Source organism: Elusimicrobiaceae bacterium, from assembly GCA_028700325.1.
In the GTDB taxonomy this organism is placed as follows: Bacteria; Elusimicrobiota; Elusimicrobia; order Elusimicrobiales; family Elusimicrobiaceae; genus JAQVSV01.
On sequence record JAQVSV010000004.1, the window covers coordinates 1 to 54748 of the forward strand.

At 57.3% G+C, this 54748-nt stretch carries 51 protein-coding genes; 18 read left to right on the forward strand and 33 right to left on the reverse strand.

All coding sequences use genetic code 11. The annotated features are described in order from the left end of the window. The 8 genes from PHW69_01005 to PHW69_01040 all read left to right on the forward strand — a co-directional run. Positions 1-819: iron ABC transporter permease (locus PHW69_01005; protein ID MDD4003764.1), on the forward strand; the 819-nt coding region annotated here is incomplete at its 5' end. Next, the gene (locus PHW69_01010) at positions 819-1610 is read left to right on the forward strand and encodes an ABC transporter ATP-binding protein (protein MDD4003765.1); all 792 of its coding nucleotides are present in this window, start codon (positions 819-821) and stop codon (positions 1608-1610) included. The genes PHW69_01005 and PHW69_01010, both read left to right, overlap by 1 nt. 127 nt (positions 1611-1737) lie before the next feature. After that, positions 1738-2337, forward strand: coding sequence for a TetR/AcrR family transcriptional regulator (locus PHW69_01015; protein ID MDD4003766.1), 600 nt, complete (start codon positions 1738-1740; stop codon positions 2335-2337). 2 nt (positions 2338-2339) lie between these two features. Next, a complete protein-coding gene (locus PHW69_01020; protein ID MDD4003767.1) occupies positions 2340-3641 on the forward strand; it encodes a TolC family protein in 1302 nt (433 codons plus the stop codon). A gap of 2 nt (positions 3642-3643) precedes the next feature. Then, positions 3644-4537 carry an efflux RND transporter periplasmic adaptor subunit gene (locus PHW69_01025; protein ID MDD4003768.1) on the forward strand — a complete coding sequence of 298 codons (894 nt, stop codon included), beginning with the start codon at positions 3644-3646 and terminating at the stop codon, positions 4535-4537. Positions 4538-4602: 65 nt separating this feature from the next. After that, the gene (locus tag PHW69_01030; GenBank protein MDD4003769.1) at positions 4603-7773 is read left to right on the forward strand and encodes an efflux RND transporter permease subunit; all 3171 of its coding nucleotides are present in this window, start codon (positions 4603-4605) and stop codon (positions 7771-7773) included. 150 nt (positions 7774-7923) lie between these two features. Beyond that, positions 7924-9705 carry an ABC transporter ATP-binding protein gene (locus PHW69_01035; GenBank protein ID MDD4003770.1) on the forward strand — a complete coding sequence of 594 codons (1782 nt, stop codon included), beginning with the start codon at positions 7924-7926 and terminating at the stop codon, positions 9703-9705. Beyond that, entirely contained in the window at positions 9705-11453 is a 1749-nt protein-coding gene (locus PHW69_01040) for an ABC transporter ATP-binding protein (GenBank protein MDD4003771.1), read from the forward strand. The genes PHW69_01035 and PHW69_01040 overlap by 1 nt, the downstream gene beginning before the upstream one ends. A gap of 151 nt (positions 11454-11604) precedes the next feature. Here PHW69_01040 and PHW69_01045 read toward each other — a convergent pair whose 3' ends face one another. Genes PHW69_01045 through PHW69_01075 form a run of 7 tightly spaced genes read right to left on the reverse strand, consistent with a single transcriptional unit; the run spans position 11605 to position 18331 of the window. Beyond that, the gene (locus tag PHW69_01045) at positions 11605-12321 is read right to left on the reverse strand and encodes a P-loop NTPase (protein MDD4003772.1); all 717 of its coding nucleotides are present in this window, start codon (positions 12319-12321) and stop codon (positions 11605-11607) included. After that, positions 12318-12728: a hydrogenase/urease maturation nickel metallochaperone HypA gene (locus PHW69_01050; GenBank protein MDD4003773.1), complete on the reverse strand. Its 411-nt coding sequence runs from the start codon at positions 12726-12728 to the stop codon at positions 12318-12320. Before PHW69_01050 ends, PHW69_01045 begins: the two co-directional genes overlap by 4 nt. A gap of 23 nt (positions 12729-12751) precedes the next feature. After that, positions 12752-14113: a trypsin-like peptidase domain-containing protein gene (locus PHW69_01055; GenBank protein ID MDD4003774.1), complete on the reverse strand. Its 1362-nt coding sequence runs from the start codon at positions 14111-14113 to the stop codon at positions 12752-12754. 34 nt (positions 14114-14147) lie between these two features. Beyond that, entirely contained in the window at positions 14148-15278 is a 1131-nt protein-coding gene (locus PHW69_01060) for a zinc dependent phospholipase C family protein (GenBank protein ID MDD4003775.1), read from the reverse strand. 2 nt (positions 15279-15280) lie between these two features. After that, a complete protein-coding gene (gene murB, locus PHW69_01065; protein ID MDD4003776.1) occupies positions 15281-16261 on the reverse strand; it encodes a UDP-N-acetylmuramate dehydrogenase in 981 nt (326 codons plus the stop codon). A 50-nt stretch (positions 16262-16311) separates the two neighbouring features. After that, positions 16312-17526 carry an ornithine--oxo-acid transaminase gene (rocD, locus tag PHW69_01070; protein ID MDD4003777.1) on the reverse strand — a complete coding sequence of 405 codons (1215 nt, stop codon included), beginning with the start codon at positions 17524-17526 and terminating at the stop codon, positions 16312-16314. Positions 17527-17554: 28 nt separating this feature from the next. Beyond that, positions 17555-18331 carry a hypothetical protein gene (locus PHW69_01075; protein ID MDD4003778.1) on the reverse strand — a complete coding sequence of 259 codons (777 nt, stop codon included), beginning with the start codon at positions 18329-18331 and terminating at the stop codon, positions 17555-17557. A gap of 51 nt (positions 18332-18382) precedes the next feature. On the opposite strand from PHW69_01075, the gene PHW69_01080 reads away from it, so the two are divergent. From PHW69_01080 to PHW69_01090, 3 genes are read left to right on the forward strand one after another with little or no spacing between them, the layout of a single operon-like run. Continuing rightward, a complete protein-coding gene (locus PHW69_01080) occupies positions 18383-18820 on the forward strand; it encodes a late competence development ComFB family protein (GenBank protein MDD4003779.1) in 438 nt (145 codons plus the stop codon). Positions 18821-18833: 13 nt separating this feature from the next. Then, positions 18834-19217: a response regulator gene (locus PHW69_01085; protein ID MDD4003780.1), complete on the forward strand. Its 384-nt coding sequence runs from the start codon at positions 18834-18836 to the stop codon at positions 19215-19217. 6 nt (positions 19218-19223) lie between these two features. Continuing rightward, entirely contained in the window at positions 19224-19841 is a 618-nt protein-coding gene (locus tag PHW69_01090; GenBank protein MDD4003781.1) for a chemotaxis protein CheC, read from the forward strand. Between the two features lie 190 nt (positions 19842-20031). Here the strand turns inward: PHW69_01090 and PHW69_01095 are convergent, their stop codons facing one another. Further along, the gene (locus PHW69_01095) at positions 20032-21738 is read right to left on the reverse strand and encodes a GspE/PulE family protein (protein ID MDD4003782.1); all 1707 of its coding nucleotides are present in this window, start codon (positions 21736-21738) and stop codon (positions 20032-20034) included. Between the two features lie 3 nt (positions 21739-21741). Continuing rightward, the gene (locus PHW69_01100) at positions 21742-24114 is read right to left on the reverse strand and encodes a PAS domain S-box protein (GenBank protein MDD4003783.1); all 2373 of its coding nucleotides are present in this window, start codon (positions 24112-24114) and stop codon (positions 21742-21744) included. An 87-nt stretch (positions 24115-24201) separates the two neighbouring features. Here PHW69_01100 and PHW69_01105 point away from each other — a divergent pair, with 87 nt between their 5' ends. From PHW69_01105 to PHW69_01115, 3 genes are read left to right on the forward strand one after another with little or no spacing between them, the layout of a single operon-like run. Continuing rightward, positions 24202-24924: a TlpA disulfide reductase family protein gene (locus PHW69_01105; GenBank protein ID MDD4003784.1), complete on the forward strand. Its 723-nt coding sequence runs from the start codon at positions 24202-24204 to the stop codon at positions 24922-24924. A 12-nt stretch (positions 24925-24936) separates the two neighbouring features. Continuing rightward, a complete protein-coding gene (locus tag PHW69_01110; GenBank protein MDD4003785.1) occupies positions 24937-25452 on the forward strand; it encodes a TIGR03546 family protein in 516 nt (171 codons plus the stop codon). Then, a complete protein-coding gene (locus PHW69_01115; protein ID MDD4003786.1) occupies positions 25452-27254 on the forward strand; it encodes a TIGR03545 family protein in 1803 nt (600 codons plus the stop codon). The genes PHW69_01110 and PHW69_01115 overlap by 1 nt, the downstream gene beginning before the upstream one ends. Before the next feature lie 238 nt (positions 27255-27492). Here the strand turns inward: PHW69_01115 and PHW69_01120 are convergent, their stop codons facing one another. From PHW69_01120 to PHW69_01140, 5 genes are read right to left on the reverse strand one after another with little or no spacing between them, the layout of a single operon-like run. Beyond that, positions 27493-28836 (reverse strand): hypothetical protein, encoded by a 1344-nt coding sequence (locus PHW69_01120; protein ID MDD4003787.1) that lies wholly within the window; start codon positions 28834-28836, stop codon positions 27493-27495. After that, positions 28836-29762 carry an aldo/keto reductase gene (locus tag PHW69_01125; protein MDD4003788.1) on the reverse strand — a complete coding sequence of 309 codons (927 nt, stop codon included), beginning with the start codon at positions 29760-29762 and terminating at the stop codon, positions 28836-28838. The genes PHW69_01120 and PHW69_01125 overlap by 1 nt, the downstream gene beginning before the upstream one ends. After that, positions 29762-30274 (reverse strand): hypothetical protein, encoded by a 513-nt coding sequence (locus PHW69_01130; protein ID MDD4003789.1) that lies wholly within the window; start codon positions 30272-30274, stop codon positions 29762-29764. Before PHW69_01130 ends, PHW69_01125 begins: the two co-directional genes overlap by 1 nt. A gap of 19 nt (positions 30275-30293) precedes the next feature. Next, positions 30294-30665 carry a CoA-binding protein gene (locus PHW69_01135; GenBank protein ID MDD4003790.1) on the reverse strand — a complete coding sequence of 124 codons (372 nt, stop codon included), beginning with the start codon at positions 30663-30665 and terminating at the stop codon, positions 30294-30296. Further along, positions 30658-30945 carry a YbaB/EbfC family nucleoid-associated protein gene (locus PHW69_01140; protein MDD4003791.1) on the reverse strand — a complete coding sequence of 96 codons (288 nt, stop codon included), beginning with the start codon at positions 30943-30945 and terminating at the stop codon, positions 30658-30660. The genes PHW69_01135 and PHW69_01140 overlap by 8 nt, the downstream gene beginning before the upstream one ends. Positions 30946-31059: 114 nt before the next feature. Between PHW69_01140 and radC the strand changes: the two genes are divergently transcribed. The 3 genes from radC to PHW69_01155 are packed head-to-tail and all read left to right on the forward strand — an operon-like array spanning position 31060 to position 34263. Continuing rightward, the gene (gene radC / locus PHW69_01145; GenBank protein MDD4003792.1) at positions 31060-31761 is read left to right on the forward strand and encodes a DNA repair protein RadC; all 702 of its coding nucleotides are present in this window, start codon (positions 31060-31062) and stop codon (positions 31759-31761) included. A 12-nt stretch (positions 31762-31773) separates the two neighbouring features. Then, the gene (locus PHW69_01150) at positions 31774-33066 is read left to right on the forward strand and encodes an L-serine ammonia-lyase, iron-sulfur-dependent, subunit alpha (protein MDD4003793.1); all 1293 of its coding nucleotides are present in this window, start codon (positions 31774-31776) and stop codon (positions 33064-33066) included. A 21-nt stretch (positions 33067-33087) separates the two neighbouring features. Then, positions 33088-34263: an HD domain-containing protein gene (locus PHW69_01155; GenBank protein ID MDD4003794.1), complete on the forward strand. Its 1176-nt coding sequence runs from the start codon at positions 33088-33090 to the stop codon at positions 34261-34263. A 349-nt stretch (positions 34264-34612) separates the two neighbouring features. Here PHW69_01155 and PHW69_01160 read toward each other — a convergent pair whose 3' ends face one another. Beyond that, complete coding sequence (locus PHW69_01160; protein MDD4003795.1) at positions 34613-35932, reverse strand: tetratricopeptide repeat protein; 1320 nt, start codon at positions 35930-35932, stop codon at positions 34613-34615. A 140-nt stretch (positions 35933-36072) separates the two neighbouring features. Here PHW69_01160 and PHW69_01165 point away from each other — a divergent pair, with 140 nt between their 5' ends. Next, on the forward strand, positions 36073-38607 hold the full coding sequence (locus PHW69_01165) for a DUF3536 domain-containing protein (GenBank protein MDD4003796.1): 2535 nt from the start codon (positions 36073-36075) through the stop codon (positions 38605-38607). Between the two features lie 34 nt (positions 38608-38641). On the opposite strand, the gene PHW69_01170 is transcribed toward PHW69_01165, so the two are convergent. The 18 genes from PHW69_01170 to PHW69_01255 form a co-directional block, all read right to left on the reverse strand. Then, positions 38642-40609 (reverse strand): glycosyltransferase family 87 protein, encoded by a 1968-nt coding sequence (locus PHW69_01170; protein ID MDD4003797.1) that lies wholly within the window; start codon positions 40607-40609, stop codon positions 38642-38644. 187 nt (positions 40610-40796) lie between these two features. Next, the gene (locus PHW69_01175) at positions 40797-42434 is read right to left on the reverse strand and encodes a DUF1957 domain-containing protein (GenBank protein ID MDD4003798.1); all 1638 of its coding nucleotides are present in this window, start codon (positions 42432-42434) and stop codon (positions 40797-40799) included. Further along, on the reverse strand, positions 42427-43299 hold the full coding sequence (locus PHW69_01180; protein MDD4003799.1) for a DUF4912 domain-containing protein: 873 nt from the start codon (positions 43297-43299) through the stop codon (positions 42427-42429). The genes PHW69_01175 and PHW69_01180 overlap by 8 nt, the downstream gene beginning before the upstream one ends. Before the next feature lie 144 nt (positions 43300-43443). Beyond that, positions 43444-43818, reverse strand: coding sequence for a response regulator (locus PHW69_01185; GenBank protein MDD4003800.1), 375 nt, complete (start codon positions 43816-43818; stop codon positions 43444-43446). A gap of 15 nt (positions 43819-43833) precedes the next feature. Further along, positions 43834-44490, reverse strand: coding sequence for a response regulator transcription factor (locus PHW69_01190; GenBank protein ID MDD4003801.1), 657 nt, complete (start codon positions 44488-44490; stop codon positions 43834-43836). Between the two features lie 144 nt (positions 44491-44634). Then, positions 44635-45003: a response regulator gene (locus PHW69_01195; GenBank protein MDD4003802.1), complete on the reverse strand. Its 369-nt coding sequence runs from the start codon at positions 45001-45003 to the stop codon at positions 44635-44637. After that, complete coding sequence (locus PHW69_01200; GenBank protein ID MDD4003803.1) at positions 44988-45617, reverse strand: hypothetical protein; 630 nt, start codon at positions 45615-45617, stop codon at positions 44988-44990. Before PHW69_01200 ends, PHW69_01195 begins: the two co-directional genes overlap by 16 nt. Before the next feature lies 1 nt (position 45618). Beyond that, positions 45619-46143 (reverse strand): chemotaxis protein CheD, encoded by a 525-nt coding sequence (locus tag PHW69_01205; GenBank protein ID MDD4003804.1) that lies wholly within the window; start codon positions 46141-46143, stop codon positions 45619-45621. A gap of 1 nt (position 46144) precedes the next feature. Continuing rightward, positions 46145-48796, reverse strand: coding sequence for an Hpt domain-containing protein (locus PHW69_01210; GenBank protein ID MDD4003805.1), 2652 nt, complete (start codon positions 48794-48796; stop codon positions 46145-46147). Next, positions 48793-49797, reverse strand: a complete 1005-nt coding sequence (gene cheB, locus PHW69_01215) for a chemotaxis-specific protein-glutamate methyltransferase CheB (protein ID MDD4003806.1) — start codon at positions 49795-49797, stop codon at positions 48793-48795. Before cheB ends, PHW69_01210 begins: the two co-directional genes overlap by 4 nt. A 5-nt stretch (positions 49798-49802) precedes the next feature. Continuing rightward, positions 49803-50645: a protein-glutamate O-methyltransferase CheR gene (locus PHW69_01220; GenBank protein MDD4003807.1), complete on the reverse strand. Its 843-nt coding sequence runs from the start codon at positions 50643-50645 to the stop codon at positions 49803-49805. Position 50646: 1 nt separating this feature from the next. Beyond that, positions 50647-51108, reverse strand: coding sequence for a chemotaxis protein CheW (locus tag PHW69_01225; GenBank protein MDD4003808.1), 462 nt, complete (start codon positions 51106-51108; stop codon positions 50647-50649). Next, positions 51105-51590 carry a chemotaxis protein CheW gene (locus tag PHW69_01230; protein MDD4003809.1) on the reverse strand — a complete coding sequence of 162 codons (486 nt, stop codon included), beginning with the start codon at positions 51588-51590 and terminating at the stop codon, positions 51105-51107. Before PHW69_01230 ends, PHW69_01225 begins: the two co-directional genes overlap by 4 nt. Next, the gene (locus PHW69_01235) at positions 51587-51997 is read right to left on the reverse strand and encodes a PilZ domain-containing protein (protein ID MDD4003810.1); all 411 of its coding nucleotides are present in this window, start codon (positions 51995-51997) and stop codon (positions 51587-51589) included. Before PHW69_01235 ends, PHW69_01230 begins: the two co-directional genes overlap by 4 nt. Beyond that, complete coding sequence (locus PHW69_01240; GenBank protein ID MDD4003811.1) at positions 51990-53543, reverse strand: methyl-accepting chemotaxis protein; 1554 nt, start codon at positions 53541-53543, stop codon at positions 51990-51992. The genes PHW69_01235 and PHW69_01240 overlap by 8 nt, the downstream gene beginning before the upstream one ends. Before the next feature lie 27 nt (positions 53544-53570). Continuing rightward, entirely contained in the window at positions 53571-54008 is a 438-nt protein-coding gene (locus PHW69_01245) for a response regulator (protein MDD4003812.1), read from the reverse strand. A 4-nt stretch (positions 54009-54012) separates the two neighbouring features. Further along, entirely contained in the window at positions 54013-54327 is a 315-nt protein-coding gene (locus PHW69_01250) for an Hpt domain-containing protein (protein ID MDD4003813.1), read from the reverse strand. A 109-nt stretch (positions 54328-54436) separates the two neighbouring features. Beyond that, a partial coding sequence (locus PHW69_01255; protein ID MDD4003814.1) for a hypothetical protein occupies positions 54437-54748 on the reverse strand: 312 nt, incomplete at its 5' end.

Below are 54748 nucleotides of genomic sequence, written 5' to 3' on the forward strand. Positions count from 1 at the left end.
GTTTTGATGGCGTTATTGGCGGGGGGGGCTTTGGCGGGATCCGGTGCGGTTATGCAGGGCGCGTTGCGGAACCCGCTGGCGGATCCTTACATATTAGGCACTTCGGCGGGCGCGGCGGTGGGTTTTATGCTGGCGGCGCTGGCGGGACTGACGAACGGTTCGCCGCTGTTTTATCTGGTTACCGGGCTGGGCGCGTTTTTTGCCACTGCGGCCAGTTATTTCCTGGCGCGGGTGAAAGGCCGCGCGCCGGGCGTTAATCTTCTGCTGGCCGGGGTGATTGTAAACAGTTTTCTGGGCGCGGTGATACTGCTGCTCTTTACCGTTTTGCGCAACGAAGGTTTTTCGGTTCTGATATTCATGATGGGCAGCGTGACCGAAGGCAACGGGCCGTTGTGGGTGTATGCGGGTCTGCTGTTTGTTCTGGGCGCGGTTGCCGGGTATCTGCCCGCGCGCGCGATAGACACGCTCGCCCTGGGCGAGGACAAGGCTTTTGCGCTGGGCGTTAATCCTGAAAAACTGAAACTGCTGATGTTCGGGTCGGCCGCGCTTATGACCGCGGCGGCGGTCGCCGTAAGCGGAGTGATCGGGTTTGCGGGGCTGATTGTTCCGCATGCGATGCGGATTTTCATGGGGCCGGGGCATAAAAAACTGTTTCCGGCATCGGTTTTGTGCGGAGCGGCGTTTCTGGCGGCGATGGACGCAATCGCCCGCAGCGTCGCCGCGCCGGCTGAAATACCTGTTGGTATTCTGACTGCGCTTTGCGGCGCGCCTTTTTTCCTTTATGTGATGCGGAAACAGTGCGGGGAGTACCGGTTCTGATGGGAATACTGCGCGCCAGGAATCTGTGTTTTGCCTACAGCGCGGTTCCGGTGCTGAAAAATGTCAGTTTCCGGCTTGAAAAAGGCGCGTTTCTGGCGGTTACCGGTCCGAACGGGTCGGGCAAAAGCACGCTGCTTAAACTGTTGGCGGGCCTGCTCGCGCCGCAAAGCGGAGAAGCGCTGTTGAAAGGAACACCGGTTGCCGCATACAGTCCGCGCGCCCGGGCCAGTATCGCCGCGCTGGTACCGGCTTCCATGCAGATGCCTTTTGATTTTACCGTGTATGAAACGGTTTTCATGGGTCGCGCCCCTAAAATGGGATGGTGGGGCGGCGCGCGTGAAAGCGACAGCCGGGCTGTTGAATCCGCTATTTTGCAACTGGGGCTTGCCAGCCTGCGGAACCGGGCGGTCAATTCACTTTCCAGCGGCGAACAGCAGAAAGTTTTTATTGCGCAGGCGCTGGCTCAGGAGCCGGAAATTCTGTTTCTTGACGAACCCACTTCGCACCTGGACATCACCTGCCAGACGGGCGTTTTTGAGCTGCTGGAAAGTCTTTCGGAAAGCGGGGTCGCCATTGTGGCGGTAACCCATGATATCGCGCTGGCCGCCAGATACTGCAATGAAATTCTGCTGCTTAAGGACGGGTCTGTTTACGCGCAGGGCAGTCCCGCGGCGGTTATAACCGAAACCGCTTTAACTGATGTTTACGGAATTCGCGCCGAACTGCGCCATGCCAAAGCCGGTATTTCCATTGATATTATAGGTACTTCCGATGGTGTTTTCGCGGATTAATCCGTATCTTTTGATAGCCAGCTCTTCTTTGACGACCGTAAAGCCTGCCTAAAAAGCATTATTGACGAACCTGGAAATTTCTGTTATACTTACCGGTAGGTAATATAAGGTTAATGGCAGGAAAAAAATGTCTTCAGCGGAAGAAAATTTAAAACCACGCGAGATACGCGAGAAACTGCTCCATGCGGCTTTTGAGCTGATAGCGGAGAAAGGCATTGACGCAGTATCCGTGCGGGAAATTGTGGAACGGGTGAATGTTTCCAAACCCGTGCTGTACTACTATTTTAAGGATAAGGAAGACCTTTGCGCCCAGCTGTTTGCCGAAGTGAAAATTCATGTTGATGAACTGTACGCCGAGCGCAAGGCATCGGGCCTCAGCCTGCGGGAAATCATAGAAGGCAAGTTCCGCCATGAAATTGAGGATATGCGCAGAACTCCTCAAATCTCCAAGCTGATTATACGCACCATAGGCAATGATAACAGGGACCGGCTTGGCCAGCTGCTCTGCGATATCCAAAACACCGGGCGGAACATGATGCTCAAGATTCTGGGCGAGGCGGAAGCCAACGGCGAGATCCGCAAAGGCAGTGCGCAGACGATCGAGTTTATGGTGCACGCCGTATCGTTGAACCTGCTTTTCATGTCTTCGCACGGGAAAATGAGCGATATCCCCGGCGATTTTCCCGAACGCATGACCCAGCTGATTTTGAATGGAGTGCAGCCTTGATTATGAAACCCATACACGCATTGTCGGTTTTGCTGTTATTTGTTCCCGCCATTACAGCGAAGGATTTGCCTGTGCAGGATATTAGTATTGAACAGGCCGTTGTTCTGGCGCTTGAAAACAACACCTCGGTTGTTGACGCGCAGTACACGAGCGATATTTACGAGGCGCAGATCAGGGAATACAAATCCTATGCCTATCCGTCGGTAACGCTGAGCGCCGGGTATACCCGCAATCTGAAAAAATCAGCTTTTTTCATGGCGGGCCAGAAGATTTACACTTCGAACGACAATGCCTATTCCGGCAACATTCAGCTGGACCAGATCGTCTGGGGCGGCGGCAAGGTCAGGGCGGCGATAAAGATGTCGGAAATCCTGTCGGAACAGGGGCAGACCAATACCGAGATTTTAAGGCGCCAGGTGGCGCGGAGCGTGCGGCAGATCTGCTACAACATCATGGCGGCGTCCGCCACGGTGGAAATAGAAAGCGAGGCTTACACGCTGGCCAATCTGCATCTTGATGAAATGCGCGAGAAATTCGACAAAGGGCTTGTAGGCGATATAGAAGTCACCCGGCAGGAAGTGGAGGTTTCCAACAAGGTTCCTGCTGTCATTGAGGCCGAAAACCTCGTGGAAACAGGGCTGTTGAGCCTTAACACCCTGCTCGGGCGCGACCCGCAGAACCCTATCAATATAACCGACACCATAACGAAAACCCTTGCGCCGGAACCGGAACTGGACGAACTTTACGCGCTTGCGCTGCAGAACCGGACCGAGCTGAAAGCGTCGAAGCTGGCGATCGAAATGGCGAAAGCCCAGATGAAACTGAAAAAAGGCGGTTTTTATCCGGACATCTATGCTTTCATGCTGAGCGGCTACAGTGCCAGCACAGACAAGCTTACGCCTGACAGCAACGAGTATAACTTCTCCACCTCAGCGGGATTAAACCTCAGTTATCCGCTGTTTCAGAGCGGCAGGACGGTGGCGCAGGTCAAACAGGCGGATCTGGCCTATCAGCAGAGCATTGAAGATGACGCGAATCTGGTGCGGCAGGTAAAATCCGAAGTGAAGCAGGCGTGGCTGGATTACCGGCAGGCGTTGCGGCGGGTCAATTCGCAGCTCAAATCCACCGAGCAGGCGAGAAAGGTTGTGCATTCTGACAATCTGCGCTATCTGCAGGGGCTGGCAAGCCAGCTGGAGCTTAATGACGCCACTTTGGCGCTTAACAAGGCGCAGCTATACTATGTAACAGCGATGCGCGACGCGTTTGTCGCGCTGGCCCAGATCAAATGGGCGACCGGAGAATAACTATGAAAGCAATTAAAACTAATATACTGGCACTGCTTGCGGGAGTTTCGGTTCTGGCCTGCGCCGGGTGCGGGAACGGAAACGGAAGCTCTCTAAATGATCTGGAAACCAGCGTGTTCACCGTAAAAACCGGCGTGGCTGAACGCAGAACGCTTGAAAACAGCATTATTCTGCCCGGTAACGCCAAAGCCTGGCAGGAAGCGGTGATATTTCCGCGCGCGGCTGGCAAACTGCGCCAGAATCTGCTTTCGGAAGGCGATTCCGTGAAGAAAGACCAGACGATTGCCCTGATCGAGCGCGATGAAGTGGGCGTGGTGCACAAGCCCATGGTGGTGCCGGCCACCATAGACGGGGTGATCGGCATGATCTATCAGGACGTGGGCACCAACGTCAGCATGCAGACTCCGATAGCGAGCGTGGTGAACCAGACTAAAATACGTATGAGCGTCAATATCCCGGAGCGCTATCTCGGCATGGTTTTCAAAGGCCAGCCCGCAAGCATTGAAACGGCGGCTTATCCCGGCAGGGTTTTCAGGGGCAGGATATACAAACTGAGCCCCGTAGTGGACGAGGCGAGCCTGAGCACCGTAGCCGAAATCCTTATAGACAACGGGGCCGGACTGCTTAAAACCGGCATGTTCGGGCATGTCTCCCTGATTTTGAAACGGCATGATGATGCCGTGGCTGTGCCGCTTGACGCGTTGGTGACGGAGGAAGGGCAGAAATATGTGTTTCTTGCCGACAAGGATAACCGCGCGGTGAAAATCGCCGTTACCGCCGGCATAGAAACCAGGGATTACATCGAAATTGTCAAAGGCATCAGGCCCGGCGACAGGATCATAGTGTTCGGGCTGTATGGTTTGCAGAACGGCAGCCGCATAAAAATAGTTTCCTGAGCGGTGTCTGTCTGCTGAGGCGGCTCCATTTCAGTTTATAACGAGTACCGCGGGATCAAATTACTATGAAATTAACCCATTTGTGCATTAAACGTCCGGTGATGACGGTCATGATGATTCTGACCATTGTGGTGCTGGGCATATTTTCTTTTGTCAGGCTAGGCATTGATCTTTATCCGAACGTGGAATTTCCGTTTGTGCTGGTCAATACGGTGCTGGCCGGTTCCGGCCCGGAAGAAATAGAAACCTCGGTGACGAAGATTATCGAGGAGGGCGCCAACACCATTGAAGGCATTGACGAGATGAACTCGTACAGCGCGGAAGGCGTTTCGACCGTGATGATCAAGTTCGACATGGAAAAAAACGTTGACGTGGCCGCTCAGGACGTGCGCGATAAGGTGGCCGGTGTCCAGCGCGATCTGCCCGACGGGTTTGAGCCGCCGGTGATCAGCAAGCTGGAAATGGGCGCGATACCTGTTCTTAATATCGCCGTGTACGGCGACCGGGGGCTGGTTGATCTCACCGAAATCACGCGCAAGAAAATCAAGGAGCAGCTGGAGAATGTGGGCGGAGTGGGTTCCGTGGATATGATCGGCGGGCGCCAGCGCGAAATCCATATAGTGGTGGATCCCGTGCGGCTTTCGGCGCTCAACATCTCGATCAAGGATTTGAAAGAGGCGGTGCAGCAGCAGAATATCGAAATCCCCGGCGGGCGAGTCGAGCAGGAAAGCCGCGATTACACGCTGCGTACGCTGGGCCGCATCAAATCGGTGCGGCAGTTTAATGACATTGTGATCAAAACGGTCAACAGTTCCCCGATCCGCATTTCCGATGTGGCGCGCGTGGAGGACACCGGCGAGTATATGACCGACGCGGCCTATTTCAACGGCCAGCCGTGCGTGAATGTGGAAGTGGTCAAGCAGTCCGGTTCCAACACGGTGGAAGTGGTGAGGCGGGTCAAGGACAAACTGGCCATCATCACGCCGTATCTGCCGGGCGGAGTGCGTTACAGCATCGTGGCGGACCAGAGCGTATACATAAAAGCGTCGGTTTCCGCCGTTGAGGAGCATCTTGTGCTGGGCAGCATTTTTGCGGCGCTGGCCGTGCTTCTGTTTCTGGGCGACTGGCGTTCCACGATCATTTCATCGCTGGCGATACCGACTTCCATTATCGGCACGTTCACCATCCTCGATCTGCTGGGCTTTACCCTTAACAATATCACGCTGCTCGCGCTGACCATCGCCGTGGGCATAGTCATTGACGACGCCATAGTCATGCTTGAAAACATCTACCGGCATATGGACGAATACGGCAAAACGCCGCTTAAAGCCGCGCTGGAAGGCGCCGATGAAATTTCGTTCGCGGTTATCACCATGTCGGCTTCGCTGCTTGTTATTTTCATTCCGCTGGCGTTCATGAGCGGAATCGTGGGCCGGTTCTTCAAAAGCTACGGGCTGACCATCGCCGGCGCGATTGTAATAAGCACTTTCGTGGCGCTTACGCTTACGCCAATGCTGTCGTCGCTGTTCCTGAAAGTGAAACACGGCGCGAAAGGCCGGCTGGAAAAATTCACCGACCATGTAAACGACAGCCTTGCCCGGCCTTATATCGCCGCGCTCGAGTGGGCGCTGGCGAACAGGTGGAAAATGATCCTGCTTTTTATCGGGATATCGCTGTCGGCCCTGCCGATGCTGAAGGGGATCGGCAAGGATTTCGCTCCGCAGGAGGACACTTCCCAGTTCATAGTCAACATCAACGCGCCGGAAGGCACCAGCATCAGAAAGATGCAGAAAATAATGCGGCAGCTGGAAGGCGAGATCAAAACCATGCCGCATATTCTCAATCTGCTGACCACGATAGGCATTTCAAACGGGTTTCAGTCCGCGTCTTCCAACCAGGCCAGCATTACGGTCGAGCTGGTGGATGTGACAAAGCGAAAAGAGGGGATGGCGCAAATCATGTCCGCCGTGCGTAAACTTTTCGGAAAATACAAGGAACTGCGGATGTCGGTCAACGTGGCCGGCGGATTCGGCGGCAATGAAAAACAGATGGAATTCATGATTTCCGGGCCTGATCTGAATAAATTGCGCGAATATGCCGACGCGGTGGCTGCCAGGCTGCGCAAGACGCCGGGTTTTGTGGATGTGGATCTGAGCGTTTCATTCGCCAAACCTGAATATACGGTGGAAATTGACCGTGAGAAGGCGCACGGCCTGAAAGTGAAAATATCCGATATCGCCAACGCGCTGCGCACGATGGTCGGCGGCGAGGAGGATATCACCAAATATAAGGAAGGCGAGGAGCTTTACGAGGTGCGTATCCGCGCGGAGGCGGAGATGCGCAACTCCATTGAAACGATTTCGGCAATGGCGATTCCCACGGAGGACAAAAAACTTGTCCGGCTTGACAGTGTGGCCACCATCAAGCCGGCGTTCGGTCCCACGCAGATCGAGCATACCGCCCGGCTGCGCCGTGTCACCGTGGAATCGAACCTCGAGGGCGTGCCGCTTAACAGGGCTTACGATATTTGCCGGGCGGAGTTTGCGCTGCAGAACGCGCCCAAGGAATATGTCGCCATGCCGCGCGGAAAGGGCAAGGAACTGCAGAAGATGCTCGCCAGTTTCGTGACGGCGTTTGCCATGGCGTTCATCTTTATTTACCTGATTCTGGCGGCCCAGTTCGAGAGTTTTATTTATCCCGTGTCCATCATGTCGGTGCTGCCGCTTACGATACCATTTGCGATTATCACCCTGTTTATTTCCCGCGAGCCGCTGAGCATGTTCAGCATATTGGGCATTTTCATGCTGGTCGGGATCGTGAAGAAAAATTCGATCCTGCAGATTGATTATACCAACACCCTGCGGGCCAAGGGCTATAAACGCTACGACGCCATGCTGTCCGCCAACAAGACCCGCCTGCGGCCCATTCTCATGACCACGCTGACCATTATCGCGGGCATGCTGCCTACCGCGCTGAGCAAGGGCGCGGGCGCGGAAGTGCGCGGCAGCATGGCATGGGTCATTATAGGCGGGCAGGCGCTGTCTTTGTTTGTGACACTGCTTATGGCGCCGGTCATGTATTCGGTAATGGATGATTTCCAGCAGTGGCTTGAGAATAAATTCAACATCAAACTGCGCCGCGACCAGCTGGATTTCGAGTGCGTGGAGCGCGAGTGCGAGCGGGAAGCCCAGAAAATAAAGGATGAGCTGCTTAAGAAATCCCAGCATGTGATGTGATCTGAAATCGTCAGTCCGGGCCGGCAGTTTCTGCGGCGCGGCGGCGGTTTCCCTCCGAAAGACCGGGCGGCTTAGGCCGTCCGGTCTTTTTCCGGAAACATTGCCGCGTGCTTGTTGCGGTGCATCCAAAACGGGTAAACTGAATATATTATGGGACGTTTCGATTTGGTGCCGGACGATTCAAGCGAGCAAATCCATTACCGCAAAACCGGAAAGCGGCTTATGCGGCTTATCTGGTCGCGGCGGCGGGATTTTTTTATAACGGCGGGGTTTCTGCTGGTTACCGCCGCGGCGCAGCTGGCCGGCCCGCTGATCATACGGGCGGCGGTTGATAATTGTATCGTGCATGCCGATTATCCCGGCCTCCTGCGCGCGGTGTTTTGGTTTTGCGCCGTGAGCGCGGCGTATCTGGTATTCAGCTATATCATGACCGTCCGGCTTGAAGCGATGGCTCAGGCCATCATGCTGGAGCTGAAGAGGCGGATGCACAAAAAAATCCTGTCGCTTAAAATCGCCTATTTCGATGCGAATCCGCCGGGCAAGCTGGGCGCGCGCATCCAGTCCGACACGGAGCACCTGCGGCTGTTGTTTACGCAGACCGCGCTTTTGGTGTTTACCGACCTGATCATGACGGCTGTTACTTTGGCGGTAATGTTTTATTACAGCCCGAGGCTTTGCGCGGTGGTGGCCTGCACGCTGCCGGTGATAGTGGGCGTGTCGGCATACTACACGCACAAGGGCGGGCCTTTTATGATACGGGCGCGCAAAACCAATGCGGCCCTGTCCGGCTATATCGCCGAGGTGCTGGGCGGCGCGGCTACCCTGCAGGCGTATTTGCGGACGGGTGCGGCGGCCGCGCGGCATGAGCAGCTGGGCCGGGCCAAGTTTGAACAGGTGTACGCGGGTGACCGGCTGATGAATTTCGGCTGGGGGTTTCTGATGTTTATGCATCCCATGACAATCGCGCTCATTCTGGGGTTCGGAGGGGTGTGGGCACTGCGCGGGCTGGTGTCTTTGGGTGTGCTCACCATGTTCATCATGTATGTCGAGCAGCTGTTCCATCCGCTGCAGATGCTGGGCATGCATATGGCGACAGTGCAGAAATCGTTCGCCGCGGCCCAGCGTATTTTCGAGCTGCTCGACACAAAAGCCGAGGAAACCGACCCGCCCGCGCCGTTTGTTCTGAGTGAATTCCGGGAAGCGGTGGAATTCAAAAACGTATTTTTCCGCTACACCGATGACGGGCCGGAGGTGCTCCGGGATCTCAGCCTTTCCGTGCGGCGGGGCGGCCGCTACGCCATAGTGGGCGAAACCGGCGGCGGAAAAAGCACGCTGGTGAATCTGCTGCTGAAATTCTACGCGCCGCGCAAGGGTTCGATTACAATAGACGGGACCGACCTTTCCCGCCTCGATCGCGCCAATGTGCGCCGGATTATAGGCCTGGTGTCGCAGAACATCTATCTGTTCCCCGGCACGGTAATGGAAAACCTGAAGCTGATGGATTCGTCCGTCCCCGACAGCCGCGTCCGCGCCGCCCTCCGCGACGCGGGCCTGGAGGAGTTTTTCGCCCGGCACGGCCTGGACAAGGAAATCGCCGAGGGCGGAAGCAATCTTTCTCAGGGCGAGCGGCAGGTGCTTTCGATAGCGCGGGCGATGGTGTCCGGCCCGGACATTATAGTGCTGGACGAGGCGACATCCTCAATTGATCCCTATACCGAGCGGCTTATCCAGACCGCCATGGAGCGGCTTTTTAAAAACAGGACAGCCATAATAATAGCGCACCGGCTCGCCACGATACGTCATGCGGATACGATCGCCGTGCTTTCCGGCGGACGGATTCTGGAGCGCGGCACGCACTCCGAGCTGCTCGCAGCGGACGGGCTGTACGGAAAGTATTACCGGCTGCAGTTTGAACGGGGAGGCAAGGACTGATGTTTTTCGTTCTTAAATGGCTTGTCCCGTACTGGACGCGGCATCCCGCCAGGATCGCCGTGATTGTGGCGCTTGGCGTGCTCGGGTCGGCGCTGGGCACGGCGGTGCCGCTGTTCATCAAGGAAGTTATAGACGGATTGCAGCGGAATCTGTCCGCTCAGGTTATTATTAAATATGTGCTAATGCTGGCGGGCCTGGCGGTGGTGAACGGGGTTATAAATTTAAGCGCGATGATCCAGCGCGCGTGGATGAATTCGCGGATAGAATACGAGGTGCGCAATGCCGTTTTTGAGCATATTATGCGGCTCGACGCCGGGTTTTTCCGCCGGTTTTCCGCGGGCGATCTGCTCACCCGGCTGACCGACGATACCGAAACCAAACTGACCTGGTTCGCGTGCTCGGGCGTTTTCCGGGCGCTGCAGTCGGTGGTGCGGCTGGTTTTCGTGCTGGCGCTCATGCTGTGGCTTAACCCGAAACTGGCCTTGTGGGCGCTGGCGCCCGTACCGGTGTTTTTCATTGTGGTGAGAACCGGGCATGTGATAAGGCGAAAATCCGACAGTCTGCAAAAAGCCATGTCCGGCGCGTATGCCGCGCTGGATTCCTGTTTCAACGGCGTCAGGATCGTAAAAGCGAATCTGAAGGAAAGCGCGCAGGAGAAAATATTTGCCGGCATGGCTAAAACCCAGTGCGAAAAACAGCTTGATCTGACCCGCTCCAACGCGCTGATGGGCGCGCTTTTTTCGAGCGTCGGCTATTTGTGCATGATATCGGTTCTGCTGGGCGGCGGCCGGATGGTTATTGACGGGCGCACGGGGCTGGGCGAACTGATGGCGTTTTATTTTTTCGCGCAGATGCTTGTAATGCCGCTGATAGATTTGAGCAATTTTGCCGTGTCGGGCAGATCGGCCGAAGCGTCCATAATGAGGCTGCAGGAACTGCTGTCCGCGCGTTCCGCTCTGACAGCGGCGCACCGTCCGCGCCAGCTGCCCGCCAGGATAGCCGAACTGGAATTTAAGAATGTATCGTGTTACGCACCCGCGTCCGGGCATAAGTTGCTGGACAAAATTTCGTTCCGCGCCGAGGCGGGCCAGCGGATAGCCGTGGTGGGCCGGATCGGCTGCGGCAAAAGCACGCTTTTAAATCTTGTGCCGAGGCTGATGGAATATGACGAGGGCGAGATCACGGTCAACGGAATTTCCGTGCGCGAATTTTCCGTTGAAGGGCTGCGTTCCGTTACCGGCTACGCGCCCCAGAACGCGGTGCTGTTTTCGGAAAGCGTGCGTGATAACATAGAGATGGGCAGGCCGCTTGAGCCGGCCCGGCTGGCCCGCGCTTTGCATATAGCGCAGCTGGAGGGCGAACTGCCCCGCCTGTCAGGCGGGCTGGCGGCTGTGGCCGGCACAAAAGGTTCTATTCTGTCGGGCGGCCAGCGCCAGCGCGTTTCCGTGGCCCGCGCCGTGGCGGCAGGGCCGCGCATTCTGGTCTTGGACGACTGCGCTTCCGCGATGGACGCGGGCACGGAAGCCAGCTTCTGGGCCGCGCTGTCGGCGGCGATTCCGGGCGCGATCTGCCTGATGGCCACGCATCGCACCCGGACCATCGCGGCGGCTCATCATATTCTGGTGCTTGACAGCGGGCGGATCGTGGAGCAGGGCCGCCACGACGCGCTTATGGCGGCCGGGGGACTTTACCGGAAAATTTACGAACATCAGAAACTGGCCGAGGAATTCGAGCAGCAGCTGGGCTGACGGTTTTTTTTCTGAATTCTGATCTCGACACCTTTTTCGCCGGCAAAGCCGAACCGCCGCAGGCGAAATGGCGGAGAAGGCGGGCGCGCTGGCGGGCGCTGAAATACTTAAGTGGCCGGGTCGTGCGGTTAGTCCGCGCCGGCCGGGCCGGTTAGTTAGCCAGTTGCCGGGCGACTTGCCGCAAGGCCTCGTAGAAAACGGTTTTGCGCAGGGCGGCGGGGTTGCCGACCGAGGCGTCCCACGCGCTGTCGTGCGGGATTTTCGCCAGCGAGACAAATTCCGCCGGCAGCGGTTCCGAATTTTTATCAGTGAAATTTTCGATAATGCCTGCCGGTTTCAGCCCCATCGCGCCAAACAGCGCCGCCGCCCTCGCAAGCGACTGGCGCGCCAGCGCCGACGGCGTGGTGACGGGCAGCAGTTTCGCCCGACGGAAATATTTCACCGAGTCGAGCGCGGCGTCGGAAATGCCCGGCGGCATGTCTATAACCAGAAAATCCAGTTCACCCCAGCTGGTTACGGCGAGCAGTTCCAGTATCGCGGAGCTGGCGTCGGCGCCGCGCAGCGGCGCGGCCCGTTCAGCCGTGAAAAAACTGAGGCTCATGAACGCTATTCCTTCGACCAGCGGAGGTTTAAGGCCTTTTATCTCTTCCGGGAAAGCGTTTCGCGCGTTCAGGATTATATGGTCGGATGCGCCGGTAAGATCAAGGTCCAGCAGTCCGGTTCTGTAACCCAGTTCGCGAAATGCCATGGCCAGCGCGCACGCCGCCGAGCTTTTGCCGATTCCGCCTTTCCAGCCTGTGACCGCGATGATGGTTTTTATGCCGGCCAGTCGCTGTTGCACGACACATGCTCTGGGATCCAGTTTCATTTTTCGCCCCTGAGCTCCCGGATATGAACCCCGCGCCCGGCCGTAATTTCCAGATCCGGCCCGCCGCAGCGAGGACATTTGATGTAAATGCCCGCCGTTTCCGGCACGAAATGTATCGCTTCCGATTCTGACGGCGGCAGTTTCTCCCGGCCTGCGTACTGGATTTTTGAACCGCAGGCGCGGCATTTGAATTCCGCTTTTTCGCGCTCGAAAACCGGCACGCTGGCCGCCATCAGCGCGCCCGCGTCAGCCTTGAGTTCGTTATAGATGTCGCGGCAGCAGGCTTCGTCGGCGTTCTGCAGATCGCCAAGCACTATCACCACTTCGTCCACCTTTTTCAATCCGTTCTCCTGCGCGTACCGCCCGGCGCATTTGAGCAGAGCGTCAACCAGAGCCCATTCGTGCATTGTTTTATCCTGACCCGCAGAAGTTATTTAACCTGCACGCTTATGAACATCGGCACGCCGCCGCGGGTCACGTCGAACACCACGCCGTCGGCAAGGTCGAGTTTGCCGCAGGCGCGCTTGAGCTCGGCGACCGTGCGGGTTTTCGTGTTGTTGATACTGTTTATGATGTCGCCGCGCTGAATGTAGCCGGCGAGCGGCGAGCCGGTTTCAAAACCGGTTACGGTCACTCCGTTTTGCGCGGCGGAAAAAATCAGCCCTTTCCAGCGGTACTCTTCGGGCGTGGAGCCTGCTTCCGGCGCGTAAGCCTGCGCCGCCATGCCCGGCGCCTTGCCGAGCGTCAGCGTCAGCTTCAGCTGCCGGTTGCCGCGCACTATCGTGACCGCCAGCGGCATTCCGGGCTTGCGTTTCGCGATCAGCTCAACTACCTGGGTGGGCGACTGTACCGGCATGTCGTCGCACGCTATTATCAGGTCGCCCCGGCGCAGGCCGCTTTTTTCCGCCGGAGAACCCGCCACGACCGAGTCAACCAGCGCGCCCAATCCGGCGTGCAGGCCCAGCTGCGTAACCAGCACCCGGTTCAGCGGGATAAGCCGCACGCCTGCCCAGCCGGGCGAGGTGTTGCCGCCCTGTTTGAGATCAGGCAGCACTTTAAGCACTTCGGTGGACGGAATGGCGAAGCCTATGCCCGCGAATCCGCCTGACGGCGTGAAAATGGCCGAGTTTATGCCTATCACCTCGCCGTTGATATTTAAAAGCGGGCCGCCCGAGTTGCCCTGATTGATGGCCGCGTCGGTCTGGATAATGTTGTCGTATTTCCGCTCGCCTATCATGATGCTCTGGCGCAGCGCCGAGATAACGCCTACCGTGACGGTCTGTGCCAGCCCGAACGGCGAGCCGATCGCTATGGTCCAGTGTCCCGCCCTGCTTTCGATTTGGGAGGCCAGAGTCAGAAACTGGAGCGGACCGTCCGGCTTGATTTTCAGAAGCGCGACATCAAGGGCGGCGTCCACTCCCGTTACCGCGGCGGTATATTTCCGTTCGCTTCCGTCGGGCAGCGTGCGGATGACTTCAAGCGAGTCGGCGTCCTCCACGACGTGCGCGTTCGTGATGATATAGCCGTCCGAAGAAATTATGAAACCGGAACCCATGCCCAGCTGCACCCGCTGCTGGGTCGCGCCGGCCGGCATTCCGTAGAAGAAGAACTGGGGCACCAGCGCGTTGCGCATGTTGCGGATACTGACGACGGCGGGCTTGCTTTTGTCCGCCACGGCGGAGAAAGTGTCCTGCAGTTCTTCCGCCGCGCCGGCTGCGTGCGCGGGCTGCGGCTGCACGCACGCCGCGAGCGCGGCTGACAGGAATATGCGGGTAATGCAATTGATTTTCATGAATCGCCTCCGGTATACGTTGCGGGAGCTGCCGCTATTTGTTTTTCTGCGGTTTGGCCGGTTGTTTGCGCCGGGGCGCGCGGACGGGACGCGCGGGCGCCGCGCCGTGTTTCGTTTCAGGTTCGGGCGCGTCGTCAGTCTGGGCGGGCGCGGCAGCGGTCTGCGCGCAATCCGCCTGCGCCGCCGGCAGTTCCTGCGCCGTCGCCAGCATGGCTTCTATATCGCGCGAAAGATCGAAATGGCTCATCCGCTGTTTTTCAACCGCGGCGGCCTCTTTTTGCAGAACGGAGCCGGAATCGTCGTCTATTATATCGCCGCCGGTCTGCAGCGCACGGGAAAAATTGTCCAGCGCGGCATTGATGAGCGTGACGGAGCGCTGGCGCAGCTCGGTTACGCCGGCCGTGCATTCTTCGCCTGTTACCGGGTTTTTATACATGACCGGGGAATCGAAAAACGGGCTGTCAAAGTGCTTCACTTTCGGATAACAGAGCCCGCGCACCGATTTGAAAGCGTTGATCGCGGCGGTGTTGATGAAATTTACAATGCTTACGCAATAGCGGTTCTGCGCCAGGTAGACGATTTTTGCGTGCGCGCGCAATGCCGTTTCGGCATGGCTTGCCGTGATGCCGTTGCCGTAAAACCGCGCCGCCAGCTCGTAAAACGGCTTGTTGTCCATTTCTTTGTCGCGCAGGAGCGCGAGCAGCGAACCGTGATTGGGCAGCCGGACGCTGCCGTAAAAGTACAGGTCCAGAAAAGTTTCAAGTGTCCGGTGCCGGGCGGCGGCGTCGCCCGCTATCGCGGGATCGAGGCTGCCGGAATCGCCGGAAAAATAATGGATGAACGGGTGAAAAATACCGTCTATGGCGATATGCGTTACCGCGCCGGCCAGAAACGCCATAGCGGGCGGCGTGAACAGTTCCCCGTAACGCGGCGCAGGCGCGCGGAACGGGCCGGTTATGTCCTCCACATGCAGGTTGCGCGCCGCGGCTTCATATCCGGCCGACCGGGGCATGAAAACCGGATAGAACATGCTGTCGTGCGCTATCGCGCCCAGCAGGTACATGTTGGGATATTCGACTATTATCTCGGAAATCCGGTCTTTTGCCGTCCAGCGGGCCCGGCGCACCTGTTCCGCGATGGTCCAGTGTGTGAATTCCTTTGGCATGATTACGCTCCTTGCTGCGGTCCGCCCGGCAGCACGATCTGTTCCAGTTCAAGCCTGATACCGTGTTTTTCAAGCACTTCCGCGCGTACCCGGCGGATCAGTTCCATGACATCAGTTGCCGTCGCGCCGCCCGTGTTTACAATAAAGCCGGCGTGCTTGTCCGACACCTGCGCGGCGCCGACCCTGAGTCCTTTCAGGCCTGCCTGGTCAATAAGCCGGGACGCGAAATCTCCGTCCGGGCGTTTGAAGACGCTGCCTGCGGACGGCAGCTCAAGCGGCTGTCTGGCTGCGCGGCCCGCCAAAATCCGCGCGCGGACCGCGCTTAGCGCAGCCGCATCTCCGGGTACAAGTTCCCATTCGCAGCCGGTGATGACAAAGCCTTCCAGCCCCGATACCCGGCGATAGCCGCAAATCAGTTCTTTTTTTAAAAAAACGCGTTCGGTTTCGCCGTCGGTGCTGACGGCGGATACTGAATGAAGCGAATCAAAAGTTTCCGCGCCGTGCGCGCCAGCGTTCATAAACGCCGCGCCGCCGGCACTGCCGGGAATGCCGGAAAGTTTTTCCAGCCCGCCCAGCCCCGCGGCGACCGCGCGGCGCGCAAGCCAGTCAAGCGGCGCGCCCGCGCCCGCCCGCAGGCGGGCGCCCGTTACGGAAACAGCGTAAAGCCCGCCGACGCTGCCGGCAGCCGGTTCCGGGTCCGGTTTCCACGGGGCGGCGCGTCCGGACGCGCCGCCAAGAGAACAGACCAGGCCTTCAAGTCCGGCGTCGCTCACCAGCACATTCGTCCCCGCGCCCAGCAGAGTGAGCGGAATACCGCGTTTTGCGGCGAAAGCCAGCATGGCGCGCAATTGCCGCGCGTCGGCCGGCAGCGCCAGCATTTCCGCCGGCCCGCCTATGCGGTAAGACGTGTAATCCGTCAGCGGCGCGTTGGCCAGCGCCGAGCCGTTAAACAGCGATAAAAAATCAGCTTTCCAGTTTGTCATGCGAAAGAAACGGCGGGGCGGAAAATTTCTCCGCCCCGCCGGAGGTGAAACTACAGGGTGGTCAGCACTTCGGAGATTTTCACGATGGCGTCATCAAGCTCTTTGCGGCTGATGATCAGCGGCGGCGCGAACCGGATCACGTTCGCGTGGGTTTCCTTGCACAGGAGTCCGCGCTTCATCAGCGCTTCGCAGAATCTGCGCGCGCCGCCCGCTTCGGGAAACAGTTCCAGCCCGATGAACAGGCCTTTGCCGCGCACTTCCTTGATGTGTCTGGATTTGATTTCCTGCAATCTCTTCAGAAAATACGCGCCCAGCTCGGCCGATTTCTCGACAAGTTTTTCATCCACAAGCGTTTTCAGCGCCGCCCGCGATACCGCGCAGGCCAGCGGATTGCCGCCGAACGTGCTGCCATGATCGCCGGGGTTGAACACGCCCAGCACTTCTTTTGAGCTGGCGACCGCAGAAATCGGCATTACTCCTCCGCCCAGCGCCTTGCCCATCACCACCATGTCGGGCCGCGCGTTTTCGTGCTCCCAGCAGAAGAGTTTGCCGGTTCTGCCGAACCCGGTCTGGATCTCGTCGCAGATGAACAGCACGCGGTTCTTTTTGCAGATTTCCGCCGCTTTTTTCAGGAATCCCGCTTCCGGCATGATAATGCCCGCTTCGCCCTGGATCGGCTCGACTATGAACGCCACGGTGTTTTTGCCGACCGCGTTTTCAAGGGCCTGCGCGTCGCCGTACCCGATGATGACGAAACCGGGCGTGAACGGGCCGAACCCGTCACGGTACTGGGCTTCTGTTGACATGGCGCAAATCGTCACCGTTCTGCCGTGAAAGTTATCCGCGCAGACGATGATTTCAGCCTTGTCGGCCTCCACGCCTTTCACTTTGTAGCCCCATTTGCGGGCGGCCTTGACCGCGGTTTCCACCGCTTCCGCGCCGGAGTTCATGGGCAGGGCTTTTTCATAGCCGGTAAGCTCGCACAGCTCCTTTAGCCAGGGGCCCAGCTGATCGTTTTCAAACGCGCGTGAAGTGAGCGTGACTTTGTCGGCCTGCGTTTTCAGCGCCTCGATTATTTTCGGGTGCCGGTGCCCGTGGTTGAGCGCGGAATACGCGCTTAACATGTCAATGTAGCGGTTGCCCTCGGGGTCTTCGACCCAGATGCCTTCCGCTTTTGTGATTACGATCGGGAGCGGATGGTAGTTGTGCGCTCCGTATTTGTCTGACATTTCCAGAATGGCGTTGCCCTTCACTGCTGTTGTCATAGTTGTTAACGCTCCTTATTTGTATTTCCTAAAATCTTGCGCCCAGCCCGGCCGTGAAGCCGTTGTTGCCGTGCAGCCAGCAATAACCGCCATAGATATAGGTGAGCGGAAAAGGCGTGATGTTCACGCCCGCGCTGAGCCGGGGTTTGGTTACGGTGACCGAATCGCCTGCCGCAACGGGCAGGCCCCAGCTGGATGGCACCTGCGCGGTCAGTTTCGTGCGGTCTATGCCTATGCCGATGAACGGTTTGACGAACGGGAGGTCAAAAGTGGCGGAAACCGACGCCGAGAGGTGATTAAGGTCCAATGAATCGTTTTTGAATTTGTCATAGAATATCCCGGCCATTATATCAGGCAGGAACTTGGCCAGTGTGTGTTTCATCACTCCGTAGCGCAGGCCGCCTCCGATAAGCGTATTGCCGGAATAACCAACCCCGCGCACGCAGGCTTCGAAATCGAACGGCAGGCCGATTGTGGCCTGCACCATGGGCACGGCGAACGTTTTTATCGAGGCGCTTTCCAGAATCGTGTCGCCTTTGCCGGGCGAGAACTGTCCGTTGACGGTAACACCCACGTCAAAGCCCGGAAAGCCGACCGCCGAACCGGTATGGAAATCGGACAGGCCAATCAGGCCTCCGAAATCCGCCGCGAACGGTTCCATCGCGTCTTTGGTCAGATTGTTCCTGAAATCATCGGCTATTGAGGCTTTTGCCGGCGCGGCCAGAACTGCGCTCAAGGCGATGGTCGTCATAATTACCAAGGTTTTTTTCATCAATGCGGTTTCCCCTTTAATCTGAAGTTTCATTACAGTTATATTAACATAAATGCCCATTTCAAAAAAGAGCGGCAGACCGGGATGACCGCACTTGAAAAATGCGCCTGCGAATTTTGCCGGGGTGCTGCATTTATTGCTATAATTAACGCAGTTGCCGCTAACAATGCCGCGATTGGGGCGTTGCCGGAGAGTTTTCCTGGCGGGGGGAAAAGCGGCGTTTTGCGCAGCGAGGGTATTGCCAGTATGAGCGAACGACGGCGCTTTCACAATTATATGGAAAATCTGGTGGAGGAAGAGTTGGAGCAGATTCTTTCCGAAAATCCGGATTTTTGTCGTTGCCGGCGGTGTGTAACCGATGTTATGGTGCTCGCGCTCAACCGTTTGCCGGCTAAATACGCCAGCACTCCGAAAGGTAATATATACGTTAAGCTCAGCACGATGGATCCGCAGCTTGAAACGGACGTGGTGCGCGAGCTTACTATTGCAATTGGAAAAGTTGCAAAAAATCCTCGGCATTAAAAAGGGAAAACACATGGCAAGGATTCTGATAGTAGATGACGCTCTGTTTATCCGCAATATCCTTAAAGAAATCGCGCTCCGCGAGGGTTTTGAAGTCGCGGGAGAGGCGGAAAATGGCCGTGAAGCAGTAGACAAATACCGGCAGCTCAGGCCGGACGTCGTCACTATGGACATAGTGATGCCCGACGTGGGCGGGATTGACGGCGGCATTACGGCTTTGCGTGAAATTCTTAAACTGGATCCCAAGGCCAGGGTTATTATGGTGTCGGCCATCGGGCAGCATACTTTTGTCACCGAGGCGATTAAAGAGGGCGCCAAAGACTTCATTGTCAAACCTTTTCAGCAGAAAAAAGTGGTTGACGCTTTGCGTAAAATTTCCGAAGATTCCGCGGAATAAACAACGATGCCTGACTGCGACGTCAACTACGATTTCATCAACTATAGAAAAATTGATCTTTTGCGCGAGATAGGGACTATCGGGTCCGGCCGCGCCGCCACCGCTTTCGGCAGGATGATCAGGCACCAGATCGGACTGGCGGTGCCTGAAGTCCGGCTGTACCCGCCGGAAAAACTGCGCGATATCCTCCGCCATCACGGCAGCTATTATGTGCTTGAGGCGGATACGAAAGGCGATATAACCGGCCGGCAGTTTCTGCTTGTTCCCAGCGAGGAGGCCGAAAAGCTGGGCAGGATAATTCTTACGCAGTTTGCCGGGATTTCCGAGCATAATCTGGAAATGTTCAGGTCGGCGCTGGTGGAAACCGCCAATATCCTGCTCAGTTCCTACGCCAACGCCGTCAGCATGGTGACGGGTTTTACCGCTATTGTGGGCGTGCCGCGGCTGCATGAGGCGGAAACCGTCGGCTGCTGCGACGTTATCCTCGCCAAGACGGATGCCGCGTTCATTTATGTGCAGAGTGTGCTGATCGCCAAGCAGCTGAGCGCGGAGTTTTATCTGTTTTTCGTGCCGGACCAGGCATCGCTGATAAAAATATTCGACAAACTTGCGCCGGATACCTGAACCTTTTTTCCATAATTTTCCGATACACAACGCCGCCAGCTGCGCCGCGGCGTTTTTTTGCGGGATCGCACGCGAACCGCCGCCGGAGGCGGGCGCGCCGGCTGGACGGATGTCTTGGAGAAAAAGAAAGCCCCCCGGCTGAAACCGGGGGGGCTTTCAGAGTGCGGTCCGCGCAACTGAGAAGCTTCGGTTATTCGGCGGCGGCCAGAGTAAGCACTTCTTCAAGGCTGGTGACACCTTCGCGCACTTTATCCAGCCCCACGTCAAAAAGAAATCTGTTGCCCTGTTTTTTTGCGGCGGCCTGCAGTTCCGGCAACGCCGCGCCGGTCTGGATAAGCGTGCCGATTTCCGGCGTAATATAAATTACTTCATACAGGCCCACCCGGCCTTTGTAACCGAGGCCGTTGCACTGTTCGCAGCCGACGTGGGTATAAAGCGTGTCCGCTTCGCTGAACCCGTATTTGGTGATCAGTTCCGGCGTTGGCGAATAGGACTGTTTGCAGTTGGGGCACAGTCTTCTTATAAGGCGCTGCGCCTCCACGACGCGCAGCGTGGCGGAGAGCAGGAACGGTTCCACGCCCATATCCTTGAGACGGCTGACCGCCGACAGCGCGTCGTTCGTGTGCAGCGTTGACAGCACCAGATGGCCCGTAAGCGCGGCGCGCAGGCAGATTTCCGCCGTTTCGGCGTCGCGGGTTTCACCCAGCATGATGATGTCGGGGTCTTGCCGCAGGAAGCTCCGCAGCGCGGTCGAAAAAGTCAGCCCCACCTGCGGTTTCACCTGCACCTGATTGATGCCGTGGAACTTGTATTCCACGGGATCTTCCACCGTCATGATGTTTTTTTCCGGCGAGTTCAAGAGCATCAGACCGGTATAAAGCGTGGTGGATTTGCCCGAACCGGTCGGGCCCGTCACATATACCAGCCCGTTGGGCGCTTTCAGCCCGCGGATGAAATCGTCCAGCTGCCGTTTCGCGAAGCCCAGCGCCGAGAAATCCAGCGGGATTTTGGCTTTGTTCAGAATACGCATGACCATCTTTTCGCCGTACACCGTCGGGCAGGTTGAAACGCGGACGTCAATTTTATTGTCGTTATAGCGCATCGTGAACGAACCGTCGAGCGGAATCCTTTTCTCGGCTATATCGAGCTTGCTTAAAATCTTGATGCGGGAAATGAGCGGCACGAAAAGGCTTTTCGGCGGCGGCGGCACTTCGCTCAGAATGCCGTCCACGCGGAACCGGATGCGGATTTCCTCCGCGTACGGTTCGACGTGAATATCGCTCGCCCGCTGCTGAAGCGATGTTTCAAGCATCTTGTTTACGAACAGCACGACCTGCGTTTCGCGCGTGGCGGGGATGGGTTTGTTCAGGTCGAGCACATCCTCCTCTTCCTCCTCGTTCACGGCTGATCCGCCGATAAGGCCGCTGGCGAGTTCCTTGACTTCGTCGCGCGCGCCGTACAGCGCGTTCAGGCCTTCCTGAATAACCGACATCGTGCTTATCACAAGCGAAACCCTGAGCCCGGTATACAGGTATATTTCCTGCACGATGAATATTTCCGACGGGTTGAGCACAACGACTTTCAAGGTGTCGTCGGTCCGCTCCAGCGGCACGACCTTGTTGGCGCGGGCGAACCGTTCGGGCAGCAGGCGCGCGAGTTCGTAGGCGTTCTCGACGTATTTCGTCACTTCTTCGCCGGTAAGATAGGGCAGCTTGAAATAATCGCAGTAGCCGCGCGCAATGTCCTCCTCCGTGGCGGCCTGCTGGGCGACAAGCGTTTCTTCTATGGAAGTGTTGCTTTTTACCTGCTCGGCTATGATTTTGGCTACGCTCTTCTCGTCCAGAACATTGCGGCTGATCAGAATGTCGAGTATCAGGGATTTCTCTTCCAGTGGCATAGTTTACGGTGTGCCTGTGGCGCAGGGAAACGTGAGGCGGATCGTGGTGCCCTGGCCCTCAACGCTGGACAGCTGGATGTCGCCGCCGTGATTGTTCACTATTGATTTGGATACGGAAAGGCCCAGGCCTGTTCCCATTACCGCGTCCCGGCTGGAGGGTAACGGCTGCCCGCCCTGTTCGGCGATCGCGCGATCGTAGATCTTTGTGGTGAAAAAAGGCTCAAAAACACGCGGCATGTTTTCTTTCTTTATGCCGGACCCGGTGTCGGATATTTCTATGGCACAGCGCGTGTGGCAGGTATTTTTATCGTCCGACACGGCGTATGACCGCACGGTTATTTTCCCGCTTTTTTCTTTCGGTATGGCGTGGCACGAGTTTGTGAACAGGTTGACCAGAACCTGCATTATCTGGTTGGTGTCCACTTTTATCAGAAGGCCTTTGGTAAATTCGGTTATGAACGTGACATTCTGTTTTTCCATCAGCGGAATGTTGCTCCAGGCGTCTTCCACAAGCCGTTCGGGCGGCATAACGGTGCGGCGCGCGTCAGTGGGGCGCGCGAATTTCAGCAGGTTTTTCACGATAATGTCGGCCCGCAGCGCGGCGTCTTTCACTTTCGTGAGGGTCAGCACGATATCGAAATCGGAATCTTTGGGGCAAAGCTCGGGATACGAAAATTCAAGCAGCAGCCGGTTAAGCAGGCGCACGAAATTCATTTCGGAAGGCAACAGTTCCTGCGGCGGCAGTTTCCGGAATTCGGAGGAGCCCTTTACCATATCCGTGATTTCGGCGGGAATCTTGCTCTGGCCCTGCAGCGGCTCCCAGCGCTCATAAAGCCGGAAATCTTCCAGCGCGCCGTTCAGCGCGGCGATCGGGTCAGCGCCCGGGGCGACAGGCCCGGCAAGCCCGTCGGCCGCAAGCTGGCGGAAAAGCGCTTCGGCTCCGCCATTTTCAAATTCATGCGCCCGGAAACCCGGCTCGACCAGATTGCGCATCAGCAGATAATCCGCTCCGCCTATGATAATGCTCAGCGGATTTTTTATTTCATGCGCTATCCCTGATGAAAAACGGCCCAGCGCCGCCAGTTTCTCGCTCTGTATGAGCTTGTCATGCGCGCTTTTTATTTCGTTGTAGGCGCCGCGCAGTTCGTCCTGCGCCTTGCGCCGCTCCTCAATCTCGATCTGCAGAAACCGGTTTGTTTTTTCAAGATCCTGATGCTGGTCCACCACCTTTTCCTCCAGCATCTCTTTGGCCTTGCGCAGTTCCGTTTCCGCGGCTTTAAGCCGGGTGATGTCGTTACCGACGCACAGCACTTCGTACTCGCCCGCGTTGTTCCTGATCGCGCGCAGCGTCCAGGAAATCCAGGCCTGTTTCCCGCCCTGGCGCGTATTGACATCTTCAACCGAGCTGTAGGTGTCGGGCCTGGCGATAACATTGCGCAGCAGGCTCATAAGCGGCGAGCCCGGCGCGGTGATCAGGCCCGCCATGTTTTTGCCCGATATGGACTGCGCGCTGAACCCGAAAAATTTCTGGGCGAACTCGTTAAAAAAGTAAACCGTTCCGTCGGCTGAGGCGCGCAGGATTATGCTGCTGGCGTTTTCGACCAGTATGCGGTATTTTTCTTCGCTTTCGGCAAGCGCGCGCTGGGCGCGCTTGGTTTCGGTGACGTCCCACATGACCAGCACCGCGCCCGATACTCCGGTCGGCGACATGATCGGCGTCGCGCGCGCTCCCACGGCGGTGATGCCGGTTCCGTTGAATTTGTCCAGAGTTATGTCGAAAGGCGCTTTTACCGGCCCGAAAGTCTGCATGGCTTTGAAAACCGGATTGGGCAGGATGCTCCTGTCGTGTTCGTTGCGGAAAACGCAGACCAGATCAATCCGTTTGCCCACGCAGTCCGTTTTCGGCGCGGACAGCAGCGAACTCGCCGCGTCGTTCATGAACCAGATGGTGCCGGAGGAGTCGCATACTATGACGGCGTCGCCTATGCTTTGCAATGCGGCCGACCGCCAGGCCTCGTTGCGGAAGCTCTGCACCAGCGACATGGCGTTAGCCAGCCCCGCGCGCAGCATCTCGGGGGTGAAGCCGGCTGGCAGAACGGAAAGCGGATTGTCTTTGTCATGCGGTGCGGTCTGCTTGCTGGATATGGCCAGTATTCGCCCGCCATAACCTTCGCAGTATTCTTTCAAGTCCTGAAATTCCGGGATGTTATGATCAACGATAATGATATCGGGCAGGAATTCCTTTGCCGCGAGCAGCGTGTCTTCCCGGCCCGGTTCCATGGTCGAGATTACGGCGCCCAGCTGTCTTACCGTGCTAATGGCAAGATCCGCCGTGGTGCCGGACAGAAGAATGAAAACCTTTTTCCCGAAAATCATAGGATTATCAAAATATATTATATATATTTTGCACTTTGCAAACAGCCCCTCTGGACAGCCTGTCCGCAATATAAGATAATTCTGTATATGAAACAGATCAGACTGGTTGCCGGACTTTGGGTTTGCGCGGTATCCCTTTTTCTGCTGTCCGCGTGCGGATCAGGCGGAGAGGAAACTGAAAAACCCGTGCCTGCCAAAACCGGGGTTGGCGGAGCGGGCCAGTCCGCCGGGCAGGAAACCCCGCCCGCTGCGGCGGCGCCGGTCAGTCTGGCCGGGGCCGGTTCGAAAGTCAAGGCGGAACAGGTTCCGGCTGCTGAAACAGCCGGCAAAAAAACGGCTGACCGTCCTTATATAAAGAGAGATACCTATTTCAGGCTGCCGTCGCATGAAAAAGGAAAAACCGTAGATCTGGCCGATATGCAGGACGAACCCGTGCTGATCGCGTTTATAACCACGCGCTGTCCGTACTGCCGTGTCGCGATGAAGGCGCTTAACACCATGCATGACAAATATAACGGGCAGGGCCTGCATGTGGTGACCGTCGCTTTCGAGCCTTCGCCGGAGCGGATGGCCGGTTTCGTGCAGTCGAACGGAGTAAAGTTTTCCGCCGCGCTGGGTGATGAGGATGTCGGCGCGCGCTACACAATACGCGGCGTGCCCCAGCTTTATCTGCTGGACCGGGATCACAAGGTGGTTACCATGTGGATGGGCTACAGCCCGGAATATGACAAGGATATAGCGGGCCTTGTGGAAGAAGTGCTGGCGGAGAAACCGTCCGCCGGGGCTGTTGAATCCGCCGGGAACAGATAACAGGGGCTGTTGATGACTCCGCTGGGAATATTAAGGAAACTGGTGCAGGGCCTGACGCAGAATTCCTCGCCTTCCGAAGTGGCGCTCGGCGCCGCTTTCGGCGTGGTGATAGGCATGGTGCCCAAAGCCAATCTTACCGCGCAGCTGCTTCTGGTGCTGCTTATGCTGCTGCGCACGAATGCGGCGGTCGGGCTGGCGGTGGCGGCGGCCGTAAGCGCGCTGGGCGCGGTTTATGATCCGCTGGCGAACATTGTCGGTTACGCGCTGCTTGTCAAAGCCACGGCGCTGGCCGGGTTCTGGACCGCGCTGTATAACGCGCCGTTTGTGCCGTGGACGGCTTTTAACAATACAATTGTGCTGGGCAATCTTGTGCTGGGCATAATGGTTTTTGTTCCCGCCTATCTGTCCGCAAGACGGGCGGCGGTTTATTACCATGAAAAACTGGCGGAAAAGGTCAGGCAGTCGCGGCTGGTGCGCTACCTGCGCCGCAGCTGGGCAGTGGACTGGTATTTCAGGACGGGGAACTGATGCGCTGGAAATATTTGTTGCCGAGGCTGGGCATACTGGTTCTGATCTGGGCGGCCTGTCTGTTCGGGACAGACCCGGCGTTGCGCTGGGGTTTGACAAAAGCGGCCCAGTCGGCGGCTGGCGCCAAAGCCGAGATAGCGAAAGTCAGGACGAAATTCTTCCCGCCGTCCCTTTCGGTTCACTCCGTGACGGTGGGTGACAAAAACGAACCGTTTAAAAATATTTTCGAATTCGAGCGGCTGGAACTGTCGTTTCAGGGCCGCCCTCTGCTGGAAAAGAAATTTATCATTACCGAAGCCGGACTGACCGGGCTGAAGTTCGGCACCGTCCGTAAAACTTCCTGTGCGCTGCCAAAAGCAAGGGAAAGCGGTTTCATGTCGCGCAAAATGGCGGAAGTCGCCGGTGCGGGCAAGGAATTTTCGCTCAGGCGGCTTTCCGAGCTTAAAGCCGGCGGAATGGATCTCGCGCAGGTGAAATTTGACGCGCTAAAAACTCCGGCGCTCGCCGCCGCGCTTAAAGCAGGACTGGAGGCCGACACCGCGCTATGGCGGGACAAATTCAAAGCGGCGGATTTCCCCGCCGGTTTGCAGGCGCTGGCTGACCGGGCAAAAAGTTTGAATGATATAAAGGATCCGATAAAGAAAGTGACGGAAGGCGCGGCTATCATAAAGGAAGCCGGCCGCCTCAGGGATGAGGCGGAGCGGATGGGGCGCGCCGCCGAGGAGACAGTTGCGGCGGCGAACGCGTCAGTCCGGCAGCTTGACGCGGCCAGAAAAGCCGATATCGAAACGGTAATGGCGGGCATGAAAGTCCCGTCGCTTGACAGCCATGCGATTACCGACTATCTGCTGGGCCCGGCCGTGACCGGGAAAGTGGATACCGTTCTGAACTGGTACGGCGCGACGCGGAAATATATGCCGGAAAACACCGCCCGGGCGGATAATGCGGCCCGTGTTGGAACCGGTTCCGTGATTGAGTTCCCGAAAGAGAAAAATTATCCGTCATTCGCGATAGAAAAACTCTATATTACCGGCGAAATCAAACCCGCGGAACGCGCGGCTTTTAAATTTTACGGCGAGGCCGATGGCATAACCAGCCAGCCCGCGCTTTACGGCAAGCCTGCCCATTTGACTGCGCGCGGGACGAGCGGCCCGCGCAGTCTTGCCGTGTCCGCCACGTTTGACAGAACGGCCCGGCCGGGAACGGACAGCGGGTCGGTGCAGCTGTCCGGGTTCCCGCTCGCGGAAATCAAGGCGGGCTCGCCGTCGGAAATAGAAATCACGGCTGGCGGCGGCACAGTGTCGGCAACCGGCGCGGCGACGGTAACCGGCGGAGTGCTTGACTCAACTCTTGCGGTTCGTGTGGAAGGCGTGAGCCTTACGGCCGACATGCAGGCAGATTCCACTACTCTCGAGATCGTGCGCGCCGCGTTAAAAACCGCGCTGGCGAACATGAAAACTCTGGAAGTGAAAGTGCGGCTTGCGGGCGAATGGGACAGGCCGGCTATTGCGATCGAGTCCAATCTGTCTGACGAAATTTCCAAAGGCCTTAACCAGTTTGTCGGCAGGGAAATTGACAAATACAGGCAGCAGGCCGCGGCGGAAGTGGATAAGCTGCAGGCGCAGGCGCGCGCGGAGCTGGTCAGGCAGATCGCGCAGCTTCAGACACAGTCGGATTCGCAGCTGGAACAGGTTCGCAGAGGCTCCGCGTCCATTATTGCGGACCTCAATGCCAGAGCCGGCGGGACGGTTCTGCCAGGCGTCAGCCTGCCAAAGATTAAACTTCCTAAAATTTCTTTCTGAAACCAGAGGCCCGTGCCAAAGCCGGATGAGCCGGCGGAAGAGCGGGCGATGTATTTCCGTCCGCGCGGCAGACGGCAGTCTGCCGCAGAAGAAATGCCCGGCGGGAGAGTCAAGCGACGGAATTGATCGCCGGCTGTTAAGCGGGGCTCATTCCCTGCCTGTTTGTCCGGGCGTGCGGCGCGCCGCGTTTGCGGCATTTTTTTCAGCGCCATAATAACGGTTCCGAGGGCAGGGAGAGTCAGCCGGCGGCCGGGGTAAGCCCGCACAGGCTCCACATCGCGGCGTTTTCCATGCACAGATAAAAAGGTATTTTTTCACCGCCGCTCAAGTCAATCTGTTTCTTGAGTGTGCGGTAGGCGTCGGCGCGCGCAGAATCGGAATACCGCATTTTGCCGTCAAATCCCTGAATCAGCTCGCTGTCTAAAATAGTGTTTGCGGGAAACCGCGCCTCAATGGTTTTTTTCAGCGGCGGCCGGAACCGCAGAGTGCCAGCACTGATCCACGCGATTCTGTCCGGGCGGACAAGGCTTAACATTTCGGCGGCGGTTTCTTTATATCCGTTCTGCCAGCCGGGGTAAAGAATCATGGGGTCGAAGTGGAAACCCACTCGCCAGCCGAGTTTTGCCAGTTCCGCCGCGGTTTTAATACGCTGCGCCACCGCCGCAGCGAAGTGTTCACATTCCGTTCCGGACGGATTTAACGACCAGGAAATCACAATGTTTTCCACGGGCCGCATTTCAAAAAACGCGCCGCAGTTGACGCTTTTTGTTTTAAACTCGAAAGTGACGCTCTTGAAATCCTCAAACCGGCGCGCGATGGTTTTGGCCCAGCCGGTCAGATGGTCGAAAACCAGCGAGTCCGTGAATTCGCCGGTTCCCAGGCGCGCGGTTTTAAACATGCCGCGGCTAAGCGCGGCGGAGGGGATTTTATCAAGAAAATCCTCAACGTTGCAGGGCAGCGCGACGGCGGGAAAATTCTGGTATTCCTGCAGGAAGCAGTATTCGCAGTCAAACACGCAGCCAAACCCCAGATTAAGCACGTTGTAGCCGCAGCAGACGCAGTTTTTTGTGCAGGGGCAGGGTTTTATAAAATCATAACGTTCTTTGAACAGCAGCAGTCTTTCATGCCGCGCGTTATAATCCGCGCCGGCGAGCCCGCCCGTTTTCACAAATTCGGATACGGTGTCAATTTCCACAAGCCCGGCGTTCGGATACAGCAGTTTTGCGCGCCCGGCAAGAGGAGTCTCGCATGCGGTTTTTTCGATATAAATCAGTTTCGGGCGGAATTCATGCGGCATTGCGCCGGGCTGATAGGGCGCGCGCGGCTCGGACAGGTCAAGCCCGGGCAGGTAGTATGCGGCGGCCGGAACGCGTCCGTAAAGCGAGGGATACCGTTTTTTCAGCAGTGCCGCTTTCAGCCGCTGGAATTTCAAACCGCGCAGACTGTCCAGTACCGCCTGAGGAGCCAGGCCGTCACGCTTGCAGATTTCGTAAACAAGGCGCGCTGTTTCCCGCTTTTTGTTTTCGCGAAGCGCAGGCAGAAGCCGCGTTACCGCATCGAACGCCGCCTGCGCCGGGGTCATCAGTATTTTATGCCGGCATAGGCGTCTAGCGGGATGGCCAGGTCGGCGGCGGCCGCGTTCTCCCGGACCTGCTGCGGGTTGCGCGCGCCGCATAACGCGGAAGTCACCGCGTCATGTGCCAGCACCCAGCTGATGGCGCATTGCGCGGCGGTGGCGTTTTGGCGCGCGGCCAGCTCGCTCATGCCGTGCGCGGCCGATGCTGACCGGTCGAAGATGCCGTTGTTGGGTGAGAAATGGCGGTAGAAGAACCTGCGCGCGTCGGTTTTGGCGAATTCCGGCGCGGTTCTGTATTTGTCCGAAAGAATGCCGCCGCCCAGCGTTCCGTATCCCAGAAATGAAATCCCCGCTTTCCGGCAGATGGCGAAAACGCTTTCGGCTTCCTCGCGCTTTAAAAACGAAAACTGGTTCTGCACGGAGGCTACCGGCGCGCATTCGACAGCCTGAGCCAGCTGTATCGCGTCGAAATTGCAGACGCCGATATGCCGTATTTTGCCTTCCTGCTTAAGCCTCGCGAGTTCGCCCATTGATTCCGCGATAGGCGTTTTCGGATCGGGCCAGTGGATCTGGAACAGATCTATGTAATCGGTGCCGAGCTGCATGAGCGAGCGTTCCGCGTCTTCCCGGATGAAATCCGGTTTCAGGCAGATCTCCGGCCGGCTGTTCGAGTTTTTCAAGCCGCATTTTGTGGCGAGAATCACGCGGGCGCGCCGGTTCCTGACAGCGGTGCCCGCTATCGTCTCCGCCAGCCCCCAGCCATAGGCGGGCGCGGTGTCTATAAAATTAATACCCGCGTCGAGCGCGGCGGAAACGGTGTTCTCGCAGTCGGTTTTGTCGGCTCCGCTCCAGTTGCTTCCGCCAAACACCCAGGTCCCCAGCGCCACTTTTGAAACCTGCAGGTCGGTGCTGCCCAGTCTTGCGTATTGCACTATGCCTCCGGCGCGGCGGCGCGGTCAATGGTGTCTATAAGGATTTTCAAAAAGAAGAACATCGTGCCGGCGCAGTCGTCGCGCACCTTGCGTGTTTCTTCCTGGCTGGCGACGCTCATCGCCGCGACGAGAAATTTTATCATTTCCGGCTGTTTGTGCCCGGCCAGGAGAGCGGTCATCTCGTCCGGCAGGCCGGTTTTCGTTTCATCCCGCTGGCGCAGGATCCGCACGAACTCTACGGCGTCGGCCGCGGAGTCCTCAAGCATTTCACCGGTTATCGCCGGCAGCTTCGGATCCGTTTCCAGCGCGGATTTTAAAAGCGCGATACCCAGATAGGAAAACCACTCGCGCTCCTCCTCGTTGAAAATGCCTTCTCCGGCGTTGAAAAGAAAGCCCATAACAGCCGGCTGCCGTTCGCCAAGAGCGTGCGTTATGTTCTGCGCCTGGGCCTGATCGGCCCTGTTGAGGCTTGCCGCGACGGAGTCGAGAATTTCTTTGGTGACGGTTTGCATGGCTGGTTCCTTTTTTGTGTTACCAGAATCCGAAAGTTACCATAAAGCAGGCGCGTGCCGTTACCGCAATGCCGGCCACGCGGGCTTTTTCAATAGCGGCGTCGCTTTCGCTGCCGGGCTGCATCCAGAGAGATTTTACGCCGAGCCGGATGCATTCCTCCACCACCTGTTCCGTGACCGCCGCAGGCACGACGGTAATCACCAGTTCCGGCGTTACCGGCAGTTCTCCGAAAGTTTTACATACTGCGCGGCCCAAAATATTTCCGCCTTTGGGGTTCACGCCGTAGACGGTGCAGCCGGCTTTGGCCAGATCGCGGAATATTTTAAAACCGTATTTGGTTTCGTCTTCCGAAACGCCTATGACGGCTATGATTTTTTCGCACTTAGCCATTTAGCAGACCCTGCATGGAACCCATCTGGGAAGCCGCCGTCGCCTGAGAATCGCGGATGGCTTTGTTGACCAGCTGCACCAGGTCCGCCTCCAGCCTGGTCCTGTCCAGCGCGGCGGGATCGGAGGCAAAGCTGATTTTCTTTATTTCCTGGCTGCCGGTGATTGTTATTTTGATGCCGTGATCTGCGGTTTCCAGTTCAAGAAGCGTTTCGTCGAGCCGTTTTTTTATGTCGCGCATCTGCGCGGCCAGTTTTGCGAAATCTTTTATTTTGTCAAACATCGCATGACCCCTTTGCCGTCCGTTTGCCATATATGATAACTTTTTATAAAACTTTTCTCCACTGCAAGTGACGAATTACTGTATAATTGTATTTACCGGCTTTGGATCAGGAATATGTCCGACAGCAACGCCAAACAACATCATGAAGGCCACCGCCAGCGGCTGCGCGAGCGTTTTCGCGCCGCAGGGCTTGACGCTTTGCTTGATCATGAGGTTCTGGAACTGCTGCTCACCTATTCCATCCCGCGCCGCGACACCAAGCCGCTGGCGTGGGCGCTGTTGAAAAAATTCGGCACGCTTTCGGGAGTGCTGGACGCGAAGCCGCAGGAATTGTCTGAAGTGCCGGGCATGGGCCGCGAATCGGTGACGCTGCTGACGCTTCTGCGCGCGGTGATGAAGCGCTATTTCATGGGGTCGCTGCAGAAAAAGGAAATGCTGCGTTCGCCGGACGAGGTGGTGGATTTCTGCCGCGCGTCGCTGGAAGGCGAGAAAGACGAGATTTTCGAGGTGCTCTATCTTACCATCAAAAACACCGTCATCGGGTGCGAGCGCCTGTCGAGCGGAACCATTGACCGGGCCGCCGTTTCGCCGCGCCGCGTGGTTGAGAACTCGCTGAAGGCGCGGGCCGCGAGCCTGATTCTGGTGCATAACCACCCGTCGGGCAACGCGACTCCGTCGCGCGAGGATATCCTGATCACGGAAGAAATCATCCGCGCCGCCCGCGCGCTTGATATCGCCGTTCTGGACCATATAATCATCGGCAAGAACGAGCATTACAGTTTTCGCGCAAGCGGTGTGATAAAATTCGAACGATAGCCGGAGAAAAGAATGGGTATTCTGAAAGAAGTCCTGAAAAACCAGGTTTATCCCGCCATGGGCTGCACGGAGCCGGTTTCCGTCGCGTTATGCGCCGCGCATGCGGCGAAGATTCTGGGCGAGCCGGCGACGGAGGCGGTTTTTATTCTTGACGCCGGAACCTATAAAAACGGCCTGGGAGTAAACGTGCCGAACACCGGCGGTGAAAAGGGCAACCTTATAGCCGGCGCGCTGGGCCTGCTGATTGCCGAGCCCGGAGCCGGAATGGAAATTCTCAAGGCGGCCACTCCGAAACTGCTGGAACGGGCGCGCGGGCTTGTGGCCAGCGGGCGGGTGAAGGCCAGCGTGGAACCGCTGGCAAAGACAATATATATCGAAGTCCGCGCGGCGGGCGGCAAAAACCGCGCGGTCTGCACCATCTCGGCCAGCCATACCGAGGTGTCGTTTTCAAGCAGGAACGGGAAAACGCTCACGGACCTGAAAAAAAACGCCTGCGTCAAAAAAAACGCCGCATGGCGGAAGGAACTGACCGAATTGTCGCTTGCTGAAATGGTAAAGTCCGCCGAATCCGCCGACAAAGAGGATCTTGATTATATCAAGGCGGGCGTGAAGATGAATCTCGCCGCATCCCGATGCGGCCGCAAGCTGAAAAAAGTGGGTTTTTATATTGCCGAGCTGGTGCGGATGGGTTATTTGCATGACGACGTGTTTTCCTCAACGAAAATGCTCACCGCTTATGCGTCCGACGCGCGGATGGAGGGCCTGCCGATCCCGGTTATGGCGAGCGGCGAGTCCGGCAATCAGGGGATTGTGGCGATACTCGCGCCGTACAATTTCGGCAAAGTGCTCAGGGTCCGCCCGGACCGGATTTACCGGAGCATCGCGCTTTCCCACCTGCTTAACTCCTATGTGAAAACCTATACCGGCGGGCTGGCCCCGATCTGCGGCTGTTCCATAGCCGCCGGAGTGGGCGCAACGGCGGCGATGGTTTATCAGTTGAAAGGGCCGGATTTAAGCGCCATTTCGCTTGCCATCAACAATCTCATAAGCGATCTGGGCGGGATGCTGTGCGACGGCGCGAAAAGCGGGTGTGCGCTGAAAATAGTCAGCAGTGTGGACTCCAGCATCCGGTCCGCCTATATGGGCATGCACAACTACGGCATAACCGAAGTGGAGGGGTTTATCGGCAGAACCGCCGAGGAAACCATCCGCAATCTGGCGCATATTTCCACCGTCGGCATGGAACAGGTGGATCCGACCATCGTGGACATAATGCTTAAGAAACAGGACTGCCGCCGCGCTTGACAGCGCGGGCGAGGAGGGGAGATGGGGCTTTTCAATTCGCCGCCGTGGACCGGGTTTAAAAATCCGCTGCCGCCTGAAATTTACCGCCAGCGCACATATCCGCTTCAAAAGGATATCCGCGGCGATTTTTACCGCGACCAGACAAAAATAATCCATTCGCTCGCGTTTCGCCGGCTGAAGCATAAAACACAGGTTTTTTTCGCGCCGGAAAACGATCATATCTGCACGCGCATCGAGCATGTGCTTCATGTTTCCAGCATTTCCGCCACTATCTGCCACGGCATCAACCGGTTCCGTCCGGGATCGGAGCTGGATCCCGACATGGCCTCCGCGATAGGCCTGGCGCACGACCTGGGGCATCCGCCGTTCGGGCACGACGGCGAGGTCGCGCTTGACGCGGAAGTGCGCCGGCGCGATCCGCGCCGCGCGTTTCTGCATGAAATCAACGGCTACCGGGTGGTGGAAAAACTCGCCAACTACGGCAAGGGTTTGAATCTCACCTACGCCGTAAAAGACGGGGTCATCTGCCACAACGGCGAGAATTTTGAAGCGAACCGCCTGCGGCCCGCCGCCGTTGTCAACCGGCTTGACGAGATAAAGGACCGCAACTGCGCGCCCGCATCGTTCGAAGGGTGCGTGGTGAAGCTGTCCGACAAGATCGCCTATCTGGGCCGCGATATCGAGGACGCGATAAAGGCCGGCCTGCTCAAATGGGAGGATATTCCCAAGGAAATAGCCGGGGAGCTGGGCCAGTCCAACGGCGAAATCATAAGCGCGCTTGTTGAAGATCTTATCGAGAATTCCACTGAAACCGGGGCAATAGGGTTTTCTGACCAGAAATACGGGCTGGTCAAATCGCTGGGCGAGTTCAATTACAGGAACATCTACCTTAGCCCGGAGCTTGAAGATTATACGGAATACATCAACAATCTCGTGGGCACGCTGTTCGGCTATTATATGCTCCGGCTGGAAAAATTCGGAACCGATCCGGCGGCCTATCAAAAATCCCGCCGCATGACCGACGTGTTTTTCGGCGATTATCTGCTTGGCATGCGCGGTTTTTACGAATCGGGCGGGGGCGACAGCATTGATATCGTCACCGACTATATCTCCGGCATGACGGATGCCTTCGCCCTTAAATGCATGAAAGAGATCTGTATTCCCGCGCCGATGAAATTCACAAAATCGTTTTCCTGACCCCGGCTATTCCGGCCAGGCGCGCTTTCGCGCGGGTTTTTGACACCGCCGGCTGTTCAAACGGTTGGCGGCGCGCGCTTTTTTGCGCGATCCCCGTTTCGGGCGGCTGAATGAACCTCCCCCGGCTGTGCCATTGGCGTGCCGGTTGTTATTACGCTTTCCGCAAGCCGGGGGGTTCTTTTGGTCCAGCTTTCGTCTGCCCTGCTTGCGCAGGGTTGCACACTTCATCCCTCTGCCTGAGCCATGCCGGCAATCATTATGCCGGGCCGGCCCCCGGTTTTTGGGAGCGGAATTTATAAAAAACCCCCGCTTCACAGCGGGGGTTTTTTGAAGGGAAATGAAACCCTGATTAGTTTGACTGAAGTTTCTTGAGCGCTTTTTCGGCTTTTTTCACCAGCGAGTTGCCGGGATAGCGATCTATCACCTGCTGATATTTAAGGGCGGCGCGATCCGGATCTTTTAACTTGTCCGCGCAGATTTCCGCCGTCGCGAAAAGACTTTCCGGCGCCTGCACCGAATCGGGATATTCCTCTACGATCCGCTCCAGCAGTTTTACCTGCTGGCCGTAATCCTTCAGGTTTTTTTCGGCGGTTGCCGCGGCTTCCGCAAGCGCTTTGATGCTTTTGGCGGAATCGCCTTTAAACATGGTGGCGGCCTGTGAAAGCGTTTCGATCGAGCCGGCGTAGTCCGACATCCGGGATTTCAGCAGTTCCGCCTTGTCCATATAGGCGTTGAACGCGTCGTCGGTCTTAGGGTATTTCTCGACGAGCGTTTTATAGGCGTCGGCCGCGAGCGAGTACTGTTTCTGCTTTTCCGCCAGTTTGGCGATTTTGATGTAAGCGGTTTTGGCGGTTTCGCTCGCGGGAAAATCATTCACGATGGACTGGTAAACAGACATCGCTTCGTCATATTTCTTCAGACTGTTTTCATAAATCCCGGCCGCCAGCAGTCGCGCCTGCGGGCGCAATGCGCTGTTGGGGTAGACCGCCGAGATCTTGTTGTACTGAAACACCGCCGGCTGCGACAGCCCGTGCGTGGCGCAGAGTTTGCCCAGCGCCAGGTCAATGGCGTCCATCTGCGGATAGCCCGGATACTTTGCATAGAACGCCTCGAACTCCAGCAGCATCGGCTCGTAGAAAAAGTCCATCGTGCCGTCGGACATGTTTTTCAGGAATTCCGCCAGCCGTTCCGCTTTCGTGGCGAGTTTGGAACCTTCCTTTATTTTGTCCAGTTCCGGGCGGATTTTGCTGGACACGTTTTTGTCTATCATGCGGGTCAGTTTGCTTCTGAGCGTGAAACTGAGATCCGAGTCGGGATATTCGTAGGTATGGCGCACCAGAGTCACTATCGCGCCTCTGGAATCTTTCAATTGAGCCTGCAGTTCGGCTTTCAGGAGCAGGGCGTCGTCGCCGGTGTCTTCATTGGCGTAATTGATAAGCCAGGCGTCAACGGAACTAAGGAGCGCCTGCGCGACTTTCTCGTCCGTGGTGTCAGAAACGCTCTTGTAATACTCCCACTGTTTCTGTCCGACGGTTTTTATGCTGGCCGGCGAAGCGGCGGTGGAGGCGGGTTCCACAATTTCCACCATTTCCAACTGCTCGGCTTGTTGGGCGAAAACGCCCGCGGCGGACAATGCGAATAAAGCCGCCAGAGTTGATAATTTCCTCATATCCATACCTCCGGTGAAGATTCAGGACTCTTATTTTATATAATATCCCTGTAAATCATATCAAATAACATTAGCGGTTGCCATGCCGCCGGTCCGGCGCGGAGGTTAATGCGGACGCGGCCCGGTTTCAAGGAAAACAAATGAACGCCAAAGCGCAGACGCACGGAAAGAAATATGTTGTGATTCACGGGCATTTTTATCAGCCTCCGCGCGAGAATCCGTGGCTGGGCTATGTCGAAGAGCAGACCTCCGCCGCGCCCGCGCACGACTGGAACGAGCGCATCGCGGAGGAATGTTACAATCCCAACGGCACCGCCCGCATAAACGCGCCCGACGGCACTATCGAGGGCGTCACCAATAACTACGAGTTCATGAATTTCGATTTCGGGCCGACCTTGCTGTCGTGGTACGAGAAAGCGTTTCCGGAAGATTACCGCCGCGTGATCGAAGGACACAAGAAAAGCGCGCAGCGCCTTGGCTGCGGCAACGGCATCGCGCACGCCTACAATCACACCATTCTGCCCATCACGCCTTTCCGCGACCGGCTGACCCAGGTTTTATGGGGTCTTGAGGATTTCCGGCACCGGTTCGGCGAGCAGCCGGCCGCCATGTGGTGCCCGGAAACCGCCTGTAATGACGATACCCTCAAACTCCTTGTTGACCAGCGCATGCAGTATGTTATTCTGGATGTGTCGCAGGCGCTGCGGACCCGCAAGGCGGGCGCCGCCAGATGGATTGACGTTTCCAACGGCACCATTGATCCGCGCCGGCCCTATATCTGGCATGATCGCGATGAAGCGACAGGCGCTCCGCTTCCCGGTCGTTCGATAGCGGTGTTTTTCTATGACGGGCCCGTTTCCAAAGCCGTCGCGTTTGAAGACGCCATGAAAGACTCTCATACCCTGTGCCAGCGGCTGGGTTCGTGTTTCGACACTTCACCCGCCGAAGACCAGCTTGTAAGCGTGGCCACTGACGGGGAGTCTTACGGACATCATCGCAAATTCGCCGATCTCACGCTCGCGCATCTGTTTACCGCCGCGCTGAAAAAGCACGGTTACGAAGTGACCAATTACAGCGCCTATCTCAAATCGCATCCGCCTCAATGGGAAGTGCAGCTCAAGCCGGGAGAAGGCGGAGAAGGCACTTCCTGGAGCTGCTGCCATGGCGTAACGCGCTGGAAAGGCGACTGCAGCTGCGGGCAGGAAGGCAATAACCAGCACCGCTGGCGCGCGCCTCTGCGCGCCGCACTTGACTGGCTCTCCGTAACGCTCGCGGGGGTTTATGAAACCGAATCCGCCAGATATCTCCGCAACCCCTGGCAGGCGCGCAATGATTACATAAGGGTCATTCTTGATCCCGGCAACCTTCAGTGGTTCATCAACACGCACTTTGCCGCCCAGCCGGACCAGGAGAGCGTTTCCGCCGTGCTGCGGCTTTTGGAAATGCAGAAATATGCGATGTTCATGTTTACCAGCTGCGGCTGGTTTTTCTCCGACATCTCGCGCATAGAGTCCGCGCAGAATCTCAAATACGCCGTCCGCGCGATTGACCTGGCGGCCCGGTTCGGCTATGACAGTCTGGAAGCGCAGTTCCGTGTGAGGCTGAAAGCCGCGCCCTCGAATTATTCGCGGTTTGAGGACGGCGCGGCGGTGTATGACAAGCTCGCCAAGCCTTCCCTGATGAAAGGGGAAAACATTATCGCCGAATTCGGCATCAGGACGCTGTATCGCAACCCCGGCAGGAATTCCGGCCTGTACTCGTACCGTTTCAGCCGCGAAAAATCCGTGTTCCGGCAGCTGGACGGGGGCACTTTCAGCGCGGGGCTGCTCGGCACCGAGAACGTCGTCACCGGGCGCAGGATGCCGGCGGTTTATTTCGCCACGGTGACCAGCTCGCTGGCGCCGCGCTGTTATGTGAGCGTAACGGAAACGGAAGCGAAATTCAACGAGCTGTTCGGATTTCTGGAGCATCTTGACGCGGAGCGGATCTGGGACGGAATCGGCCCGGCCGTCGAGCGGATCATGGGGCGCGAACATTACGGCATGAAAGATCTTATCCCGGAGGCGCGCCGTGCCGTGCTGGAGGATATGTACCGCGGCAAGATTTCCGATATTCAGGACCGTCATTTCCGCACGTTCGGAGATTATCTGCCGATTATTGAGCACTGGCATTCGCTGGAACTGGGCCTGCCGGACGAGATTCAGGCCGACGCCATAGCCGGCACCCGTAAATTTGTTACCGCGAAGCTGGAAGAGTTCGCCCTTACCGGCGATTGCGCGGGAATTGACATGCTGCGGTCGTTATTGCCCCGCATCCGCAAAACCGGGCTTGATTATATGGACAGCCGCATTGAACGGCTGTTTAAAGTGCTTATTCTCAACGCGCTCGCCAAACTGCGCAAGCAACCCTCGGCGGCAAGCGCCGAAACCGCGCTGCTGCTGGTGGAAACGGGGTTTGAAAGCGGAGCCTCAAACTGGCTGGTGCAGGCCCAGAATGCCGGAATAAAAATGCTGGAGGACTGGCAGGCCGGACAGTTTGCCGCGCTTAAAGATCCGTCCGGTTCGTGCGATTACGGCGCGTCGCTGCTGCATCTGCTGGCGAAACTTAAAATCGGGATCGTGACTTACCATACGGCAATCAGCGCGCTGAAATCCGCGCACCGGAAAATGTTATAGCGCGCCGGACCGTGACGGACTCGCCGGGCCGGGTTCACGCGCCGGCGGGGGCCTGTTGCCTGTCCATTATGATCAGCGCGCACAGCAGCGCCATCAGCAGGGGATTTAACACAGCGGAAATCGCGACTGGCGGCAACGGCTCCGCATGAAAAAGCGGATATTCTTTCGGTATCAGCAGCAACGCGAAAATAACCGCGTACAGATTGTCAAATCGCGAACGCCGGGGCGCGTTGATAAACAGCCACATCGGCACAAAAAAGGCGAGCAGTTTGTACGCGCCGGAAAAAGGCGTGGCAAGCACCTCGTAACAGACCAGCAGTGCGGCTTGTTTCCATAACACGGTTTCCCTGCGCAAAACATAATAAGCCACGCCGCAGCCCGCCGCAAACGCCACCATATTGAATACGCGCAGCAACGCTGCCCGGTCCTGCATGCCGTACAGAAGGGATGCGCCTATCCGCAGCGGATTGAAAAGGCTGGCGTTGTGGTCGTACCCGTAACTGTCCAGCGCGTAACGCCGCGCGACGAATTCGATGCCCTGCCATAACCCCGCGAGATTTTCCATGAAACCGCCCTTGTACAGCAGGAGCGGGACGGCGGTAAGCGCGGCGGAGATTCCGCACGCCAGCAGCGCCGCGTTCCAGTTCCTGCGTTTTATGAAAAGCAGCAGAAAAATGGCGGGATAGCCTTTGGCGGCAATTGCCAGCGCCAGAAAAACGGAGGCTGTTAAAGGCTTGTCTTTTTCAAGCAGAAACATTGCCGCCGCTATCGCGATGAAAACAAATATTTCCAGATTGCCGCGATCCATGCAGAAGAGCAGCGGGTAGGAAAGGCCGGAATAAACAAGCGCGTTTCTCCACAGTGCGACGTGCGCCAGTCCAGCGCGTTTAAGATATTTTATATTGAGCCAGGCGAACAGCGGCAGCGCGGCGAAAAAACATAGCCTCATGAAATCCTTGCCGGTATGTGCTAGCGGATAAAGCGGCAGATAGACGAACGGAAAATATGTGGATGGTTCAATGCCGGTTTTCGCCAGATAGGGATTTAAATCTTTTGCATAAGAGATATGGTGGAACAGATCCTGCAAAACGTCATCCGGCCGGAAAAGAAACGTGCTCAGCGGGTAGGGGTTGTTGTGATAGCCGCCTTCAATATAATGGAATGCCGTGGCGCACACAAAGCCGGCCATAAGCAGCAGACCGATAAGTTCGGCCCTGCGGGCACTTTCGTCCGGGCGGAGCGGGCCTGGCGAAGCGAGCCGCCCTGCCGTCTGCGCCGCCAGGCATATTAGTGCAAGCGGCAGGATCAGCCATAAAACGCCTGTGGCCAATATGATCAGTCTGCCGGGCAGCTTTTGCGCCTGAGCGGATTTTTTAAATTGCGTAAACAGCAGTTCCAGTCCGATAACGGCGGCTGCTCCGGTTTTATCGCCTACGGTGATGGTGTCAATTGCCGCTGGTAGATGGACTGTCGCCACTTTTTCGCCACGATTGTCCACCCGCAAAATTATGGCGTCGTTTTTGTTTTTGGTTATACTGCCTGTAAATAAATTTCCGGGCTGGAACGCATCGGGCACAGCCAGAAGTTTCTTCTCTCCGGGCTGGCCTGCCGCGCGGGTGTAAAGAGCAAGCGTGCCGCCGGGCAACGCTTCCAGCGTAAGGCCTGCGGCATTGGAGTCGGTTCTTACAAGCCGGCATGGAACTTTTGTATCGGCGGGGATACTGGCGCTGAACGAAATGATATATTTCGAGGCCGGTGTCTGCCCTTTGAGCGATACCGGGAAAGTTTCCGGCGGCAGCGGCGTTTGCGCGGCATCAGGCCGTATGTTTCCCCTGAAGATATTTATAATTTCCGGCGGTTCGAAGTTTCGACCTGCTGTGAGCGGATACATTAGAAACAGCCCGGCAAACGACAGTGCGGCGGCAAAAACACAGCTTGCCGCAAGTGTGTTTATGCGTCTGCCGGCGCGCGTGTTTTTTAAACTGTTAAGAGGGTTTAACATGTGACTGTTACCTGAAATCCCGCATTCAATGGCGAGGCCGGGTTTGATGACAAGGCAAACATAATACAGAGTACTCTACAACTTTTCCCGGCGCTTTGCCAGTTAGCCGGAGAAACACCGCCGCGGCTGCTCAAGCAAAAAACCGCTCCCGGCGGGAGCGGTTTTTTGTTAAAGCCGGTGTTACGGACTAGGTTGTCAGCGCGCGAGGCTGTTTGATATGCGCTATGCCGGAGGATTTGTAAATGCGGTAGTCAATCTGCGGGAAAATATTGTCTTTCCACTCCAGTTCCCGCAAAAACTCTTCCTCTATCCGGGTGTCCTTTATCTGCTCATACAGTTCGTTGAAACGGTCAATATGCTCTTTGGTGCGCTTTGACGAGTACTGCATGGCCGTTCCGACCGTGATCAGAAATGCCCAGTCCGACGACTGCGCCAGCACCAGCTCCCGCGCGCACTGGTTGAGCGCGCGGCCCAGAACTCCGTCAGTCGTGTCGTAACGGTTGGCGAGCGCGATCATCCGCTGCGCCATTTTGTTCAGATGCCGGTAGATCCAGTCGTTGCCCGCGTTAAGCCATACTTCATGATAGCCTTTGTCGCCCCAAGACGACATGCTCGGCTGGATTACCTGATTGTCCGGGTTCTCCTCAAGGTATTCCATCGGCGTTATGGGCCGGATATCGGCCTGATCGTGATGGAGCTTCCTGAAAAGCATTTCCAGAAACTGCGGGCCTTCGTACCACCAGTGCCCGTACAGTTCGGCGTCGTACATTGACACGATCAGCGGTTTCTTCTGCAGAAACCCGTTAAGGTGTTCGATCTGCTTCTGCCGGTTGAACATGAAATTGCCTGCATGCGCGGCGGCTTTTTCCAGGGCGCGCGCGGGGCTGTAGGGCGCTTTTTTGTCAAGCGGCACTTTGCCGGTGATCGCGTTGTATTTGACTCCGATGTTGCGGCGCACGCCGTCGGAATGCAGATAGGGCTTCACATAGTCATAGTCCAGATCATAGCCCAGGTCGCGGTAGAATTCGCGGTAGACGGGATCGCCGGGATAGCCGGTGTCCGCGCTCCATACCTGATGCGCCGATTCCATGTCGCGCGCGAACACGCCCACGCCCGACGGGCAGTAGACTGGCGCATACACTCCGTAGCGCGGGCGCGGCGAGCCGTAGAGAATGCCGTGGCTTTCGGTGAAAAAGAACCGGATCCCGGCGTCTTTGAGATACACGTCGTCGCCGGGATTGTAGGCGCATTCCGCCAGCCACATGCCGCGCGGAGCGCGCCCGAAATGCCTCTTGTAATCTTCCACGGCGATTTTGATCTGCGCGTTGACGCTTTCTTTATAAACCTGAAGCGGCAGAAACCCGTGCGTGGCGCAGCAGGTGATTATTTCCAGCTTGCCCATGTCCTGGAATTTTTTGAAGCCTTCCAGAATGTTTGAATGGTAATAATCTTCCCACAGCAGCCGAAGCCGCTTGAATTTAGCTTCGTACATCCGCGCGACTTCTTCGTAAGGCGTGCCGCGGGTGCGGCCGGATTCCTTTTCCGTAAGCTCGATGCGGTTGTGCAGGTAGCGGCGGAACCGGGTTTTCAGCAGGTCGTCAGCCATCATGTTGCACAGCGGCGGCGTGATTGACATCGTGATGCGGAAGTCCACGCTGTCAGCCGTCAGCTTTTCAAACATGTCGAGCAGAGGCAGATAGGTCTCGATCATTGCCTCGAAGAACCAGTCCTCCTCCAGGAAATCGTCGTATTCCGGGTGGCGCACGAACGGCAGATGCGCGTGCAGTACCAGCGCGAGGTATCCTTTTTCGTTGCCTTTATTCATCAGTTTGCGTTTTCCTTTCGGCGGTTATGGTTATCTGCCGGTGCAGGTCGCCGTCGGCATTGTCTGCGTGAACGGGCAGGTCAAGCACGCCGTCAGGGAATGCGAACCGCAGGCTGAATGTGCCGTCGGGATTGAGTTTTACCGTTCTGCCCGCGACGGTCACTTTCGCGTCCGGTTCAGTGGCGCCGTACAGCACCAGTTCGCAGTCGGCCACCAGCCAGAAGTCTTTTTTGCCGGTCATCGTGCCGGGATGCGCGCCCCACGAGGCGCCCCGGGATGATACGGACTTGATCATTTCCCACCGCTGAGCCAGCACCCGCGCTATGTCGCCCGAGCCTCTGCCGAGATATTCGATGCCGGAAAGTTTAAGCAGTTTCTGGAAATCAGGGTTGACGCTCATCCAGTGTTCGTCGGTCTTGTCGGATACGCAGCCGGCAGGCAGGCCCACCATGTTGCTGCGCGCCAGCAGAATGAACCGGCCGTCCGTGTCAATCAGCCCGATATCGCAGATATAGGCGCGGCCTGGTTTGGGCACGTTTAAATACCAGTTTTTCGCTTCCAGCACTATGGGCACGTCGAAATAGCTTTCGGAATTTTGCCCGTCAAAGCCGTTCACGCCGGTCACGTCGTGAATCCGCACCACGCTTTTCGTGCGGAACATGATGTCTTCCCCAAACTGGCGTTTGAGCGAGGCAATGGATGTCTCCGTCACTTCCCAGTATAAAAACATCCACTCCGGGTCACGCGGAAGCAGATATGCTTCCGTGTCACCGTAGCCTTCCGGCAGTTTTATGTCTTTTGGAACAGGATAGACCTTCTCCTCTTTTTTCAGCCCCCCCGAGGTAGGCAGTTTGTCTGAACTCATCTCAGGCTCCTTTTGATGGAATGCGCTGTTTCCCCACACTTTCAATCGCTGCTATATTATACCACTTTGCCGGCGACGCTGTCATCCTAAACAAAACTCCCCGATATTCAATATCGGGGAGTTTTGCCGCCGGTGAAATTCATGCTATTCCGTGCCCAGTATGCGGTCTATCCGCCGCACCAGTTCCGAAGACGTGACCGGTTTGGCGATAAACTGCCGCCCTCCGATTGTGCCGCCCCCCACCTGGTTCTTGTCGGCCAATGCGGTCAGGAAAACTATCGGAATTTTAGCCGTATCCGGGGTCTGCATCAGCTGGTCGGCCACTTCGGAGCCTTCCATATAAGGCATCAGCAGATCCAGAATGATAAGATCCGGCTGAAGCTGGTGCGCTATCCTGATCCCGTCACGCGGATCAGTGGCGTAGGTTACTTTGAACCGCTGCATTGACTCAAGAGTCATCTGCACCAGCTTGCAGAGCGGTTCCTCGTCGTCTATCATTAATATGTTTTTCTTGACCATAAGCGAAACAGTGCCTCAGAGGTGGGTGATGCCCTCTTTCAGCGCATAACGGATAAGGTCCGCCTGTTTATGGATATCCAGTTTGCGCATCATGTTGTTGCGGTGCACATGCACGGTGTTAAGCGAGAGTTTGAGCTCTTTCGCTATTTCCTTGCTGCTGAAACCTTCCGCGATCAGCTGCAGCACTTCCTTTTCTTTCGGAGTGAGATGGATTGACTTGCGCGGCGATTCCGACGGCGCCATCTGCCCCAGAAAACCCTGTACGACATACTTCGATACCTTTGAACACAGATAGAACCGGCCTTCGCTCACTTCCTGTATCGCTTTCACGATTTCCTCGGAAGTTGACACTTTCACTATGAACCCGCGCGCGCCTGCTTTAAGCGCTTTTTCCACGGAGAGCCGGTCGTCGTGCATGCTGAGCATTATGACCTTGTTTTTCGGATCCAGCTTCAGCAGCCGTTCGGTTGTTTCAATGCCGTTAAGCACGGGCATGGATATGTCAATAATGTAAATGTCGGCGGGACTGGCGGCCGCCAGATCCAGAATCTCTTTCCCGTTCTCCGCTTCCGCGACGACTTTTATAAAATCGGAACTGCGTTCCAGCACTGCCTTTATTCCGTCGCGCACAACAGCATGATCGTCAGCTATTGCGATTTTTATTGTGTTCATTACGGGTACCGTCCTTGCCTGCGTCCTTTCACCTGCCACACGGTTAATGCGTCACGGAGTCAAAATTAGTATATTATATTTATACCCCCGAAGCAAGGCCCGCCGCAGCTTCACGGCGGACGGCATGAACCGGAAGACCGGGCGTTATTCTCCGCTCAGGGCATTTTCAATCGCCGCCACCACCCGTTCTTCCTCGAACGGTTTTACGATATAGTCAACGGCGCCCAGCTTGATGGCTTTCATGAGATATTCGCGCTCTTCTATGGCGGTGACCATCACGACGCGGGCGTTCGGATCAACGGCGAGAATTTCCTCCAGCGCGGCGATCCCGTCCTTGACCGGCATCGTGATATCCATGGTGACGGCGTCAGGCCAGAGTTTTTTGTATTCGTTCACGCCCTCTTCGCCGTTGGCGCATTCGGCTATCACCTGATAACCGTGCCGGGTCAGAATGTCTTTGAGCATCAGCCGCACTATCGGCGCGTCGTCCACAACTATCAGTCTTTTTGGCATTTGTCCTCCGTATTGCGTTTGTCCGAAATATAATCGAGGAATGTGTCGCAGCTCGTTTTGGGTATCAGGTACATCCGGCACCGCACTCCGCATTCCACTAATTTTATCATACATTCAATAATAAGGACTTCGTCGGTCTCGATATCCGCGCTCAGCAGATATTCGGAAAACACGGTGCCTTCGAAATCGGTGACTACCTGGGGCGGGGTCGGCTGCATAAGCAGATTGAAGTTTTTTGTGAATACCCCCATGATCGCGCCGGACAGTATGTTGCCCGTTTCCTGCACCGCGCTCAGCGTCAGCGCGTCAGTCGCCGCGCAGGTTCCCAGCGGCCGGTTCAGCATGAGGTCAGCCAGCTTGAGGCTGTCTTCCTCCACGACGTAAAAAAGCAGCCGGAAAGTCACGTCGCCCGCCAGATCGAGATACGCGCCCACCACTTTCCGTTCCGAGGAATTGACCCGCTGCGTGGCGATCGTTATGTCTTCGAAACACACCCGCTCCGCTTCTATTGACGCGCCGTTGTGCAGCAGCCGCTCCAGGCTGAGGGAAGCGCGGTCAATGCTTTCTCTCGCCACAAATTCCATGATCTTGCGGGTTTCCCTGGTGATCGGCATCTCAGTAATCCTCCGTGATTTTTTCGTCTATGGCCCGGCATTTCACTATGCCGGATTCCAGCTCGAATTCCAGCCGCAACCCTTTTTCTCCGCCCGTTCTGCCGGGCAGAATGGTAAGGCCCCGGCCCGCCAGAAGCAATTCCGCCGCGGCGCAGTTTTCCGTTCCGATATCGCGAGACACGTTCTTGAGGATCCGCCCGCCGCCGAACAGTTTCACCTCCAGCTCTTCCGGCCGGATGCCGCGCGCCATCAGCAGGTTAAACAGCTTCGGGATCCCGGTGACCGCGTATTTGGCTTCTTTCAGGCCCTGCCGCTCCAGGCTGGCCAGCACACCGGGCATCATGAAGTGCAGCATCCCGCCGGTTTTTGCAGCCCTGCTGTACGCGCAGATGGCGATGCATGAACCGAGCGTGGTCTGCAGCACTTTCGGAGCCGCGGCTATTTTAATGTCCGCCATTCCGACCGTCAGTTTGTTTCCCTCGTCAGGTTGAGGAGCATGTTCACATTTGAAATTATGGTCTGGCATGTCATTTCCGAACCGAAGAGATTATGTACACCGGATCCAGTATATAAGCCACATTGCCGTTGCCCAGCACCGACACGCCCGCTATGCCCCTGAGATGCGCGAGGTGCCGGGGCAGGGGTTTTAGAACCAGTTCGTCTTCTCCCAGCATTTTATGCACGGCTACGCCCGCTTTGCGCCCGCCGTCGTTCAAGATCGCCACCATCCGCGCGCCCTGTTCGAATTCCGGCACGGGTATGCCCAGCAGAGCCTGTGTATCGCAGAACGGGAGCAGTTCATCGCGCCGGGCGAAGACAACGCCCTGCTGCGTAGCGCTGAACTGATCTTCGGTCACAAGAGCCGTTTCGTGCACCGAATCTATGGGCAGGGCATAGGGGACATTGCTTATCGTGCACAGCAGCGCTTTTATGACCGACAGAGTGAGCGGGATCTTGAGCACAAAAGCGGTGCCGCGCCCCTTGGCGGTTTCAATGTCAATGCTGCCTTTGATCTGCAGCACCATATTGAGCACCACGTCCATCCCGACGCCGCGGCCGGATATGCCGGTGACTGTTTCCGCGGTGGAAAAGCCCGGCTTGAAAATCAGGTTGAGTTTGCCGCCGCGGTCAAGCGCGCCGGCTTCGGCTTCGGTGAGCACGCCTTTGCGCACCGCGGCGGCGGCGATCGCTTCAGGATCCATGCCGCGTCCGTCGTCGCGCACTTCCACGCGGATGCTGCTGCCCATGCGGTAGGCCCGCAGGCAGACTGTGCCGCGCTCGGGTTTGCCCGCCGCACGCCGCTGTCCGGCGGGTTCAAGCCCGTGGTCCACCGCGTTGCGCACCATGTGGGTGAGCGGCTCGGTGAGGCTGTCAACAATGGTTTTGTCCAGTTCCGTTTCCTGACCTTCAATTACCAGCGTGACGTCTTTGTCCACGGCTTTTGCCACGTCGCGCACGATCCGCTTGAAACGCGAAAAAATACCTTCAATCGCCACCATCCGCGAAGACATCACTCCGGTTTGTATCCTGCCGGAAATTACATTCAGTTCCGACATCAGTCCGTCGAACCGCACCGCTTCCAGCGCCGCATTCTCCTGCCGTCCCGCGGACAGCGTGTTCACGCATGATTCCAGCTGTTCCGCGCATGCGCGCAGCGTTTCCGCGTCGGGCGCGGGCGAGTCAAGCGCGTTTTTCAGGGCGGCCATGTGCTCGCGGGCGTGAAAAAGCGCGTCCGACGAGTCGCGGTCCCGGCGGATGTCTTCCGCGAACACTTTCTGGAAATTGCTCAGTTTCGAGCGCAGTGTCACCAGCTCGCCGGACAGATCCATCAGCCGGTCGAGCTTGCGCGCGTCCACCCGGATGCCGGCGGCGACAGCGGCCGTGTTTGTCGCGGCGCTGCCGGTTAGCAGATTCGTGATGTGTTCCTGCGTCAGCTCCTCCACCCCGTCAGTGTTCAGGCCCGACAGTTTAAGCGTGTTTCTTATTTCCTCTTCGCCTGCGGCGCAGGAGAAAAGATAGGAGATCGAAACGCCCTGCGTTGTGCTGTCAACTATCGCCGCCGCATCCGGCGCGCAGCAGATGACCCGTCCTTTTTTTGAAAGTTTTTTTGCCGCCATTACCGCGTTTATGCTTTTTACCGGCGCCGACCCCGGAATTTCGGCGGTTATCTTGAATATTTTCCGGCCCAGCGCGATTTCGTCAAGCGCGCTCTTAAGAATGTCCGGCGCAAGCGCAAGCGCGGCCGACGCCTGTGCCGCGGCGGGTTTTTGTTCCGCCGTCACGCTTGCGCGCGGCGCGCCGGTAACCGCGGCGAACCGGGTGTTAAGCCTGTCAATGAACGCGCCCGCGTCTATCACGCCGGGCGTGCCGGTTTTGTAAAGCTGCACCATGTCCCGCACCAGATCAATGCCCGCGAAAAGCACGTTCAGGCTTTCGGAGTCGGGGGTTTGCGCGGTTTTGCGGAAGTGCGCGAGCAGATCTTCCATCGCGTGCGAGGCGCGGGCCAGTTCGGTCGCGCCGATGAAACCGGCGGTGCTTTTAAGATTATGCGCCGCGCGGAACAGTTCGTTTATCAGGTTTTCGGTGGCAGGAGCCGCTTCACACCGGAGCAGCCCGTCATTAAAAACTTCTATGCCGTGCTCCGCGTCCTCAACGAATTTGGCGAGCATCGCGGGATTAAGCGGCTGCGGCACGGGTGATTGCTGCGCGGTGCCCGCGGACGGCGCAACCGCGCCCGGCGCCTGCGGCAGCGGCTCCGGCTCTGTTAAAGGCGCAAAGCCGCGTGCCGAAGCGAATTCGCCGGCGCTGGATTCGTTTAGGGCGGCATAGTCCTTTATAATGCCGTGCAGCCGGTCGTTCATTGCCAGAGCTGTTTCCAGAACGGCCCGGTCAAACGGTTTTTTTTCCTGCCGGACTTCCGAAAGCAGTTCTTCAAGCGTGTGGCTGGCCTGTTCCAGTTCCGCAAGGCCGGTAAACGCGCCCATGCTCTTGATATTGTGCGCGCACCGGAAAATTTCGTTTATTTCCGGCTTGCCCGGCGCCGCGCCGGCTTTCAGCGCGTCTTCCGCCTGCAGCAGTTTGTCGCTTATGTTTTTGAGATATTGTTCCGCGTCGTTGAAAAACGCCGCGCGGGCGCGGGCGCGTTCGCCCAGCGGCTTGTCATCGAAAAAAATGTTCATTTCGCGCCGGCTCCGGTTAATTTGCACAGCAGCGGCGTAATGTCTTCCAGCGGGACGGTAATGTCAACCGCGCCTGCCTCCGCCGCCGAATGCGGCATCCCGTACACCACGCAGCTTGATTCCGACTGGCCCACCACATACCCGCCCGCGTTATGCAGGCGGACAAGCCCGTCCGTGCCGTCAGAGCCTATCCCGGACAGTATCACTCCGACCGCTCTGGCCCCGCAGACTTCCGCCGCCGATTCGAAAATCCCGTCGCATGACGGGCAGAACCGCCGCCGCGGGTTGCAGGCGGAAAGCGCGATGGCGTAGCCGTTCGGGGTTTTTCTCAGGCCGCATTCGGTTCCGTGGGGGGACATGTAACAGACTCCATGCCGGAGCGGCTCGTTCTGCTCCGCCAGTTTCACTTCCAGCCTGGAAATGGAATTGAGCCGGCCGGCGAAGGCCGCCATGAATTCAGCGGGCATGTGCTGAACCCAGACAACCGGCGGCATGTCGGTCGGCAGCAGCGGAAGGATCCGGCCCGCCGCGTACACTCCGCCCGCCGAGGAGCCGGCGCAGATCACGTCAACCTGCCGCGCGGCGATCTCGAAAGGTTTTCGCTTCGCCGTCTTTGCGCCCGCGGCGCAGCGCACCGAAGCGACAAGCTCCTGCTCTATCACGGCCGGCGGACGCTGGCCGCCGGCCGGTTTCAAAATAACGTCATGCGCGCCCGCCTCGACCGCGCGCAGAGTCTGCACCGCGCCTTCGGGAGTGTACGCGCTGAAAATAATTACCGGAACCGCGCTGTCGCGCCTGATCATTTCCAGCGCTTCGATTCCGTCCATGACGGGCATTTCGTAATCCATAACGACCGCGTCCGGCTTGAGCCGCCGCACCGCCTCGACCGCCTCAGCCCCGTTTTCCAGCGCCGCGACGACCGCAATTCCCTGCGCGGTGAAAAGTTCTTCCAGCCTGGCGCGGATGAAAGGCGAATCGTCGGCGATTATTATTCTTATCATGGCAGTCATGGCAGCGTTTGCCTCAGCTGTTTGCCGTTTCGCGCGTAAATCCCGAGCTTGAGGTACTGCAAATCGGTTTTGACATCGTTGAGCGTTTCGGACAGGCTTACGATAAAATAACCGTCCTGTTCCAGCGCGGCGGCGAGATGCCTGACGGCTGTGTTTTTTGAAGTTTTGTCGAAATAGATCATCACGTTGCGCGCCAGCAGCAGATCTATGCCGCGGAACGGGGCCGGCGCCATCAGATTGTGTTCCCGGAATTTTACGCGCCGGCGGATGGCTTCGTCCAGTTCATAACAGTCCGGTCTGCTTCCGGCGCGCTTGAACCAGCGCATCTCCGGCTTGTTTTTTATGCGGGAAAGGCTGCGTTCGCTGAACAGTCCGGCTTTGGCGTCGGCCAGCACTTCGGTGTTTATGTCAGTCGCGTGGATGCGGAACTGCCAGCCCGGCAGTTTCTCGAAAAACGATTCGAGCAGGATTGCCAGCGTATACGGCTCCTCGCCGGTCGAACAGGCGGCCGACCAGACGTTCAGTTCCAGCCGGTTCTGCGCCTGCCGCTGTTTTACCAGTTCGGGCAGGATGTTGCGCACAAGGTAGGAGAGCTGTTCGTCATGCCGGAAGAAAAAAGTTTCGTTGGTGGTCACGGCGTTTATGAATTCTTCCATTTCCGGGCCGCTGTTTTTCAAGAGAAGGAGATACTCGGCGTAATTGGTTTTTCCGGTTGTTTTGAGGCGGTTTCTCAGCCGGTTGAGGACAAGCGTCCGCTTGGAATCGTTTAGCATGATTCCAGTGCTGGCGTAGAGCAGTTCGCGTACGGCTTTGAATTCCGAGTCTGATATGTCGCTCATTTCAGTCCACCGCTTTTAGCAGGTCAAATTCTTCCTTGCTGAAAATTCTGCCCGTATCAAGCAGATATGCCGGCTCGCCCGCAATAACGATCGAAGCCAGTATAATGGCGCGGTTTGCGCCGCCCGGAGCGGTTTCCGGCTGGGTGAAATCGCTTTTGGCGACCGGCGCGACCATTCGCACAAGATCCACCATAAGCCCTATATTCGCGCCGCCCGCCGCGTTAATGATGATAATATGGGTCCCGGCGACCGCCTGCGGCACGTCCGGAAAATTTCTTCGCAGATTGACTACCGCTATAACGTGTCCGCGCAGGTTCACTATGCCCGACAGCAGTTCCGGGCAGCGCGGCAGCTGAACCATCCGGCCGGAGTCGAGCACTTCCTGCACGGCGGAGATAGGCACGCAGAGGTTGTGCGGCCCTATCCGGAACACCACGAGGTTTAGCGTTGCCGAGGCTTTCACCGTCCCGCCTCCGCTATAACCGCTATTTCGGCTTCCACGGCGGCCATCATGTCGTCGGGGTTCAGCACCAGTATCATCCGGCTGCCCAGCTGCACGAAGCCCTGTATGCATTCTTTCCGCACTTCCAGCCGCACGAGCCCTTTTTCCGGAGTTTTTACCGTGTCAATCACGCTGTCGGCTATCACGCAGAACGACAGCCCTCCGTAACTGAGTATTATATAAACGTCATCCGTTCCGCCGGCGGGCCGTTCCAGCCGCAGGTACCGGCGGAAATCGAAAACCGGAATGATATCGCCGCGCAGGTTTATGATGCCCGGGCAGAACCACGGCATCCGGGGCGCCGGAGTTATGTGAACGGTGTTGAGTATTTCCCGCACCAGCGTTATTTTAACCGCATACTGCTGTCCGCCCATGGCGAATACCACGAGCTGGAAATTTACGGAGTTGTGCTGCGCTGGCGCGGCGGTTTCGTCGGCGTTCACCGGTCCTCCGTCAGCCTGCGGCTTTCGTAACGGGCGAGTTTGTCGAGCGCGAGCTGGTGCCCGTCGTCAACGGCGATGAATTTCACCGCGATCTCGAACCCCTGTCCGTCGGCGGAACACCGGACGATTTCGCCGACCGCCTGAAACATTTCGGTATCCATTTCCGCGGCCGGCTTGAAAAACTGCGGTTTGCGGTTTTCCCAGTCGGGTATGTCAATCCTGACGCGCACCGTTTCGCCGGGCCTGAAGGGCCGGGCGGAATAAAAGAGGAGTCCGCCCGCGCTGATATTGCGCGAGAAGCCTTCGGCGCCTCCGCCTGACGGCGTTTTCGGGATAGTGTAAATATCGCAGAGCACCGCAAACCGGCCCGGTATTCTTACGAAATTCCGTTTGTCTTCTTCAGGCATTGGCGGAGCCGGCCGAAGCGGCTTTTTTTGAAATGTTGAATTGCGACACCAGCCCCGACAGGATTGTGGCCTGCGTGGCCATCTGTTCCGCCGCCGCCGCGAGCTTCTCGGCGGTGGTGGCGTTGCTTTCGGTGATAGTGGTGTTTTCCTCCATCGCGGCGGCCTGTTCCTGCGTGGAAATGGAAATCTCCTCGATTTCGGACGCCAGCCGCGACATGTCCGTGAAAATCACCGCCAGATTCTTGCCGACCGTGGTGGACAGGTTCACGCCCTCCTCCACCTTGCCCAGGCTCGACTGCGACAGCCCGGTGATATCTTCCGCGGCGATCGCGCTTTTTTCCGCGAGTTTGCGCACTTCGTCGGCCACTACGGCGAACCCCCGGCCGGATTCGCCCGCCCGCGCCGCCTCGATCGCGGCATTCAGCGCGAGCAGGTTGGTCTGCGCCGCTATGTCGGAGATTATGCGCACCGCCTTGGAAATCTGCGCGAAACGTTTTTCTATCACGCTTATGCTCGCCAGCGTGTCTTTCATATTGTTGCCTGCGGCCTTGGCCTTGTTGGCGGTGGACTGGCTCAGTTCGTTTGCGTGTACCGCGTTTGACGCGTTGGACTGGACCGAGCTCGACAGTTCCTCGAAACTCGCCGACTGCTGCTGCGCGCCTTCCGCGATCTGCTGCGCCGACACTGAAATCTGCCGGGTTGCCGCCGCCAGCTGGACCGACGTGTTTTTTACCTGCGTGATGATCGCGCTCAGTTTATCCACGAAAGTGTTGAAATGGGCGGCCAGCTGGCCTATTTCGTCGTTGGAGGCGACGGTTATCCGCTGTGACAGGTCGCCTTCGCCTTTGGATATCTGTTTGAGTATGTCGCGTATCTTTTCAACCGGCCCGACCAGATTGCGGTTAAGAAAGCCGATGAAGAAAACACCCAGTATCAGCACCATGCCGAGCAGGCCCAGCGTGGAAAGTTTTACCGCGAACATGCCCAGCGTCTGCTCTTTCGCCACCTGCTGCAGCGTCATCATGTTAAACGAGTTGGAAATCCTGCTCAGCTGCGAGCGCGCGGTGGTGGCTGCGGGAATGACGCGTTCGGTGTAAAGGCGCATCGCGCGGGCGCCGTCCCCTTTCCTGGGGTCGGCCGCGGCTATCACTTCGGATGCGGCCTGGTGGATTTTGATGATATTGTCTTCCATTTCCTGAAACCAGCCCTGCATCTCCGGCGTCAAAGCCGAAAACTCCTGGCTCCGGGAAAACCCGGCGTACCATCTGCCGAAGGTCGTTTCGTTTATATTGGTGCCGGGTTTGGGGTTTGAAACCGGGTCAAGCATATAATTGGAGATGCTGATCATCCAGGCGTTGAATTCCTCCGATTTGGTGGTTATCATCAGGTTGGTCTTGTCCATCCTGTTGATGTTTTTCACGGATTCGCTGTAATGCTCGTAGAACGAGATCGAAATGAACGAGCTGACGGACACCATGATCACCAGCGCCGCAAACGCCGTGTATAGCTTGATTCTTATGGGCAGGTTTTTGATTTGTTGAAGCATATTCCTCACAGTCCTTGGCAGTTTTTGTCAGGCGCTTTCACCGTGGCGGGAGCCGTCATGCCGCAGATCGGGTTTCGGACCCGCCATCAGGAGCTGCGCCTGTTTCAGCAGCTGATCGGGATTTACGGGTTTTAGCATGTAATTGTCGCAGCCGCCCGTGAAAGAGGCGGCAAATTCTTCCTCATGCGCCGTTATGACTATCACCGGCACACGCAATTCCTCCGCGATGCCGTACAGCTTTTCATAATCCCTTATATGGGCCAGCGTTTCCAGCCCGCCCATGACGGGCATCTCTATGTCGAGCAAAACCAGGTCGAACGGCTCTTTTTTTTCAATGGCCTGCGAATACGCGGCAAACGCTTCAATCCCGTTTACGGCTATTACGCAGTGCGCTTTCCCAGTGAAAATTTCCGACAGGAAAGACCGGTTCACGAAATTATCTTCCACAATCAGTATCTTTTTCATCGGGTCAGAGCTTCTCGACCAGCTTGCGCAAAGCGGTCAGTTTTGGCGCGATGGCCGGCAGCTGCTTCCCGGCTTTAATATCTTTCTCCAGCGCGATAACTCTGGCGTAAATCGGTTCCAGCCGCAAATTCGCCGCCGCGCCTTTCATCGAATGCGCCAGGTCGCCGCCTTCGGCGGTATTGCCGGTTTTTACGCACTCCTCCAGCCGGTCGAGCTGGTCCGCTGAGATAGTCTTGAATTTTTCCACCAGTTTGTCATAGATTTCGGCGGGAAGATTGCCCAGCTCCGCCAGGATTTCCGCTTTTGTTTTGCCTTTCATAAACACCCTCCCTATCCCCGTGCAACATTTGTATAGATATTACAAAATTTGGCCGGATTTTTGCGTTCCGGCTTGAAACTGCCGCAATAGCCGGGTGCGTGGGGTCCGGCTATTTTTCGAGGGCGGCTTTTTTCCAGTTTTCCGAAAACGTGTTGGTCAGATAGAATTGCCTGGTCAGTTCCACCATTGCGCGCGCGTAAGTCTGGGCGGCGCTGATTTCATCGGTGAGGGGGGCGGCGCGCTGGTCTGCCTTGTCCGGTTTTTTGACGACCAGCGTGCCGGCGTAAATGTTTTCGCGGTAGAAAAACGGGTCTTTTATTACGCCGAAAAACGAGTTCTCGACCACAAAGGCGAACCCGTCTTTATCTTTTTCGAAAAGCAAGGCTCCGAAAAACGGCGTGTCGGCCGGCAATACCGGCGC

Excerpts from the sequence above, each read along its gene's own strand:
- PHW69_01010 (MDD4003765.1), top strand. The coding sequence starts at position 819 with ATGGGAATACTGCGCGCCAGGAATCTGTGTTTTGCCTACAGCGCGGTT.
- PHW69_01015 (MDD4003766.1), top strand. The coding sequence starts at position 1,738 with ATGTCTTCAGCGGAAGAAAATTTAAAACCACGCGAGATACGCGAGAAA.
- PHW69_01020 (MDD4003767.1), top strand. The coding sequence starts at position 2,340 with ATGAAACCCATACACGCATTGTCGGTTTTGCTGTTATTTGTTCCCGCC.
- PHW69_01025 (MDD4003768.1), top strand. The coding sequence starts at position 3,644 with ATGAAAGCAATTAAAACTAATATACTGGCACTGCTTGCGGGAGTTTCG.
- PHW69_01030 (MDD4003769.1), top strand. The coding sequence starts at position 4,603 with ATGAAATTAACCCATTTGTGCATTAAACGTCCGGTGATGACGGTCATG.
- PHW69_01035 (MDD4003770.1), top strand. The coding sequence starts at position 7,924 with ATGGGACGTTTCGATTTGGTGCCGGACGATTCAAGCGAGCAAATCCAT.
- PHW69_01040 (MDD4003771.1), top strand. The coding sequence starts at position 9,705 with ATGTTTTTCGTTCTTAAATGGCTTGTCCCGTACTGGACGCGGCATCCC.
- PHW69_01045 (MDD4003772.1), bottom strand. The coding sequence starts at position 12,321 with ATGAAACTGGATCCCAGAGCATGTGTCGTGCAACAGCGACTGGCCGGC.
- PHW69_01050 (MDD4003773.1), bottom strand. The coding sequence starts at position 12,728 with ATGCACGAATGGGCTCTGGTTGACGCTCTGCTCAAATGCGCCGGGCGG.
- PHW69_01055 (MDD4003774.1), bottom strand. The coding sequence starts at position 14,113 with ATGAAAATCAATTGCATTACCCGCATATTCCTGTCAGCCGCGCTCGCG.
- PHW69_01060 (MDD4003775.1), bottom strand. The coding sequence starts at position 15,278 with ATGCCAAAGGAATTCACACACTGGACCATCGCGGAACAGGTGCGCCGG.
- murB (MDD4003776.1), bottom strand. The coding sequence starts at position 16,261 with ATGACAAACTGGAAAGCTGATTTTTTATCGCTGTTTAACGGCTCGGCG.
- rocD (MDD4003777.1), bottom strand. The coding sequence starts at position 17,526 with ATGACAACAGCAGTGAAGGGCAACGCCATTCTGGAAATGTCAGACAAA.
- PHW69_01075 (MDD4003778.1), bottom strand. The coding sequence starts at position 18,331 with ATGAAACTTCAGATTAAAGGGGAAACCGCATTGATGAAAAAAACCTTG.
- PHW69_01080 (MDD4003779.1), top strand. The coding sequence starts at position 18,383 with ATGACCGCACTTGAAAAATGCGCCTGCGAATTTTGCCGGGGTGCTGCA.
- PHW69_01085 (MDD4003780.1), top strand. The coding sequence starts at position 18,834 with ATGGCAAGGATTCTGATAGTAGATGACGCTCTGTTTATCCGCAATATC.
- PHW69_01090 (MDD4003781.1), top strand. The coding sequence starts at position 19,224 with ATGCCTGACTGCGACGTCAACTACGATTTCATCAACTATAGAAAAATT.
- PHW69_01095 (MDD4003782.1), bottom strand. The coding sequence starts at position 21,738 with ATGCCACTGGAAGAGAAATCCCTGATACTCGACATTCTGATCAGCCGC.
- PHW69_01100 (MDD4003783.1), bottom strand. The coding sequence starts at position 24,114 with ATGATTTTCGGGAAAAAGGTTTTCATTCTTCTGTCCGGCACCACGGCG.
- PHW69_01105 (MDD4003784.1), top strand. The coding sequence starts at position 24,202 with ATGAAACAGATCAGACTGGTTGCCGGACTTTGGGTTTGCGCGGTATCC.
- PHW69_01110 (MDD4003785.1), top strand. The coding sequence starts at position 24,937 with ATGACTCCGCTGGGAATATTAAGGAAACTGGTGCAGGGCCTGACGCAG.
- PHW69_01115 (MDD4003786.1), top strand. The coding sequence starts at position 25,452 with ATGCGCTGGAAATATTTGTTGCCGAGGCTGGGCATACTGGTTCTGATC.
- PHW69_01120 (MDD4003787.1), bottom strand. The coding sequence starts at position 28,836 with ATGACCCCGGCGCAGGCGGCGTTCGATGCGGTAACGCGGCTTCTGCCT.
- PHW69_01130 (MDD4003789.1), bottom strand. The coding sequence starts at position 30,274 with ATGCAAACCGTCACCAAAGAAATTCTCGACTCCGTCGCGGCAAGCCTC.
- PHW69_01135 (MDD4003790.1), bottom strand. The coding sequence starts at position 30,665 with ATGGCTAAGTGCGAAAAAATCATAGCCGTCATAGGCGTTTCGGAAGAC.
- PHW69_01140 (MDD4003791.1), bottom strand. The coding sequence starts at position 30,945 with ATGTTTGACAAAATAAAAGATTTCGCAAAACTGGCCGCGCAGATGCGC.
- radC (MDD4003792.1), top strand. The coding sequence starts at position 31,060 with ATGTCCGACAGCAACGCCAAACAACATCATGAAGGCCACCGCCAGCGG.
- PHW69_01150 (MDD4003793.1), top strand. The coding sequence starts at position 31,774 with ATGGGTATTCTGAAAGAAGTCCTGAAAAACCAGGTTTATCCCGCCATG.
- PHW69_01155 (MDD4003794.1), top strand. The coding sequence starts at position 33,088 with ATGGGGCTTTTCAATTCGCCGCCGTGGACCGGGTTTAAAAATCCGCTG.
- PHW69_01160 (MDD4003795.1), bottom strand. The coding sequence starts at position 35,932 with ATGAGGAAATTATCAACTCTGGCGGCTTTATTCGCATTGTCCGCCGCG.
- PHW69_01165 (MDD4003796.1), top strand. The coding sequence starts at position 36,073 with ATGAACGCCAAAGCGCAGACGCACGGAAAGAAATATGTTGTGATTCAC.
- PHW69_01170 (MDD4003797.1), bottom strand. The coding sequence starts at position 40,609 with ATGTTAAACCCTCTTAACAGTTTAAAAAACACGCGCGCCGGCAGACGC.
- PHW69_01175 (MDD4003798.1), bottom strand. The coding sequence starts at position 42,434 with ATGAATAAAGGCAACGAAAAAGGATACCTCGCGCTGGTACTGCACGCG.
- PHW69_01180 (MDD4003799.1), bottom strand. The coding sequence starts at position 43,299 with ATGAGTTCAGACAAACTGCCTACCTCGGGGGGGCTGAAAAAAGAGGAG.
- PHW69_01185 (MDD4003800.1), bottom strand. The coding sequence starts at position 43,818 with ATGGTCAAGAAAAACATATTAATGATAGACGACGAGGAACCGCTCTGC.
- PHW69_01190 (MDD4003801.1), bottom strand. The coding sequence starts at position 44,490 with ATGAACACAATAAAAATCGCAATAGCTGACGATCATGCTGTTGTGCGC.
- PHW69_01195 (MDD4003802.1), bottom strand. The coding sequence starts at position 45,003 with ATGCCAAAAAGACTGATAGTTGTGGACGACGCGCCGATAGTGCGGCTG.
- PHW69_01200 (MDD4003803.1), bottom strand. The coding sequence starts at position 45,617 with ATGCCGATCACCAGGGAAACCCGCAAGATCATGGAATTTGTGGCGAGA.
- PHW69_01205 (MDD4003804.1), bottom strand. The coding sequence starts at position 46,143 with ATGCCAGACCATAATTTCAAATGTGAACATGCTCCTCAACCTGACGAG.
- PHW69_01210 (MDD4003805.1), bottom strand. The coding sequence starts at position 48,796 with ATGAACATTTTTTTCGATGACAAGCCGCTGGGCGAACGCGCCCGCGCC.
- cheB (MDD4003806.1), bottom strand. The coding sequence starts at position 49,797 with ATGATAAGAATAATAATCGCCGACGATTCGCCTTTCATCCGCGCCAGG.
- PHW69_01220 (MDD4003807.1), bottom strand. The coding sequence starts at position 50,645 with ATGAGCGACATATCAGACTCGGAATTCAAAGCCGTACGCGAACTGCTC.
- PHW69_01235 (MDD4003810.1), bottom strand. The coding sequence starts at position 51,997 with ATGCCTGAAGAAGACAAACGGAATTTCGTAAGAATACCGGGCCGGTTT.
- PHW69_01240 (MDD4003811.1), bottom strand. The coding sequence starts at position 53,543 with ATGCTTCAACAAATCAAAAACCTGCCCATAAGAATCAAGCTATACACG.
- PHW69_01245 (MDD4003812.1), bottom strand. The coding sequence starts at position 54,008 with ATGAAAAAGATACTGATTGTGGAAGATAATTTCGTGAACCGGTCTTTC.
- PHW69_01250 (MDD4003813.1), bottom strand. The coding sequence starts at position 54,327 with ATGAAAGGCAAAACAAAAGCGGAAATCCTGGCGGAGCTGGGCAATCTT.